A 57,671-nucleotide genomic window follows, 5' to 3' on the forward strand; every position below is an offset into this window, starting at 1 on the left:
AATTTGAACCTATAGTTCCCGTTTAACATCTACGGTGTCCTAGGCACTCTCTTCTAAAGAAGAAAGGAGACCTCAGACATATTAATTTGAACTCACGTTCCTGTTTAACATCTACAGTAAATTGGTGGAGCTACACGGGATCGAACCGTGGACCTCTTGCATGCCATGCAAGCGCTCTCCCAGCTGAGCTATAGCCCCAAATTTTTGTCGACACTGCTAACTTTAATAGTATGCGTATCAGCAGAAATTTAGATTTTGTTCATACCAAACAACTCGCTAGCTATTCGATAGGAACCAATACTTGGTATCCCCTAGGGGATTCGAACCCCTGTTACCGCCGTGAAAGGGCGGTGTCCTAGGCCTCTAGACGAAGGGGACCCGGACTTATGATTTAACTCGTAACCGAGCTTTGCAACACATTCACTTCAGTAGGCTAGGAAGTAAATGCTTTGTTCTTACCAAACAACTCGTTAGTTATTTGCTAGGAACCACTCTCTATAAAAAATAGATGGTATCCCCTAGGGGATTCGAACCCCTGTTACCGCCGTGAAAGGGCGGTGTCCTAGGCCTCTAGACGAAGGGGACCCGGACATATTAATTTGAACTTATTGTTCCCGTTTAACATCTACGGTGTCATAGGCGCTTTCTTCTAAAGAAGAAAGATGACCTCAGACATATTAATTCGAACTCACGTTCCTGCTTAACATCTGCAGTAAGTTTGGTGGAGCTACACGGGATCGAACCGTGGACCTCTTGCATGCCATGCAAGCGCTCTCCCAGCTGAGCTATAGCCCCAAACTTATTAAACTACATTTAAGTGCACTACAAGCATTTGCTCGTCTGTGTCTCAACTGCGTGGCGCATTCTATGCAGCGCACCTAAAAGTGTCAACTCGTTTTTTAGGAATTTATTCTATCTGCTACAAATTCAATCGCTTTGGATATTCTTTGCTCAGAACGGCTTCTTCCGATTAAAAATAATGTGATATCAAGGCCTGGTGACTGCCCTGCCCCTGTTACAGCGACACGCAAAGGCATACCAACCTTGCCCATACCCACATCTAATTCTGTTGCAGTGTCTTCAATCGCCTGATGGATAGCTTCTACAGTCCACTCAGTTAATGCGGCTAATTTTTGTTGAACCAGTTGCAATGGCTCTAACGCAACACCACGTAAATGCTTTTTCGCTTGGGCTTCATCAAACTCTGCAAAGTCTTCATAGAAATAGCGGCTAGAAGCGGCTAACTCTTTTAGTGTCTTAGCGCGTTCAGCTAATGCCGTAACCACTTCCGCTAATGCTGGGCCGTTTGACAGATCAATTTTTTGATCGTCCATGTGCCATTGTAAGTGTGTCGCCACATATTCTGGGGCAAGACTCTTTATATAGTGTTGGTTCAACCACACCAGTTTATCGGTATTAAAGGCAGAAGCGGCTTTATTGATATCACCGAGCTTAAAGTATTGCTTCATTTCTTCTAAAGAGAAGATCTCTTGATCGCCATGTGACCAACCTAAACGTACTAGGTAGTTCAACAGTGCTTCTGGCAAATAGCCATCGTCACGGTACTGCATTACGCTCACTGCACCATGACGCTTAGATAATTTCGCGCCATCATCACCGAGAATCATAGAGACGTGAGCATATTCTGGGATCGGCGCCCCTAATGCTTTAAGGATATTAATTTGACGCGGCGTATTGTTGATATGATCTTCACCACGAACAACACAAGTAATTCCCATATCCCAATCGTCAACGACCACACAGAAGTTATAGGTTGGCACACCATCGGTACGGGCGATGATCAAGTCATCTAATGCATCGTTAGAAAATTCGATACGGCCACGAACATGGTCATCAAATACCACTGAACCGCCGATAGGATTTTTGAAGCGCACGACAAATGGCTCATCATGCTCACCCGCTGACAGAACACGAGCAGGCAAGTCACGGCAGCAACCATCGTACTTTTGTGCTTCACCGTTGGCGGCTTGTGCTTCTCTTAACGCATCAATACGCTCACGTGAGCAATAGCATTTGTATGCAGTGCCCTTTGCTAACATTTGGGCAATAATTTCGTTATAACGATCAAAACGCTTAGTTTGGTAATACGGGCCCTCGTCCCATGTCAAACCTAACCAGTTCATACCTTCTAAAATCGCATCGCAGGCGGCTTGAGTCGAACGCTCAATATCAGTGTCTTCAATACGTAATACAAACTCACCGTTATTGGCACGAGCTTGTAACCAAGAATAAAGTGCAGTACGGGCACCACCAACATGTAAGAAACCAGTAGGACTAGGGGCAAAACGCGTCTTAGTTGTCATAATGGGACACTAACCTATATAAAGTCGTCTAGATAAAGACAATCACGATAAAAAAGTGGGCTTATTCTAACAGTCAAAGCAGGCGCTGCAAATGGGACAAGCTCTGCAGTATCACTTATCTAGTAAAATCGTGACGCTAAATCCCTTCCTTATATAGAGAAGCCTATATAAAGGTGCACATATTAGAGTGACGCTACTCTTATCACCCGCAAACCTGCACCCCATTTATCTGACTTAAGACTCATGGATTGATTTTCGCTACGCTTAGATCCCTGCCCTACTTTTGCCCCTATCATGCCTTCAGCTATAAATAGTGTGTCTTTGACGCAACGCCTATACATCGCTATCCACTCAATCTCTAACATCTAATCATTGTGAGTCACTAACACCCTGTCATTTTATCGTCCAAAAATGCTCACGAATGACATGAGTCTAGCTATCGCGGCATCCCAAACACCCAAATTGCACGCCATTGACAGGCGAATAAACTAACACTTTGATCGGCGGCGTGATTAGCATTAAGCCAATGCGAACAAAAATAGCGCGACCAATGCTTTTTTCACTAAAAAGCGTTGACACTAGATCGAACCTCCCTATAATACGGCTCCACACAGCGAGGTCGATTAGCTCAGCTGGGAGAGCACCTCCCTTACAAGGAGGGGGTCACTGGTTCGAGCCCAGTATCGACCACCATTGTTTTATACAAGATTTGTAAAGAAATAATGGCTGTACAAAATAGTTATATCCCAGGTCGCTTAGCTCAGCTGGGAGAGCACCTCCCTTACAAGGAGGGGGTCACTGGTTCGAGCCCAGTAGCGACCACCATATAACTTAATGTACCTCATTGTGTGAAAGTCATTCCCAGGTCGCTTAGCTCAGCTGGGAGAGCACCTCCCTTACAAGGAGGGGGTCACTGGTTCGAGCCCAGTAGCGACCACCATTCTTCAGTGAATAATGACTTAAAAATTGTGTAATATCAGAATTCCCAGGTCGCTTAGCTCAGCTGGGAGAGCACCTCCCTTACAAGGAGGGGGTCACTGGTTCGAGCCCAGTAGCGACCACCATATTCTGCAATACACAAGTTATATCCCAGGTCGCTTAGCTCAGCTGGGAGAGCACCTCCCTTACAAGGAGGGGGTCACTGGTTCGAGCCCAGTAGCGACCACCATATTTTGCAATACACAAGTTATATCCCAGGTCGCTTAGCTCAGCTGGGAGAGCACCTCCCTTACAAGGAGGGGGTCACTGGTTCGAGCCCAGTAGCGACCACCATATTCTGCAATACACAAGTTACATTCCAGGTCGCTTAGCTCAGCTGGGAGAGCACCTCCCTTACAAGGAGGGGGTCACTGGTTCGAGCCCAGTAGCGACCACCATATTTATCCCCCCAATAAACTTTACCAACACGCTGACTCAACTATGCTTGATCTCAATCAGCGAGTGCTAAATTTTACTATTTCGCCTTTTATAATCCGTAAAATACCAAGCTCTATCGACACTCAGCCTGATTTCATTCTGCTTTTAGCATTGTTTGGAGATCAACATTATGGCCAGCGTCAGTCAATCCGCTTCTCTTGCCAATATTGCCGCTTATTTAAAGCATACTCACGCTTGCGATGAGCAAACGGCGCTCAAGGAAGCACGGGAAGTCATGCATAATCTCGTCAGTATGCGCCAAAAGGGCTTTATTACCGGTTGGTACTTTAACGAACAAGGCCACTTAGAGTTGTTGCCTAGTGATGCGATCCTAAAACGTATCCTTTTAGATGATGATTAACTGCACCAACTGCCCCTTTGTCTTGATTGACGACAAACGCCATCGACTTGACCACAATTAACCATACAATCAGCCTACACTGCTTATCCCAAAATAATCCATCACGCATTTTCAGCGTAGCGCATACTTTTGCGGCATTTTTTGATCTCAAAATAACTAAGTTTGTTTAATAAACCTGCACCGCCAAGGGCTATCTATTTGAGGCAGATCCGCGCCATGGGTGGGTTTCCACCCAAATAGAAAATCACTGTGAGCGAGATCTCACCCACAAAACTAAAAGTGTGACAAACATCAAATGAACTACACTTTAGTAACCAAACACTTACAGAAGTCAGTGTAAGTTGGCGTGGTATTTGCCTTTAGTAAGACAGACCTCAGGGAAATCAAGGCTGTATTCCTACTCAAACTTGGTAACAAACTAACCAAGACTGAGGACAAATCCTAACAACAGAAAAAGGAACTCAAGATGACATTGAATCAACAAACTGGATTGACCCGTCCACTCAAAACCTTAGTCAAAATGCTCGCCGTTGCCTCCGTGTTCGCAACCAGCTTTAACGTATTTGCAGAACCTATTGAAATTAAGTTTTCGCACGTTGTGGCAGAAAATACGCCCAAAGGCCAAATGGCACTTAAGTTTAAAGAACTCGTTGAACAACGTTTACCGGGTGAATACAAGGTCAGTGTATTTCCTAACTCACAGTTATTTGGGGATAACAACGAGTTAGCGGCACTACTGTTAAACGACGTGCAATTTGTTGCGCCGTCACTCTCAAAATTTGAACGTTACACTAAACGCCTACAAGTATTCGATTTACCTTTCCTCTTCAATGATATGGATGCGGTAAACCGTTTCCAACAAGGTGAAGCAGGTCAAACACTGCTGAACTCTATGACCCGTAAAGGGATTGTCGGTCTAGGCTATTTACACAATGGTCTGAAACAGTTCTCGGCTAACACGCCACTTAAAAATCCTGCTGATGCAAAGGGCTTGAAGTTCCGCGTAATGGCGTCTGATGTTTTGGCGGCTCAGTTTGATGCTGTCGGCGCTATTCCAGTGAAAAAACCCTTCTCTGAAGTATTTACCCTGCTGCAAACCCGCGCTATCGATGGTCAAGAAAACACATGGTCAAATACTTACTCACAAAAGTTCTATGAAGTGCAAAGCCAAATCACTGAAAGTAACCACGGTGTGCTCGACTATATGGTCGTGACCTCTGACACTTTCTGGAAAGGCTTACCCGCTGACAAACGTAAGATCATCAAAGAAGCTTTAGATGAATCTATCGCATTAGGTAACAAAATTGCCGCTGAGAAAGATAACCAAGACAAACAGTTAATCCTAGATTCTAAACGTTCACAGTTAGTAACTTTAACACCTGCTGAACGTCAAAAATGGGTCGATGTGATGAAACCAGTTTGGGCTAAGTTTGAAGAGCAAATCGGTAAAGATGTGATTGATGCTGCTGTAGCTGCAAATAAATAATAATGATGATAGCCGCTTAATCTCAACCGAGGTTAAGCGGCCATTTCAGCGAGGGGATTATGGCTGTGATATCGCGAATATTTGGTTATTTTGAAGAAGGTGTGCTCAATTTATTGATCACTCTGATGACGTTATTAGTGTTTTCAGAAGTCGTCGCACGCTTCTTCTTCAATACGGGTTTTCTGTGGATCCAAGAACTCACACTGACCTTTTGCGGTTGGTTTGTGTTGTTTGGTATGTCTTATGGGGTAAAAGTTGGCGCGCACATTGGTGTCGATGCCTTCGTTAAAAACTTAGCACCTCGGGCCAAAAAGATAACGTCCCTCGTTACCGCCTTTGTCTGTATTGTCTATTGCGGACTGTTTTTAAAAGGCAGTTGGGATTACTTAAGCCAGATGTATCAAATTGGTGTGCCTATGGAGGATATTAATTTCCCCCAATTTTTCTTAAAAAGCCTCGATCCAGACTTTGCTTGGAACACCTTAAGGATTGATGTTGAAGATGGCGCGGTACCAATTTGGTTATCCCAGAGCATCTTGATCATTGGTTTTTCGATGTTGACTTGGCGATTCGCCGAACTCTTTATTGCCATCCTACGTGACCAAGTCACTGGCTTCCAATTTGCCGATGAAGCGAAAGAAAGTATGCATTTAATCGATGAAAGCGTTAAAAACGCCAATGAAGAACCCGTCTCTGACGAAAAGGAGACTAAATAATGGCGATCGCAACCCTATTTACCGCCCTATTAGTGTGTATGTTTCTCGGTATGCCTATCGCTATCGCGTTAGGTTTTTCCAGCATGCTCACCATTTTGTTTTTCTCGAATGACTCCTTAGCCTCAGTGGCACTCAAACTGTATGAGTCTTCATCGGAGCATTACACTCTACTCGCTATCCCCTTCTTTATTCTGTCATCCGCCTTCCTCTCAACCGGTGGCGTCGCGAGACGGATTATCGATTTTGCCATGGACAGTATTGGACATGTCCGTGGTGGATTAGCGATGGCATCTGTTATGGCCTGTATGCTGTTTGCGGCAGTTTCAGGCTCATCACCCGCAACCGTAGCGGCGATTGGTTCAATCGTGATTGTGGGCATGGTTAAAGCGGGTTATCCCGAGAAGTTTGCGGCGGGGGTTATCACCACCTCAGGCACACTTGGTATTTTGATCCCACCGTCCATTGTGATGTTGGTGTATGCGGCAGCGACCGAAGTGTCCGCAGCAAGAATGTTTATGGCAGGTTTAATCCCAGGCTTAATGATGGGATTCATCCTGATGATCGTTATCTACATCGTCGCCCGCTTTAAGAACCTGCCTTCGCGTCCTTTCCCAGGCTTTAAACAACTGGGGATTTCAAGCGCTAAAGCTTTGGGTGGATTAGCACTCATCCTTATCGTACTCGGCTCTATCTATGGCGGCGTTGCGAGCCCGACTGAAGCTTCAGCTGTGGCTTGTATGTATGCGTACTTTATTGCGGTATTTGGTTACCGTGACATTGGGCCATTAAAAGAAGTGGCTTGGCGCAATCAAGGTGAAAGCTTACCTAAAGCCGCCGCACGTAACTTAGGTCACATGTTCCTTGGGCTAATTAAAACGCCAATCGACAAAGACATACGTAACGTAGTGCGTGATGGTGCTAAGGTCAGTATCATGCTGCTGTTTATCATAGCTAACGCTATGTTGTTCGCGCATGTATTAACCACTGAACGTATTCCACATATTATCGCTGAGCATATCGTTAACATGGGTTTACCCGCTTGGGGCTTCCTGATCATCGTTAACTTACTGCTGCTTGCTGCCGGTAACTTTATGGAGCCATCGGCAATTGTACTGATTATGGCGCCGATCCTCTTCCCTATCGCGACTCACTTAGGCATAGATCCTATTCACTTAGGTATCATCATGGTGGTAAACATGGAGATAGGTATGCTCACGCCGCCGGTGGGGCTCAACCTCTTTGTTACCGCGGGGATCACGGGTAAGAGTATTGGTTGGGTCATCCAGTCGGTTCTGCCTTGGTTACTGCTGATGTTAGCCTTCTTAACCTTGATCACTTACGTGCCACAGATTTCGCTCTTCTTACCAGAGTGGTTGGATTCGATGCGTGGATATTAATCTGCAATGCAAGGTTGTGAGATTACCCCTTGATTACAGTTAGTTTTTAAGCGAGCCTAGTCAGGCTCGCTTTGTTTTATGATGCACAGTCTCAGTGATTGATACCGTCGCTTTATCAGGATAGCCACCATGTTGCCCATGACGCCTAAGGCCAAGAAACGCCTCTTTCTCACTGTAGTGTTACTTGCAGGCCTATTTGCAACGCTCAAACTGACCTATTGGGTGCATTTGCATCAGGGTAAAATCGAGATCCAAGCACAATCGGAGAAACAACTAAAAGAATTAGTCAGCTTTCTCGATGGCGCGTTATCGCGCTACGAAAGTATTCCCCACGTACTCTCGACGAACCCTATGCTCGCCAATGTACTGAACGATCAACAAAACCCCGATAAAGTCCAAGAACTTAATTTATATCTCGAAGAAATCCAGCATGTCACTGAGGCGTCCGATATCTATCTGATTGATGCCTTAGGGATTGCGATTGCCGCCAGTAACTGGCAACAAAGTTTCTCCTTTATTGGCAAGGATTATTCCTTTAGACCCTATTACACCGATGCTATTTCGGGCAATCTAGGCCGTTATTATGCCGTGGGCACCAGCTCAGATAAGCGTGGGTTTTACTTTTCTTACCCTATTTATCAGCAAGGCGGCAAAGGCATACTCGGCGCTATCATAGTCAAAGTGGACATTAGCGGTATCGAGCAGCAAAGCACGAGCATTGCCATTGCGGGTCAATACCAATTCCTTATCAGCGACCCTGAAGACATTGTTTTTATCTCTAGCGTCGATGAGTGGCGGTTAAAGTCACTCACTCCACTTACCCAAGCCAAACAATATGCGCTTAATGCATCAAAGCGTTACGCGGAACGCCCCATCGGCGAGCTGTTAATGAAACCGCCCTATGAGAGTGGCAGCCAAGCCATGCTCTACCAATTACAAACGGGCAGAGATCATGAGCAATACATGGATAATCATCAGTTAATGGCCAAAGCTGGCTGGCGGGTGCACATCTTAGCGCCCATCAAACCCTTGCTGTCGTCTTTACCTGCATTGATGTTACTGTCAGCCAGCATTTATCTGTTGCTGGCGCTCAGCATCTTGTTTAGTGCCGAGCGTCGCCGCAACCTACAGCGCATGCAGCTGGCACAAAGCCTGTTAGAACAACGCGTAGAAGAACGAACTCAAGACTTGCAGCAAGCGAACCATCAACTCAAAGATACTCAGGATGAACTCATTCAAGCGGCAAAACTGACTGTGATCGGCAGTTTATCTGCCAGCATTAACCATGAGCTTAATCAGCCACTTGCGGCACTGCGCAGCTACGCCCAGAATACTCAAACCTTTCTAGCCCGTAATATGCAAGATAAGGCACTGGATAATATCAAGATTATTATTGAACTGACCGATAGATTGGCCGATATTGTCGGCCAATTTAAAAGCTTCACTCGCAAGAGCCAAGGCACGGATAGCGCCACCGATATTGGCCGCTGTATCAAACAAGCGCTGACCATAGTTCAGCCCGCAATAGACAAGCAAGGCGTTGAACTCGATGTGCAGTTACCCAATGGCAACTATCAGGTTTGGGGCGATAAAGTCCGATTACAGCAAGTGTTTGTCAATATCATGAGCAACGCCATTGTCGCTATGCAACAATCGGTTAAACGCAGCTTGGTCATCCGCGTGACCAGTGAAGATAAGTTCTGCATCAGCATCCAAGATTCAGGCCCAGGTGTGCGTGAAAGCCAAATGGAAAAAATATTCGAACCTTACTTTACCACTAACGAGCGCCACGGATTAGGGCTGGGCTTATCGATTTCACAGCGTATTATCGAATCCATGCAAGGCCAAATTAACGTTGCCAATGCCGAAGAGGGTGGCGCCATTTTCCAGATTATTTTACCTATTTATTTGCTTGAGGAACGTTAGTCTCATGAGTGTGCCCAATTCCATCCAAGATTATTCTGTTCTCATCATCGACGATGAGCCGCACATAGGCACAGTTCTCGTTCAGCTATTTGAACTTGAGGGCATTAAGGCGCTCGCCACCACAGAGCCTAAAGGGATCGCTAAGCACCTGCATAAGGATTGGGCGGGAATGGTGATATCGGATGTCAACATGCCGCAATTAGATGGCATCAGCTTAATGCAACAAATCCGGCTGCAGGACCCCGACCTCCCCGTTGTGCTATTGACAGGGTTTGGGGATATCGCCATGGCAGTCAATGCCCTAAAGCAAGGCGCCTACGACTTTCTCGAAAAGCCCTTTAATAACGAGCATATACTCGATGTGGTCAAGCGCGCCTTAGATAAACGCAGCCTGACCCTAGAGAACCGTAAGCTTAAAAAGGATCTCGAAAGCCAGAGCGTACCAGGCCCTCGCATTTTGGGTAACAGTGTCGGCATCAACCGCATGCGCCACATCATAGATCAAGTGATAGACACCCCCGCTGACGTGTTAATCGAGGGTGAAACAGGCACAGGTAAAGAGCTCGTCGCCCGCTATTTACACGATCACAGCAGCCGCAGCCAAGCCAACTTTGTCGCCATCAACTGTGGGGCGATCCCCGAAAACTTAATTGAAAGTGAGCTCTTTGGCGCCGAAGCAGGTGCCTTTACCGGCGTCGATAAGATGCGCATTGGTAAGTTTGAATACGCCAACGGCGGCACATTATTTTTAGATGAAATTGAAAGTACGCCACTGTCGCTGCAAGTAAAGCTGCTGCGGGTACTTGAAGATCGTAAAGTTGAACGCTTAGGATCAAACAAAAGCATCAGCCTTGATATACGGGTAATTGCCGCCACTAAAGTAGATTTAAAAAGCCTGTGTGACACGGGGGAGTTTCGTCAAGACTTGTTGTATCGCTTAAATCTGGTGACTGTGCCTATCCCTCCCCTGCGGGATCGCCGAGAAGATATTCCTTTGCTGTTCCTGCACTTTGCCCGCGTCGCATCGGCACGCTATCACAAAGCGCTTATTGCCTTAAATGCCGAGCAAAACGCCATACTCACCTCCCACGACTGGCCGGGTAATGTGCGTGAATTACGTAATCTCGCCGAACGCTTTGTGCTGCTGGGCGGAGAAGCCGCCTTTGCTGGCACTTTGGGCAATACCCCAAGCCTGCACTCGAGTATGTCCTTACTGCAACGAGTCGAGTTTTTTGAGCGGGTATTGATTGAAGAAGCGCTCAGCCACAACAAGGGCAGTATTAAGCAGACGATGGAGCAACTCGAACTCCCCCGCAAAACCCTCTACGACAAAATGCGTAAATATGATTTAGACCGCAAGCAGTACATTAATTCCGATGACTAAACAACAAATTGAAAGCTAGACTAATACCCGTTTGACATGCGTTTGATGGTAATGCAAACGGGTGATGGCTAAGGCAATCAAGGCCAGTAAGGTTAACGAGCCCATCACCACGCCGCGCCACTGCGCCTCATGCCAAAACATCATCAAATAAGGCCCACCAATCGCAGCGCCTAAGTAGTAACAACATAAATACAGCGATGTCGCCTTAGCCCGATCGCGACTGGCGCGCATCGCGACAAAGGAATTACAGCAACTGTGAGTGAGGAAAAAGCCACAGGCCGTCATCAAAAAACCTAAGCTAATGGTTAAAGTGGTATCAAACAGGGTCAATAAACTGCCGAGCAACATCACACACCAAGACCACTGATACAACTTATGTTGGCCAAATTTGGCGAGCCATTTCGCGGTAAAATACGACGCAATAGTCCCGCTCGAATAACACAGAAAAATCAAGGTAGCTTGAAAGCGGCTCCATTCATAGGGCGCCGCCATCAAATGCAGCTGAATAAAACTAAATTGATTCACCATCATCATAAAGGTCAAGCCGCCAATCGCGTAAACCAAGCGCATTTGCGCATCGGTCAGATGATGGCTAAAACCATGAAGATCTTGGGCTAAACGGGCACGTTTTGATAAAGAGGGCTCGGTTTTACTCTGTGACATGGCCTGCGCATCGGCAAGTGAAGGCAGTAAATAGTTCACTAAAGCCACGCCCGCTAAGGTGACTAAAAACAACAGCCACATGGATTCTTGCCAAGATAAAAACTGCGACATAACGCCACCGAGCAAACGGCCAACAATGCCGCCAATGCTGTTCGCCATAATGTAAATGCCCGCGGCTTTAAGCATAGTGCTAGGTGATAACTGCTCTTTAAAATACGCCATGGCAATCGCTGGCACGGCAGCGAGTAATGCACCTTGCAGCAATCGCACTAGCACTAGCCCGTTAAAGTCCGGTGCCCAAATCAACAATAAGTTAGACAACGCCAACAACCATAGGCTGACAATAATCGGCGTGTGTCGACCGATACGATCTGACAGTACCGCATACAAGAGCAATGAAAAAGCCAAGGAAAAACTGGTTACCGATAGGATTAACGTCGCTTTAGACCCTGATACCGCAAAATGCTCCGCAATCAGCGGCAACATGCCTTGCATCAGATACAAGTTGATATACACCACCACAGAGGCGACACATAGCGCCCACATCAATCGGGTATCACGCTGTTTATTATCAATCATAGTATCTAACTCGGCTTGCACAGGAGCCTCGACAAAGCACACTCATAGGATAGACAAAGGTTATCACCGGGCATAACATAACAATAATAGATAATATCTATCGCTATCATTGATTTTTGTTATAGCCACAAAGTACCGACCTTACCACTATTCAACAGTATGGGCCCGATTGATGGATATCCGCCAACTCAAGCATTTAGATGCCCTTGCCAGTACTGGCAGCTTTACCGCCGCAGCCAAAAAGCTCAATATGGCCCAACCAGCCTTAAGCCAAAGTATCAAGCGCTTAGAAGTCGCACTCGGCGTGACTTTGGTTAATCGTACGAGCAACAAGAATGACAAGCTGCTCGCACTCACGGCCGAAGGTTTAGTCCTGCATCAACATGCCACTTTGATCCTGAAACAGCTTAAGCAGGCCGAAGCGCAAATCCGCGCCATGGCGAATCTCACCTCGGGGGAAGTCCGTATTGCCGTGCCGGGCATGCTGGGTTCTTTCTACCTTCCCTCGCGCTTAATGGCTTTTCGGCATAAATACCCCGAGTTGAAACTGTCCCTGTTTGAGGGCGGGACGCGCGACGCGTTGCGTATGTTGCAACAGGAAGAAGTGGATATAGCGATCATTACCGCCCAAGACCTGCAACCCGAATTTGATAGTCAGCTGTTGATCCGTGAGCAAATGGTGATCGCTATGGGAGCCGAACACCCTTTAGCGGAACATAGCGCCGTCAGTCTCAATGACTTTTTCGACCATGAATTAGTGATGTTCAAGACTGGTTATTTCCACCGCGAGTGGATCCTATCGCAAGCCAAGGATCTGGGGAAAAAGCCCAATGTCGCCTTCGAGACTAATCTGATTAACCTTATCAAACAGATTGTTTCCCAAGGGTTTGGGATCACCAGCGTACTCGAAATGGCAATCAGCTCAAAAGATGACATTTTAGCTAAACCCTTCGATCCACCAGTATTTTTGAACCTGCATATCGCATGGAAAAAACAACGCCCCGTCAGTCAAGCAGACCGTGCCTTTGTCGATTTTTTGATGAGTAATCGCTAACCTTAATCGATTAAAACAAAAAGGGCTGATATCAATATCAGCCCTTCTCTTTTTACTATTAAATTACTGTTAAACCTCTCGATTTAACCCTGAGCGATTAGCCTTGTTTACGACGACCAAAGGCAAATGGTAGCAATAACAAGCTTAACCAACCTAATGAACCACCATCATCTTTCTTAGCTGGTGTTTCAGTCACAGACACAGACACGACACTTGAATCTTTGTTGCCATGGTTGTCCGCTACAGTAAGTTGGAATGACACTGTTTGAGCAGTACCACTCACTTCTGGCGCCACTAGATTAAGCTTGGCTGCATTAGCGTCAAAGTTAAAGCTCGCGCCACCTAACTGAGTCCATTTGTAGGTTAATGGATCATTATTGGCATCGGATGACTTGCTCGCATCGATAAACAGTGGTTTACCTTCTTGAACAGATACCGGTGCTTCAATCACTGCCACTGGCGCCACTTCTGGAACATCAAATTGATATTCTTGCTTCAAGATTTGAGCCGACTCGTTGTTCACTTTGTTGGTCAAAGTCACAAGGTTGTCTTGGCTTGCCTTACGTGGCACTAAGTCAAACGTCACATCTTGCGCCGCGGCACCAGAGGCCATCTCGATAGTCCAAGTGATCTTATTGCCCACTTGCGTACCTTGATGGCTGATATTAGCCACTTCATGACCTTCTGGTAATAACGCTTCTAAGGTGTAAACGCGGGTTTCTTGCGTTTTGTTCGCTTCGACACGGGTCTTCATCACTTTAGCGGCGCCTGGCGTTAACTCGCCAGAAACAGTGCTACCTAGAGGCGGTAAAACATCATCACTGACGCGCTCAAATATAACTGGAATTTTAACCGGTGCGACTTTGTCATCAGTAGTGGTCAGAGTCAGCATTGCCAAGCCTGCATCGCCCACTAACATCGCTTGTTTCCACGCTAAGTTGACGTTGAAATCTTTATGATCACCGGTAAGATTTGCCGTTAAGTTATCACCCGCTTCATCGTATAAGGTCACTTGTTTCAAACTAAAAGCATCATCCGCATCGGCTGCAGATGCCTGATAGTTTTGTATCACGACGATATACTCACCTTTCACTGGGTTCTTAATAGACACACTTTCTTTTGAACCACCAAACGCAGAAGATGCCGCGATAGAAAGCTTACTACCATCTTTCTTATCGAGTATCACAAACATGTCTAAGTCAGGAGAGGTGGTATTACCGATTGATGCATTGAAATATAACGCTTTGTCTTCAACGTTAAAGCTAAATACTTTTACGCCATCGGCTAAATCATCAAATGCACTATCGGTATTTGAATCCTGTTTCACACTTGATTCATAAGTAGCGCTTAACTTAAGTTCAGTCACTGTAGCCGCAACACCCGGTAGATCAATCGCTTTTAAGTGAGCTAAATTGCGCTCATCGGCATCACGTGAGGCTGAAACATTAACAACCGCAGGTAAGTCGCGTTTAGCAATCTTAGCCACGATCGGCATGTTAGCCGTTGGGAAGGCTTCCGAAGCTAATACTAAGTTACCAAAGCCCCAACTTGCACCCACGTCAGTCACATCAGCAGTCACTGTGATAGTTTGGCTCTCACCTTTTTTCAGGTTGAAGCTTTCTGGCGTCACAGTTAACGCGAACTTATCGGTTGCGGAAACACCTTTTGCAGTCCAGCTACCGTCAGCCGTTGCAGTGACAGTACGTGTCCAAGTACAAGTATCGATACAACGTGAATCAGCCATGCTTGGAATGTTTAGCTTACGTGGATCGCCACCTGTTGTAGGGTTAGCAATCTCGTAGTTTAAGGCACTTTCATCCATCACTAAGCCAGATTTTGCCGCTAAATCCACACGAATACGGCCTGCGCCTACGTCAAACGGATCTGCAACGGTTTTACCATCGGCTTTTTTCATGGCTTGGGCTGTCGTTGCTGTCATCATTAACGCAGAACGAATGTTATCTGGGGTCCAATCTTTATGCAGCGATTTAAGTAACGCGCCAGCACCGGCAACATGAGGACTCGCCATTGAAGTACCTGACATCAAAGTGAAATCAGCAGGATCAGTCCCAGTCTTATCATGGCCAAACTGTTGATCTGAATAAGCAGCGTAGATATCACTACCCGGTGCAGCAACATAAGGCACGAGTACATCGTTAGTCAGGTTAGGTCCAATCAAGGAGCTGGCAGCTAAAATATCCGCTTCTTTACTGATGACTTTAGGGGTTGGAGACAGCGTGATTTCAAGCGCTGGATTTGCCGCCATAGCAGCAATCAGTTCTAAGCCATCGATATCGCCAATAAATACCGCTGGAATATCCAATTTATCTAGCCCAGACATGGTCAGGCGCGCATTATTTTCACCATCTCTATTGAAAACAATCACACCCTTAGCGCCAGCTTTCATCGCCGCTGCCACTTTAATATCGAATGAACAACCGCCGCGTCTTAAAACAGCGATCTTATCTTTAAAAGCATCGGCGGCAAATGGTTTACAGGCTTCAAAATTAGCCGCATCAATTGTACCAGCATAAACAGGCACACCTTTGAGCACTTCAGTTTGAACTGGACCCGATCCCGCAGTGTAATTGTAGTTTTTACCATTAAATTCAACGGCACGTACTATGTCACGATTGTGAGTCGAATTAGCAACTGACGTATACCAAGGTGCATTTTTAGGTGTAGAGTAAGGCGTTTGATTAATAGCAGGGCTAGTATTTGTCGCGGCACGTGTGTTACCCGCAGCAACGGCAGCAAAAATACCCGCATTACGTGCAGCTAAGAAACCTTGCTCTGTTGCACTATTCCACGGATTTCCACCACCGCTGATTGAAAAGTTAATCACATCGACGCCATCTTTGATTGCATCGTCTAACGCTTTTAAAATAGGTGCGGTCGGGCAGCCAGAATAAGTGTCGCCCGCATTACCCGGATTACAGATTTGATAGGCAATGATGTTTGCATGTGGTGCAACACCTGAGATTTGCGCAAATTCAAGACCCGTCGCAATACCATCACCTTCTAACTTACCGGTTTCACCTTGCACATAAGGGACATTCACTAAAATGTTACCCGCTGCTGTACTGGCAACGTGCGAACCGTGTCCGCCGTAATCCTCACCATTTTTTGCCGGAGGGGTGTCACCATACACTTTTACGTCATCAAAGTTATTGGTGATTTCTGGATAGCTACGGACACCGATCAGTTTGTCGTTACACATGCTGGCGAAGTCAGTTTTACAGTCACCAATATAGATGCCTTGACCTAATGGGTTAGTGTGGTCATAACCATCTTGGCCAACATCCGCAAATGAAGCATGGTCAGAGTTAATACCTGAGTCGATGATACCGACAATCACACCTTCACCCATGGCTTTAGTGCCCGTTGCACTGCCATCCCATACATTTGGCGAACCGATAAGCGCTTGACTGACATCAGTTTCCATTTGTTCCATGCGCTCGCGCTCAACAAACGCAACCTCAGGTAACTCAGCCATTTTCTTCGCTTGAGCTTGAGTCATGCGAACTGCCATACCGTTTAACGCATACTGATAGGTCGTTAATGGCTGCAGATTGGTGCCAATAGCCGCACTTGCGTTAGCTAAAAATCGGTTCTGTTTTACTTTCAAATAACTAACATAACTTTTGACTTCAGCTTTAGAAGCATCAAGTTTACCGTTCACAGCAACTTTTGAAGTACCGTTTACCTGCACTCTTTGTGAACTAGTCGCTTTCAATCCTGGAATAGTTCCTTGGTAATTAGCAACCGAACTATCGCGTAAACGAACGATATAAGTATATTCACCCTCACCTAAATCTGCTTCTGGTACAAACTTAACTTCAGCCCCGGCAGCATTACCGCGTAATGACATTGCTTGTAGTTCACTTGGAATATCTAACTGAAGTGTTTCACCAGTGGGTGATAAAACTGTTTGCGCATTTGCCGCCGACGATAACAGCGCCATAGACACTGCTAGTGCTATTTTAGTTTTCATTGTGACTTCCCTAATTCTTATAAGTTGTATGATTTATAAAACTCAGGTTGGTGGCTTGAAAACATTGCAACAACCAAGAACGTCACCTGTAACTGACATTTTTTATGAATAACCATTCAATTTACTGTGATGATGATCACTGAGTTTTATCGCTACAATTTGTAACACGCGCAGACACAAATTAAAACACCAAGTTAACAGAACGTAGCCCAGTAAATCATTTGTCAGGGTCCATTTATGATAAAAAAGCTAAATAGTTTGTTTAGTGAGTCGGATAGACTGTAAGACCAGACTAATATATAAAGTTACTGGAAAACAAAATAATCAATACAATTAAATACTTGAAATCAAGAATTAATCACCTAGTTAATGTAAACACAAACGGAACGTGTTACCGTAAAAATATTGGCGCCCTCAAAAAAACAGTTACAACAACAAACAAAAGCAACCAAAATAATTAACAAAAAACAAACAAATAATAATCAATTTTAAAACAATTTAGCGCAAGTACCATTTGCCCACATGGCCCACTTTTATAAATAAATACTGACATATGCATTAATATTCTTAGTTCTATATAAAGAAAAACCCTATCTTATGTCACAGACACAGCATGCAAGTTCAAATATTAACCATTAAAAAGCCCTTGCAATATAAATTGAAAGGGCTACATCTTTATCAATCCAAAACCGATATGGGCCGATAATTAAGCGTGGTTAATTAGCCATAACCGCCTTCATTAATACTTCTGTTGTGAACTTATCATTATTGACGACAGGGAACCTGTCATAGGTTTGGAAGATCACTTGGTCTTGGAATTTGATCATTGCCACAACACCATATTGAATACTCTTATCGATCGATTTGGCGGGCAACGTAAATTTAAACGGCACTGGCGCTCTGGCGATGTTAAAGGTTTTCTGTGCAACGATAACACCCGGTGTATTCAAATCAATGATAGCAATCGTGATTTGGCAACCTTGAGGCAAAGGGATCTTCTCTAAATAACCCGCTGCGCCATTGATAATAATTGGGGGTTCAGGTTTAACCGTCACGCAGCCATTGAGCAGAATAGCCATGAGCGAGACTAATACAAACGACCTTATCTTAAGCAACATACTAACGTCCTTTTACCATGCGGATCAGACCTTCTTGGGTAGAAGAAGCCACTAACTCGCCTTGTTGATTGAAAAACTGCCCTCTGACATAACCTCTGCCACCGCTGGCATTGGGGCTATCAATACTATAAAGCAACCACTCTCCCATATTAATCGGACGATGGAACCACATCGCATGATCTATAGTAGCCATGCGCACTCCAGGACTTAAAAACGACACGCCGTGGGGCTGAGCCGCTGTCACCAGAAAGTTAAAGTCCGAGGCATAGGCGAGTAAATATTCATGAATATGGGCGTCATTTGGCATGGGACCATTGGCCCTCATCCACACATGACGGTACGGCTCGGTTTCTTTGGGCGCAAAGGGATGTAATGGATTAACCAGTCGCATCTCAATGGGCGCATCGGCCATAAACTTTTCGAGTATACTCGGCGGCACTTTATCCCGCATCGTCAGCGCTAATTCCTGCTGATTCAATAAACCTTCAGGTCCAGGTACTTGCGGCATCATCGCTTGATGACTAAATCCTTCTTCCGGTTCTTGGAAGGAACAGGTCATGTGGAAAATCGGTCGACCTTTTTGAATTGCACTCACGCGGCGCGCACTAAAACTGCCGCCATCTCGCATATTTTCGACTTCATACACAATCGGTAACTTCTCGTCACCTGCACGTAAAAAGTAAGAGTGTAATGAGTGGACCTTACGCTCAACTGGGACGGTTTGTTTAGCGGCGCTCAGCGCTTGCCCCATCACTTGACCACCAAACACATGCCCAAATCCCAGATCTTGGCTCTGACCACGAAAGAGGCCGATTTCAATTTGCTCAAGGGAAAGTAATGATAAAAGATCGTCTAATACCTGACTCATGGGATCCTACTGCATAATTAGCCATTAATGCTAAAGGGTAACTCAGTTCGCCTTAAGCTGACCAGTCTTCTATCGATTATTCACAATGAAATCATCACTCCCACTATACAGGATTTAAACGAGGCTTGACTCAAGTTCAGTGCGGGTGTCATCTGCGTATTGTGAAGGGTTTTACTTGATCCGTTAACGCGGTTTAATAACAGAGGTCATGGGCTGAGTTATGGGTAACAGTGTCACTCATCAGTCAATTTTAATATGGTGTTCTAGCGCACTTAACTGAGACCAAGACAAGACTTTATCCTCACCACTGGAGTGCAAAGTAACAGGAAAGGATTGGTGTAACTGAGGCCACTGCTGCGCGAGATTATCTGGCGTAAAAAGCCCCTCATTAAAATACATAGGCTGAAACTCAACAAACATGCCATGGCTGACACTGCCCGCACCTGCGAGTAAGTGTTGACCATTGGGCGCCTGTTCACTCACCAAAAAAGCCGTCGTGGCGGTTAATGACTCAAAGGAAAATAACGGCTGAATCGCACTTGCTAAATGTTTGGCTGTCATCGCTGTGACGGCCTGTGGGCATAAACTATTGACGCGAATATTATGAATTTCTCCTTCTATCGATAAGCAATTCACCATGCCCACCAGCGCCATTTTACTCGCGCTGAAACCGACTTGATGCAAATCACCAAATAAGGCCGAAGCTCCCGTCGTCATCATGATCCGACCATAATCCTGTTGTTGCATATAGGGCCAAACGGCTTGCGTCAGATAAAAACTGCCATTGAGATCGACATCCAATTGCCGTTGCCACTGCTCAAGCTTAATGTGTTCGAACGGACAAGCACCGTAGACCCCCGCGTTATTAATCAAGATATCAATGCGATGCCAACGTAGGATCACCTCTTCGACCATGCGGTTTACTTCATCCCGCTGGCTAACATCAAGCACAAAGTAGAGACAGTCACCGCCGAGTTTAATAATGCTGCAGTAGGTTTGCATCAATGCTAAGTTGGCCGGCATTGTTTGAGCGCTGTCGGTAGAAATAGACTCGGATGACGATAACGGCTGATCAACGAGCACCACTTTCGCGCCCCGCTCAGCCAACATGATGGCATAGGCTCGACCTAGCCCAGCTCCCGCCCCAGTGACTAACGCCACCTTATTATCGAAACGCATCCAAATGTATCCTTATCGGCATGACAGTAGCGGCAAAACGCAGCCAATGAATGCACAAAAACAACCCGCATAAGGCGACTCGCACCTGTGGTATCTCCAGTTGAACATAGGATTTAGCGTTACGCCTATGTCTTGGGCGGTGCAGCGTCTCCAACAACATCCGCTATAGAAACACAGACTTTTTTGATTTTCTTTGAGCTTGACGACAAATCTCCGCCTACATCAGTGAACATATGTGCGCCAATTCAAACTCTGTTAAATGCGTTTATTAGATAGTGCTCACTTTCGTGTTAAATCTTGTTATGCTATGCGCTAATTGAGCCCTTGTTCGATACCATTCCCATTTACCAATAACGACTGGACGCCATGAATCCTTGGATTTTAGCTATAAGACCCCGTACGCTACCCGCGGCCATAGGTCCCCTATTGATAGGCAATATTCTCGCCCTGCATCTTGAGAGTTACAGCTGGTTAATCGCTGCCACTTCTATGCTGTGCGCTGTGCTATTACAAATTGCCGTCAATCTCGCTAACGACTATTTTGACTTTAAAAACGGCATAGACACGGCCGAACGCTTAGGACCCGTTCGCGTGACGCAAAGTGGTTTAATTCCACCAACGAGCGTCCGCAATGCCATGATATTTTGCCTATTAATGGCGCTTGCAGTGGGTTCCTATTTAATTTGGCACGGAGGCTGGCCTATCGCGATTCTCGCCGCGGCCGCCATTTTAGGTGCACTCGGTTACAGTGGTGGCCCCTACCCCCTCGCTTCCCATGGGCTGGGCGAAGTCGCGGCCTTTATCTTTTTCGGATTAGTCGCCGTCGTGGGGAGTTATTATCTGCAGGCGGGCGATACAACAATCAATGCTTGGTTATTAGGCTGCGCCATTGGGCTGTTCAATGCGGCTATCATGCTGGTGAATAACACCCGCGATATTCGTACCGACACCCAAGCTGGCAAACACACTCTGGCAGTACGTATCGGCGAAGCACAATCAAAAGTGTTATATCAAGCGCTGATTTACCTGCCCTTCGGCTTAGTGATTGCAGGCTTTCTACTGGGTATTTTACCTGGGTTACCAGTATTGCTCGCGGGGTTGTCACTGCTTATCGCCCGTAAACTCAGCAGCGATTTCTATGCGGTGTCTGGTGAAGCGTTAAATCCGTTACTCGGCCGCACGGCTAAGTTAACGATGATTTTCAGTACCTTGTTTAGCGTGGGTTTAGTGTTTACCGCATAAGAGTAAAGCCGCTAGGCTAATGCAACTGGTCGCTACAAGCAGCCGCAGCTTAATCCTGAATACAACAAAGGTTCGTATCTGTCGAGGATACGAACCTTTTTTATTGGCTAAATATGCTTAGCCTTAGGTTTACTGTCATGTTCGACCACGGCAATCCAACATCAGACTATTGCCAGATTACTGCCAGATTATTGCCATATATAGCCTGAGATCAGTGTATTTAATAAAATGCCGTTAAAGTTACGTAGCGCTTGGGATGAATCACTGTGTCCAGCACCGAAACACACATGCAGAGGCAATAAATGTTCTTCCCGCGGATGACTAAACCGCGCCTCAGGAGCCGCTTGCCAGTGAGTCAGTGCTGTTTTGGTCTCGGCAGTGTTCACGCTTGCGGTTAATGTTTGCGTCAGCCAATAGTCAAACTCTGCGCTGCGACTTTGGACCGTGGGATCGCTTGAAAAAAACGCCCGCATATTGTGAAACGACATCCCTGAGCCCACAATCAATACCCCTTGATCCCGCAGCGGCGCTAAGGCTTCGCCAATCGCTATATGGGTTTCAGGATCGAGACTGTGGACTAACGACATTTGTACTACGGGAATATTCGCCTCGGGATACATCAACTTAAGTGGTACAAAGGTACCGTGATCAAATGCGCGTTCGCTATCTAAGCGGGCGGCGATACCTTTATCCGCGAGCATATTCGCAATCTGCGCCGCTAATTCTGGCTCACCCGGTGCAGGATATGTCAGCTGATACGCTTCGGGTGGAAAACCATAGTAGTCATATAAAATGCCGGGCTTAGGGCTACTCGACAAGGTCACCACAGATTCTTCCCAATGGGCGGTGATCAGCACAATCGCCTTAGGGGTTTCAATGGGCGCGGTCACTGAGGTTATAAAAGCACACAACTCTTTATGATTGGCATCATTTAGCAAAGGCATTGGACCACCACCGTGGGGCACAAATAGCACAGGCATACGACTCGCTTTAACTTGCATCATGGCTTTCTCTTGTTGATTAACTTATATCGGTACGACTGACTTCAGACTCTATTTTTATCACTTAAAATGCGGAGCGACTTAGCGCCAACTGCCGCTGAAATTGCACTAAACGCTCAATAATTTCATCCAGTTTGATAACTAGAAAGAGTCCAGCCGATAAACTCAATGCAGGCAGTGCATTAATCGCCGCTTCATAGTTAAAGTGGAAATAAATCGCCCCCATCATAATCGCCAGCAAACCGCTCGCCGATAGCACTCGGTAGTCACGTAGACACAATCCAAGGGCGCCAATCACTTCCATCAAACCAATAAAATAGCCAAATCCGGTGGGAAGATTCATCAAAGTAAACGGAACATGGAACATAGGCACGCCAAATAACTTGGCAAATCCCGAGATAAAAAACACTATGCTCATCGCCAGTGTGACGGTTGCGGCGGCGCGATTGAGTGTATTGGCACAAAGGAATAGCTTCTGCGAATCGGCCTCAGCAACTAAGCTATTGATACTTGAGCCCTTAGCACCACATAAGTTTAAAAATCGCATCGCACACACCCCATTGATCTTAATATTGCCGTCAGTCTTGGGCATAAATGCGCAGACGACGAGCGAGAATGGAGTAGATTATGAGCCGATAAAAGATAAATATGGAATAAAATCTAATATCTCATAAACTAATAATTTATGACTTGCGAGCAATCCCAGTGACCTTAGACCAACTGCTGATGTTTAAAACCGTGGCTGAGGCGGGCTCACTCAAAGCCGCCAGTGACAAGCTACATAAAACTCAACCCGCCATTAGTCAAAGTATCAAACAGTTAGAATCTCAACTCGATCTCATCTTATTTAACCGTGAAGGTTATCGACTCGCTATCACAGAGCAAGGCCGAAAACTGCTGCAACATACCCAGCGGGTGCTGAATGAAGCGCAGGAAATGAAGCAAGTGGCGAAACATTTAGCCAAAGGCAACGAAGCGAGTATCACCTTAGCTTTTGAAGCCTCTTTCAATCTCGCTCGAATTCTACCGATTTTAGAACTGACTCAAAATGAGTTCCCCTACACCCAAATCATTCTCAAACAAGAATTTTTAACTGGTGCGCTCGAAGCGCTGAATCAAGATAAAGCCGAAATCATCATCTCCGCGGGCGGAATTGAGCCCATACGCTCGAGTCATTTAGAATTAGCCTATCTATTTTCCGGTAGCCTGCTCGATGTCGCCGCGCCGCGCATGCTTGAGCGTCATCCGACACTGAGCTACGCACGAGAGCTCGTTAACGAATATCAAATCGTGATCCAAGATACGGGCTCAGGCACTGCGAATATTGAGTTTGGGGTACAAGCGGGGCAACGACGTTGGTATGTTAATGATTTTTATACCAAGAAAATGCTTATTCAAAGTGGTATGGGCTGGGGCAAGCTGCCGCACTATATGATTGAAGATTCACTCAAACAAGGTGTATTGATTGCATTGGAACTACGCGAAAGACAAAACAACATTCAACTCGATTACTATGTGATGCGAAAACCCCACTCACCTTTGGGCCCTGTCGCCCAAGCACTCTGGCAAAAGCTGATCGCCTTTTCATCTGAGCTGAATGCTTAGGAATTCAAGCTTAAGATTTAGCTTAGTGACTTAAAATGAATTGAAGTCAAAAATTCATAAGCCGTTATATAATCATCGACCATAAACAAAAACGCCCCTTATCAAGGGGGCGTTTTTCATTTTGATAGCGGGCAGAACCTTAGATTAAACCTTAGCTAAAGTGCGCTCTTTGGCGCTCCAATCTAAGTGATATTTCTCGCCAGCTGGCGTATCGATACGCTCAAAGGTATGAGAGCCGAAAAAGTCACGCTGACCTTGGAGCAAGTTCGCTGGTAATGTTTCGCAGCGGTAACTGTCGTAATATGCCAGTGCTGAGCTAATACACGGCGCTGGAATACCTTGCATTACCGCAGTCGCTACCGCAGTGCGCCATAGGCCTTGCTTTTCAGATAAAGCTGACGCAAAACTGTCTGCCATCAACAGATTGCTAAGATCGGCATTGTCTTCATAGGCTTGAGTGATTGATTGCAAGAACGTCGCGCGAATAATACAACCCGCACGCCAAATTTTTGCAATTTCAGCAAAGTTTAACTGCCATTTTTGCTCATGGGCCGTCATTGCCATCAACTGGAAGCCTTGCGCGTAACAACACACTTTCGCGCAATATAATGCACTTTCAAGGGCTTCAATCAACTGCGCTTTTTGCGCATCATCGATAGCAGGTGCATTTGGCCCAGCCAATTTCTGGCTAAGTTGTAAACGTAAGGATTTTTGGGTACTTACGGCGCGAGCATATACAGCTTCAGCAATCGTCGGTGCCGGACAACCAATTTGTAAACTGCTCACGGCCGTCCACAAACCCGTGCCTTTTTGGCCCGCTTTATCTAAGATCATTTCCACCAACGGTTTACCCGTTAATGGATCGGCCTGTTTTAAGACTTCGGCACTGATCCCCATCAAATAGCTGTTTAAGCTGCCTTTGTTCCAGTGTTCAAACACATCGCCCACTTCTGCAGCGCTCATGCCTAAACCGTCATGCAGCATTTGATAGGCTTCGCAAATCAACTGCATATCAGCGTATTCAATACCGTTGTGCACCATCTTCACGTAATGGCCAGAACCCGCAGGACCAATATAAGTCGTGCATGGCTCGCCTTCTGTCACTGGATTACCCGGCTCAAAGCGCTCTATGGGTAAACCTGTACTTGAATCAACCTTAGCGGCAATGGCTTTCCAAATAGGTGCAACGTGATGCCATGCATCGATATCGCCGCTTGGCATAAGTGATGGACCGAAACGCGCACCGACTTCACCGCCCGAAACCGCAGAGCTGAAAAATACAAACTGACCTTTGTAGCGCGCTTCACGCTCAACAGTGTCAGTCCATAGGCTGTTACCGGTATCGATAACGATATCATCGGACTCAATTCCGGCAGAAATCAAAGCACTACAGACACCATCGACGGGTGCGCCCGCGGGAACAGAAAGCACAAGAATGCGGGGTTTTGTGAGACTGGCTAACATTTCGGTAAGATTAGCACAGCCAAGAATGCGAGGTTCGAGTCCAGCGCGTTCCTGTTTTTCTTGCTGTATAACACCATTAACTTTAACAGGATCGAGGTCAAATGCGCTGACGTGATATTGGTTATCCGCGATGTTTAGCGCGAGGTTTTTACCCATAACGCCAAGGCCAATTACGCCGATATCATTAAGATTGCTGTGGTTTTGCATTATATAATTCCCACGGGTCACAGAGGTTAGAGCTAACCAATTTTGAGGGGTAATTATACCGATCTTTGTAACTTAATTACCAGAGAGAAAAGGCGATGCATACGATTGGCAATCTCGATTACAGTGAGATTGCCAATCCCGTATTGCGAAACGGGTTAGTTAGGACTTAGCCCAAGTGATACTTGTATTGGCACGTTTATCGACAACTTAGTTTGCGAGTTTAAGCCCTAAAACGCCCAGTAATATCAGTATCAAACTGGCAATCTTAAGTAAGCTAACTCCTTCTCCTAACAGGATAATTCCCGCGATAGCTGTGCCCATAGCGCCAATGCCGACCCACACGCCGTAAGCCGTACCGATAGGCAGTTGCTTAACCGCGAGTCCTAGTAGCAACACACTCACGGCCATCGACGCCACTGTAAAGATACTTGGCCACAAACGTGTAAAACCTTCGGTATATTTAAGCCCTATGGCCCAACCAATTTCGAATAAACCCGCAAGGACTAATAAGAACCAACTCATAGTGAACTCCTAATTAGGGGTCGTCCCCTACCAAATTAAGGCATGTTTAGGGTCGTCCCTAAGCCGGTGAGAATATAAAGTAGTCAGTGATGTGTATCTAAAATATCCATAGATACACACTGCTTCTAGTGGTGATTTTAGTTGAATGAATTAAACAATTGCTAATGCTCAATTCCCGCATATAAACAACTCAAAATAATGCAATTGAGTAGCAAAAACATTCAATAAATACGCGGCAAGAATAGCAAATCATAATGGACTATTGCTCAAATTTAGCGGGGATATTTGTTTCAATTCGCAACAGCAAGCGATTTTTAGAGTGGGAATTTCCAACATGAAATCCCCATTCACTAAACGCAAGCTTAGATTAAGGCATCGGCATAACCCATGCGAGTGAGTGCGGTGCGTACTAGATCTAAAGTCTGTGGATCTTCTATGGTCGCAGGTGCAGTATATTGCTGATTATCGGCAATTTTTCGCATAGTACCGCGTAGAATCTTCCCTGAGCGCGTTTTAGGCAATTTTTGAATCGCACTCACTAACCTAAAGGAGGCGACAGGACCAATTTCTTGGCGTACCAGCGTAATTAACTGTTTATGCAGCTCTTCATCGCTGATCGTCACGCCTTTCTTGAGTACCACTAATCCGAGGGGAACTTGACCTTTAAGCTGGTCATCCACCCCAATCACAGCCGCTTCGGCCACATCAGGGTGTTGACACAATACTTCTTCAAAACGTCCGGTCGATAGCCTGTGTCCTGCTACATTTATGATGTCATCGATACGACTCATAATGTAGAGATAACCATCTTCATCGGTATAACCCGCATCGCCAGTTAAGTAATAACCTGGATACATAGACAAGTAACTATCTTGATAGCGTTGATCATTTTGCCACAATGTAGTTAAGGTTCCCGGCGGCAGAGGCAATTTAATCACCACATTCCCCGAGGTATTGGGCGCAACTTGCTCACCCAATTCATCCACTACTTCAACCGCATAACCAGGCACAGGTAAAGCGGGTGAGCCCGGCTTAATGGCGACGGGCGCTGTGCCCATCAAATTTGCCGCAACTGGCCAACCCGTTTCGGTTTGCCACCAGTGATCGATAACAGGTTTAGCGAGTTTAGTGTGTGCCCAAACTAAAGTGTCGGGATCGCAACGTTCACCTGCTAAAAACACGTTTTTAAGACAAGCTAAATCAACACCTTGTAGATACTCACCATCAGGATCTTCACGCTTGATTGCGCGAATGGCCGTCGGCGCGGTGAAAAAACTTTTGACTTTATATTTGGCAATCGTACGCCAAAAAGCACCGGGATCGGGCGTACCAACAGGTTTGCCTTCATACATTAAGGTTGTAGCACCCACCAGCAGCGGTCCATACACAATGTAAGAATGACCCACAACCCAGCCCACATCGGACGCGGCCCAAAACACATCGCCCGCTTGAATATCGTAAATATGTTGCATCGACCAAGCCAGTGCCACTGCATGGCCGCCATTATCGCGCACCACACCTTTAGGCTGACCCGTGGTGCCTGAGGTATAAAGCACATACAAGGGATCTGTAGCATTAAGAGAAACACAATCGGCCTTAGGTGCAGTCGATAACGCGGCTTGCCAATCTAAGTCACGGCCATCCTGCAAATCGGCTTGATACTGGCAGCGATTTAAAATCAGGCAATGCTCCACCTGATGAACAGCATGTTCCAATGCTTTGTCTAGTAAAGGCTTATAAGGAATCACGCCCGAAGGCTCAATTCCGCAGGATGCCGACAGTACCAATTTAGGTTTGGCATCGTTAATCCGAGTCGCGAGTTCATTGGCGGCAAAGCCACCAAAGACCACAGAATGAATCGCACCTATGCGGGCACAGGCCAACATAGCGAAAGCGGTTTCCGGCACCATAGGCATATAAATCACCACACGGTCGCCCTTCCCTATACCAATAGATTGCATAAAGCCCGCGAGTCGGCTCACTTGAGCCTGTAGCTCCGCGTAGCTAATGCCGTATTCAGTGTCCGTTACTGGGCTCACGTACTGGATCGCCACTTGGTCACCGCGTCCGGCCAACACATGGCGGTCGACGGCGTTGTAACAAGTGTTCATCTCACCATCGGCGAACCAGTGATAAAACGGCGCCTGCGATTCATCGAGCACAGTGTGCGCCGGCTTAATCCAATCGAGCGTCTTCGCCGCTTCTCCCCAGAATTCGGCTTTATTAAGCAAGGATGCTTGGTGCAACGCTTGATGTTTTTGTTGGTTCTGTTTTTGATTTGCGGCTTGCGCTACAGATGCATTTTGCTGTTCGGTCAACATATGTCCTCCAATCAGGACTGCGGCTAAAATCGTCAGCCGCAATAACTACCCCTTCCAACAACCATTATTAACAGGGGGGCCTCAAGCTCACTATTAGACGTTAGCCTATAACCAGAAAAGATATGTGGTTTTATGCGAGAACATTAATTTAAAGCACTCGTTTTAATCTCGCTGCACAGGCTGATGGCAATTGGGATTGACACTTTTTTGCCAACAGAATAAAAGCCAAAATCTTTACCTTTACGTAAACTTCATATATCTTGCTTAAAACTGATTATTTAGGGTGCATGAATGAGCGCAACGAACACACCACAAACGACTTACTCGATCAGTGATCTCTCAAAAGAGTTTGATATCACTACTCGTAGTATTCGTTTTTACGAAGACCAAGGTTTACTTAAGCCTAAACGCCGCGGCCAAACCCGTATTTATAGCCTCAAAGACAGAGTGCGCCTCAAGCTCATTCTTCGCGGTAAACGCTTGGGCTTTTCGTTGGCAGAAACCCGTCGCCTGTTCGAATTATACGATGCCGACAAGAGCAGCACCTCACAGCTCAATACCATGCTGGCGCTAGTGGAAGAAAAGAAATCCGCCCTACAGCAGCAAATGGACGACATTAAAGTGGTGTTGATGGAACTCAATTCCGCCGAGCAGCAATGCCGCTTAGCCTTAGAAGATAACAAAACGGCAAAAGCCTAAATCCCAGTGACAACAAGATCAAGTCAATATGATTGACTAGCGCATCTCAAGACGCAGGATGTTAGCACTAGGATTAAGTACAAGATTTAAAAGACTCAAGCACCTAAAAATCATAAAAACTATAAATTTAAACATCAGAGTTTAATCATCTGAAATTAGAACATCTGAAAGGACACAAGCAATGAACTCTCTCTATACAAGTCTGAATTTTGGCCTAGGCGAAGACGTCGACATGCTGCGCGATGCGGTGCAAGATTTTGCCACTCACGAAATCGCCCCGATTGCCGCGAAAGTGGACCACGACAACGCCTTTCCCAATGAACTTTGGCCTGTGCTGGGGAGTATGGGACTGCTCGGCGTGACCGTAGCTGAAGAATTCGGCGGCGCGAACATGGGCTACCTTGCCCACGTCGTGGCGATGGAAGAAATCTCCCGCGCATCGGCCTCTATCGGCCTAAGCTACGGCGCCCACTCAAACCTGTGTGTGAATCAAATCAACCGTAACGGTAATGCCGCGCAAAAAGCCAAGTATCTGCCAAAACTGGTGAGCGGTGAACATATTGGCGCACTCGCCATGAGTGAGCCAAACGCAGGTTCTGACGTAGTATCAATGAAGTTACACGCCCGTAAAGAAGGCGACCGTTTCATCTTAAACGGTAACAAGATGTGGATCACCAACGGTCCCGATGCGCACACCTATGTGATTTACGCTAAAACCGACTTAACCAAAGGTGCACACGGTATTACCGCCTTTATCGTTGAGCGTGATTCGAAAGGTTTCAGCCAAGCACAAAAACTCGACAAACTCGGCATGCGCGGCTCTAACACCTGCGAATTAGTGTTTGAAGATGTGGAAGTGCCAGAAGAAAACATTTTAGGTGGCCTCAACAACGGCGTTAAAGTGCTGATGAGCGGCTTAGATTACGAGCGCGTCGTGCTATCTGGCGGCCCGCTGGGGATCATGAACGCCTGCATGGATATCGTTGTACCTTACATCCACGAGCGCGAACAATTTGGCAAATCGATTGGTGAATTCCAACTGGTACAAGGCAAGTTAGCCGATATGTACACCGGCATGAATGCCGCCAAATCCTACGTATATGCCGTAGCAAAATCCTGTGACCGCGGTGAAACCACCCGTAAAGACGCCGCAGGTGCGATTCTGTATAGCGCTGAATTAGCAACAAAAATGGCACTGGATGCAATCCAACTACTCGGCGGCAATGGTTATGTTAACGAATACGCCACCGGCCGCTTACTGCGTGATGCCAAGCTGTATGAAATCGGCGCAGGCACCTCAGAAATTCGCCGCATGCTGATTGGCCGCGAACTGTTCAATGAGTCGAAATAACGCGAGTTCCAATAATCTCTCACAAGTGAATGGGTAGCACTGCACTGTAATTTACAGTTTGCGCCACCCATTCGAGCAAGGTGATACCGAGTTTCCGCTTTATAAGGACAATCAAAGTGACGCAAATTAGCAGTCGTATCAACGCCCGTAGCGATGAATTTAAAGCAAAATCCGACGATATGGCCGCCCTAGTGGCCGATCTTAAAACTAAACTCAATAAAATCGAACTCGGTGGCGGCCCTGTGGCGCTGGAGCGCCATTTGTCCCGTGGTAAATTACTGCCTCGTCAACGGGTTGAAAAGCTGCTCGATGCAGGTTCACCCTTTTTAGAACTGTCGCAATTTGCGGCGTTTGAAGTCTACGACGAAGAAGTGCCCGCAGCGGGCATTATTGCCGGTATCGGCCGTGTGAGTGGCGTGGAATGCATGATCATCGCCAACGACGCTACAGTTAAGGGCGGCACTTACTACCCGATTACCGTCAAAAAACACCTTCGTGCCCAAGATATTGCCAGCCGTTGTCACTTGCCTTGTATTTATTTAGTCGACTCGGGCGGCGCTAACCTGCCCCGCCAAGATGAAGTGTTCCCAGACCGCGACCATTTCGGCCGTATCTTTTACAACCAAGCGCAAATGTCCGCCAAAGGTATCCCACAAATCGCTGTGGTCATGGGCTTATGTACCGCAGGTGGTGCCTACGTGCCCGCCATGGCGGATGAATCCATTATCGTAAAAGATCAAGGCACTATCTTCTTAGCGGGCCCGCCATTAGTGAAAGCGGCCACTGGCGAAGAAGTTAGCGCCGAAGAACTGGGCGGCGCCGAAGTGCACACCAAAATTTCCGGCGTGGCGGACCATTTAGCGCAAAACGATGAGCACGCGCTGGAGCTTGCCCGCCGCGCGGTATCACGCCTTAATCATCAAAAAGAAATCAAATCACTGCTGAGCCCAGTCAAGCCGCCAAGATTTGACATTAGCGAACTGTACGGCATTGTCGGCACCGATCTTAAAAAGCCCTTTGATGTCAAAGAAGTGATCGCCCGTATCGTCGATGATTCTGATTTTGATGAGTTTAAAGCCAACTACGGCGCAACCTTAGTGTGCGGTTTTGCCCGTATTCACGGTTACCCTGTCGGTATCGTCGCCAACAACGGCATTCTGTTCTCAGAGTCGGCGCAAAAAGGCGCACACTTTATTGAACTATGCTGCCAGCGCAAAATTCCGCTGCTGTTCCTGCAAAACATCACCGGCTTTATGGTGGGTAAAAAGTACGAACACGAAGGCATAGCCAAACACGGCGCTAAAATGGTGACCGCGGTTTCTTGCGCCAATGTGCCTAAATTCACTGTAATTATCGGCGGCAGCTACGGCGCGGGTAACTACGGCATGTGTGGCCGCGCGTTCGAACCGACCATGATGTGGATGTGGCCTAACGCCCGTATCTCTGTGATGGGTGGCGAGCAAGCGGCTGGCGTACTCGCCACAGTGCGCCGCGACGGTTTAGCCCGAAAAGGTGAAGAATGGTCGGCTGAAGCTGAAAAAGCCTTTAAAGCGCCGATTGTCGCCCAGTACGACAAAGAAGGTCATCCGTATCATGCCAGCGCCCGTTTATGGGATGACGGCATTATCGACCCAGCGCAAACCCGTGATGTGGTCGGCCTTGCCCTATCGGCGGCGTTAAACGCCCCTATTGAAGACACCCGCTTTGGTGTGTTCCGTATGTAAAGGCACATGTGAAAAACATATGCCACACAATAAGATAGGGGAAAGAATAATGACAGACAGATTAAACAGCACTAGCGGCACAAAGGATTTAAGCAACTTGCAGCACGTCACTTATGCGCTCAATAACGGCGTTGCCGAGCTTATTCTTGACCGAGCAGAAGTACACAACGCCTTCGATGAAGTGATGATTAGCGAGATGATTAGCGTCCTTAGCTATTTTGCTGAGCACAAGCAATGCCAAGTACTGGTACTCAAAGCAAACGGCAAAAACTTCAGCGCCGGCGCCGATCTCAATTGGATGCGCAAACAAGCCAAAATGGACTTTGAGCAAAATCTAAATGATGCCAAAGCCTTAGCAAAACTGATGCAGGATTTAGATACCTTTCCTAAGCCCACCATTGCATTAGTGCAAGGCGCAGCCTTTGGCGGCGCACTGGGGCTGATTTGCGCCAGCGATATCGCTATCGCAACGACGCGCGCCAGTTTTTGCTTGAGCGAAGTGAAACTCGGATTGATTCCTGCGGTGATAAGCCCTTACGTTGCCCGCGCTATGGGTAACCGCGCATCGCGCCGCTACATGTTAACGGCCGAACGTTTTAGTGCAGAAACCGCATTAAAGCTGAATGTCATTCATGAGATCAGCGATGACTTAGACGCCGCCGCAAAGCCTATTATTGATGCGCTGCTGGCCAATAGTCCGCAAGGCATGGCGTGGGTAAAAACACTGCTGTCGCATCTTGAAGATGGCGTGATAGACCAAAACACCATTGATTACACTAGCGAGCGTATCGCCCGCATTCGGGTATCAACCGAGGGCCAAGAAGGCTTAAACGCCTTTTTTGAGAAACGTCTGCCTAACTGGCAACAAGCGCTCTCAACTCCCCCCACGCAAAAGCCAAGTGATACCCAAGGAGCCCTTTGATGTTAACCAAGCAAATGTTTACCAAGCTATTGATTGCTAACCGCGGTGAAATCGCCTGTCGCATCATCAAAACCGCCCATGCCATGGGCGTTCGCACCGTTGCCCTATATTCCGATGCCGATAAGGAAGCACGCCATGTCGCCATGGCCGACGAATCTTTCTATTTAGGCGGCAGTGCGCCGGCAGACTCCTATTTAAAGGGCGATTTGATTATCGACATCGCCAAAAAAGCCGGCGCCCAAGCCATTCACCCTGGGTACGGTTTCTTATCTGAAAACGCCAACTTTGCCCGTAAATGTGAAGCCGCAGGCATCGTCTTTGTTGGCCCAGGTAGCGATGCTATCGATGCCATGGGCAGTAAAAGCGCCGCCAAATCTATTATGACGGCGGCAAATGTGCCCTTAGTGCCCGGTTACCACGGCGATGACCAAACCGATGCGACCTTAAAAGCGGAGGCACTGAAAATCGGCTTCCCTATGCTGATTAAAGCGGCTTATGGTGGCGGCGGTAAAGGCATGCGTATTGTCGAGAATGAAGGCGAAATCATGGAAGCCGTTAACTCGGCGCGCCGTGAAGCGGCCTCTTCTTTTGGTAACGATAAGTTATTGATGGAGCGTTATTTACGCCAGCCGCGCCACGTCGAAGTACAAGTGTTTGCCGACACCTTTGGTAACGCGATTTACTTATCGGATCGCGACTGCTCGATTCAACGTCGCCACCAAAAAGTGGTCGAAGAGGCACCAGCACCAGGCTTAAGCGATGCACTGCGCGCCCAAATGGGTGATGCGGCCGTCGCGGCAGCTAAAGCCATCGATTATGTTGGCGCGGGGACGGTAGAGTTTCTGTTAGATACGGACAATAGCTTCTATTTCATGGAGATGAACACTCGTCTGCAGGTTGAGCATCCCGTCACCGAAATGGTCACTGGCCAAGATTTAGTAAAATGGCAATTACTGGTCGCCAGCGGTCAGCCACTACCTCTTAAGCAAGATGAAGTGCGTATTCACGGCCACTCCTTTGAAGTGCGTATTTACGCCGAAGATCCACAAAATGAGTTTTTACCCGCCAGTGGTAAGCTCAACTTTTTGCGCGAACCCGAGCAAAGTAAATATGTGCGTATCGATTCGGGTATTCGTGAAAACGATGTGATCAGTAACTTCTACGATCCTATGATTGCCAAGCTTATCGTCTGGGATGAATCGCGCCCGCGCGCCCTGCAACGTTTAGTGCATGCCTTAGAGTCGTATCAAATCAGCGGTCTTAAGCACAACATTGAGTTTTTGGCGAACATTGCCGAGCACCCAGCGTTTGCCAATGCCGACTTTAGCACTGACTTTATTGGCCGTTATGGCGACACCTTAATTGGTACAGCTTCAAGTGAAGCCGACACTGCGCTTGCCTTTGCCGCGCTGTATCAAGTACTTGCCCGTAAAGAAGCCGCCAAAGCGCAAGCGATCAACAGCGCCGATCCTTACTCACCTTGGGGTCAAGTGAGCGGCTTTAGACTCAACAGTTGCAGCCAACACAATATTGCCCTGCTCGATGACGCCCATGAATTACAGCAGTTGGTGATGCTCGATTTAGGCGGCATGTATCAGTTGCCACTGCACGGTCAAGATTGGTTGCTCAACGGTGAACTGAAACAAGACTTACTGCTCGCCGAAATCAACGGCCATAAGAGTAAAGTGCCGGTTAGCGCACAAGGTGATGACTTTACGCTGTTTTTATCCTCTGGTAGTTACCACTTCAAAGCAGTGCAAACACTCGTGGTCGAAGAACAAGCCAGCAATGCTGACAAGTTAAAAGCACCCATGAACGGCACGGTAGTGACCCATTTAGTCGATGTCGGCGCACAAGTTAAAGCAGGCCAAGGTTTGCTAGTGATGGAAGCCATGAAGATGGAATACACCATAGAAGCGCCGTTTGATGGCATAGTCAGTGAGTTCTACTTTAAGGCGGGCGAGCTAGTGACCGATGGCGCAACCTTGCTTAACGTTGAGCCGTTAGAGACAGACGAGCCAACCGCGACCAAGGAAGCCTAAGATGTCGTTAGTCAATCTAAGCCAAGCAGCGGACGCCAAAGACAGGGTTAGTATCTTCGAGATGGGCGCGCGCGACGGCCTACAAAACGAAGTCGCCGTGCCGACGGCAGCTAAAATCGCCTTGATTGAATCGCTCGCAGATGCAGGGCTTAAGCGCATCGAAGCTGGCAGTTTTGTGTCACCTAAATGGGTGCCACAAATGGCCGATTCAGCCGATGTGCTCAAGCAAATACAGCGTCAAAGCGGCGTGGTGTATAGCGCGCTCACGCCCAACGTCAAAGGCTTTGAACTGGCACTGGATGCAAAAGCTTCCGAAGTAGCGATATTTGGCGCCGCCTCACAAAGCTTTAGTCAGCGCAATATCAACTGCTCGATTGAAGAGTCGATTGAACGCTTTATCCCTTTGATGGAATTAGCAAAAGCGCACAATATTCCGGTGCGCGGCTATGTGTCCTGCGTGCTCGGCTGCCCCTACGAAGGTGAGATAGCGGTCAGTGAAGTGGCACGCGTGTCTGAAATCCTTTACAAAATGGGCTGTTACGAAATATCGCTCGGTGACACTATCGGTGTAGGCACGCCACAAAAAGCCCGTAGAATGCTGCAAACTGTGAGTGAACGAGTGCCTATTGAGAAACTGGCGCTACACTTTCACGACACCTATGGCCAAGCACTCGCTAACATTTTGGCCTGCTTAGACTTAGGTGTGCGGGTGTTTGACTCCTCGGTTGCAGGTCTTGGCGGCTGCCCCTATGCCAAAGGCGCGTCGGGCAATCTTGCCACCGAAGACTTAGTGTATATGCTGCACGGCATGGGATTCGAAACGGGTATCGATTTACAAAAACTCGCTTTAGCAGGACAAGCCATTAGCACACAGCTGAATCGCAACAACGGTTCGAAAGTGGCCACGGCCCTGTTAGCAAAATAGAACAACAATAATTAACGACACCAACAACCGTTATTAAAAACGCGCGTTATTTCCCGCGCGTTTTATACAGCATAAAAGGACATCACAATGGCAGGACTCAATAAAGTCGTCAGCAGCTATGAAGAAGCGTTAAACGGCTTATCAAACGACATGACCATTATGGTCGGCGGCTTTGGCCTGTGCGGCATTCCCGAAGGCTTAATCAATCAAATGGTTAAGATGGGCGTTAACGGTTTAACGGCGATATCAAACAACGCTGGCGTTGACGACTTTGGCCTTGGCTTACTGTTAAAACATCGCCAAATCGCCACTATGATCGCCTCTTACGTTGGCGAAAATGCCACTTTCGAGCAACAAATGCTCTCTGGCGAACTGAACGTGATTTTGACTCCACAAGGCACACTAGCGGAAAAAATCCGTGCAGGTGGCGCAGGCATTCCGGCATTTTTCACCGCTACAGGCTACGGCACGCCAGTCGCTGATGGCAAGGAAACCCGCGAAATCAAAGGGCGCCATTACGTGTTAGAAGAGTCGCTGACCGCAGATTTTGCCTTAGTGCGCGCATGGAAAGCCGATACCATGGGTAATTTGGTGTTCCGTAAAACCGCTGCCAACTTTAACCCTATGATGGCGACCGCGGGCAAAATCACTGTGGTTGAAGCTGAGTTTATTGTTGAGCCGGGCGAGCTAGACCCAGATCATATCCACACGCCGGGCATCTATGTTGACCGCGTTATTCAAGGCACGTTCGAGAAACGTATCGAGCAGCGCACGGTAAAAGCCGCGAAATAAAAGGCGCTGGCAAAACCTTGAAACACAGTTAACGCAATTGGCACTTAGCTCCCTAAAGTAAAAACTAAAGGTAAAAGCCTAAGAGTAAAGACCAAAGCGTCAAAGCCAAATAGAAAGGATAGATATCATGGCATTATCAAGAGAACAACTGGCTCAGCGCGTCGCCAAAGAATTAAAAGACGGCTACTACGTCAACCTCGGCATCGGCATTCCAACACTGGTCGCTAACTATATTCCGAGCGGCATGGAAGTGATGCTGCAATCGGAAAATGGTCTACTCGGCATGGGCGAATTCCCCACCGAAGACACTATAGATCCTGATCTAATCAACGCAGGCAAACAAACCGTTACCGCAGTCAAAGGCGCGTCGTTTTTCTCATCGGCGGAAAGCTTTGCCATGATCCGTGGCGGCCATGTGGATTTAACCGTACTTGGCGCCTTTGAGGTCGATGTGAATGGCTCTATCGCCTCATGGATGATCCCCGGCAAACTCATCAAAGGCATGGGCGGCGCAATGGATTTAGTCGCTGGCGCAGAAAACATTATCGTGACTATGATGCACGCCGATAAATACGGTAATTCTAAGCTGCTACCCGTGTGCGAATTGCCGCTGACTGGTTACGGCTGCATTAAACGCGTCGTCACAGATTTAGCCTTTATCGAAATCAAAGATGGCGCTTTCCATCTACTAGAGCGCGCCCCAGGTGTCAGCGTAGAAGAAATCGTCAGCAAAACCGCCGGTAAGTTAATCGTACCTGAGCATGTACCAGAAATGGTGTTTTAAGCGTTCTCTAAAATGCGCAAGTAACGTATAGCGGCTAAGGTTGAAACTCAAGTTAGTTTGAAGCTTTAGCCTAAAGAGTTTTGAGCGTTAACCGACGTTTTACGATACCAACAAGGCCCAGAAAATGATTCTGGGCCTTGTTGCTTTTGTCATCCCCGCGAAAGCGGGGAACCATGAGTAAAATTCACCACCTGCTTGTTCACTACAAACCTTGTTTTCTGTGAGCTTTTGCAGTCTAGGTACTTTTTGAGAGCTTATCGCCATAAACAGCACTAATGCTCTGGCGACAAGCAGTAAACCCATCCTTGGGGGCTCAACGAAAAAGTCCCTTTTTCCGATAGTCGCCAACGCAAGAGTGCGGTTTACTCCCCATCCCAGCATATTCAATAATGTACAATGTCGCGCATTAAACTGATAACACCATATGTTAGCAAGGTTCTTTGCTGGCGAATGTGTGTTCACCATCGCTACAACGGAGTCGCTTAATGCTTGCTTCAAAAATGCTACAGATAGTCATATTTAGCACCGTTGCGGTAAACTTGCCGCAGCCTAAATAATAAGGATGCTCAATATGTTAGCCAAGTTTCTCAATAAGCGCAGTCGCAGTCGTAAACATATGCGCGATTATGCCAAAAACGTCTTTGAATATGACCAGTATTTACTGACCGATTATATCGACAGTGGGATGACAGATGGTTTCGAGAGAGTGAAACAATATCGTGAGTTTGATGAGGATTTTCGCCAGTGGGAATTATTTGGAGCTGAGTTTGGTGTACCCGAGTGCCATTGGGGCTATGTAGCCCAACTTACCTATATTGAATCGGGCTTGCTTGAGCCTAAGCCGCTTATATGCTCGCTTGCTTACGGCTATTTTAATACCGCGATCGACTACTATCGATACTACACTGCGGTTGAGAAAACAGGTGAAATAGCTAATGCCGGATGGATGACAACCAGTGCTTTTCGACTTGTGCTTATGCTGTTTTCTGGGCTTAAGACTGAGGCCGACGAGCTGTATTATGCCAACGCAATGGCCTGGCGTTCGGGTTGGGCCATTCGCTCCCACGGCTTTATCGGCGATTTTTTGGTGCTGCTGTATGGGCGCTATTTGGGCGTTATTGAGCCGCCTTTTGCCACTGAAGTGCAAGTGACACTGCGAAAAACGGCTCCTTTCCCCTATGCGCCATTTTTAGATAACTGGGACACACAGGATATCGAATTCATCAGCACTATGCTGCAAACCCTGTGCGATCATCAGGTAGAACAAGCAGTTATTGGGGATAAAAAGTGCTTTTTTGAGTTCAATGGTGGGCCGCACACATATTTACCATTGACAGCGTTAATGCTGCTGAAACTGCGATCCCTTAGGGGTTTGCCTAACCCACAATTTAGTCATCCGGCCTTTGGCGATGTAACGGCTTTGTTTGAACAAGTCTGCACAGCGTTTAGCGACTATGTCGCAGCAGAGAAGATCTTGCGGATTGAAGATGCAGCCGATGAAGTGTTAACCAACACATTAACCAGAATGCAAAGCCAAGATTTTGATGCCCATGCTATTTTCGCCAAGCGACTGCCATCGTTTAGTGCTGGTTAAGATTTTGATTAACCAAATTTTCATAAAAAATGGATAACCAATAAAATCATGATTCTATTCATATTGAGGACCCAAGGCTTAAGGTTGAGCGTATTCAAGCCTTAAGTCATCCACAATGCAAGCCAAAGGAAAGCTTATGTACCAGATTGCGATTGTAATATTTGATGAATTTACCGATATCGATTTCTTCTTAATGCGCGATATTCTCGGCCGTACAAAAACCGATTGGACAGTAAAAGTACTCGGGACAAAGCCTAGCCACAGGTCGAGTTTGGGGATGACGGTTGCAACCGATGGTCATGTGGCCGAAGTCGCTGATGCCGACGTAGTATTATTTAGCAGTGGCTACAAAGGCGTACCTGCCGCACTCGAAGATACTGAGTTTATGTCAGCCCTTAAATTAGATCCCTCACGGCAATTGCTTGGCAGTATCTGCGCGGGGTCATTCTTCTTTGCCAAATTAGGCTTACTCGACAATATCTCGGCAACGACTCATCCCGATGCCAAACCCGCATTAGTGGCCATGGGTGTGGATGTAGAAGACTGCGCTCTGGTTATCAATGGCAATATTGCCACCGCGGGTGGCTGCCTGTCCTCACTCTACTTAACCGGCTGGATTGCGGAGCGCTTATTCGACAGTGCAAAACGCCGCGAAATACACAGGCAACTTATTCCTGCTGGCCAAGCTGATATTTATGAGACGCTGATCCAATCATCAATAGCAGCTGCAATTCGCTAGCAAGTGGTTCAGGTTCGCTGCTAGAAGCAAGGGACTCCATGATTACACTAAAAAATCTTCTCGGGGCAGTAAAAGCCGAGCATCAGATCACCACCCAGAGTGAACTTGCGGCTTTGCTGTCACAAAATGAATTACTCATTCAGCAAATCCAAACTGCCTGTTCTGGTCTAATCCCATCGGACACTTAATTTTGAGACAGTATGGTCAATAAATTAAGAGGTCTATATGAGTCTGAAGAAATCACATAAGAGTTATCCGCAAGCATTTAAAGATGAAGCTGTCTTGATGGTGCTAGAACAAGGTTATAGCGTTGCCGATGCGGCAAAGTCTCTTGGAGTTAGCACGAGCCTGCTTTACAACTGGAAGGAAAAACACGAAGCCCTGAAACACGGTGTCACCTTAGAAGAGTCTGAGCGTGATGAATTAAAGCGATTACGTAAAGAAAACAAAGAATTACGAATGGAGAAAGAAATTCTAAAAAAGGCCAGCGCCTTCTTTGCGAAAGAAATGAAGTAAAATTTCGTTTCATCAAACGGCAATCCAACCTGTTTCCTGTAGCACTGTTATGTCGAGTAATGAGTGTAAGTAAATCAGGCTATTACGATTGGCATAAACGCCCTGCAAACGTGATAAGCCTTGAAACACTGAAGCTTTATCGCCTTGTTCGGCAGCTATTTAAGCAAAGTCGAGGCAGCTTAGGGAATCGTGAAATGGTGAAAAAATTGCGCAAGGAAGGCTACCAGGTTGGTCGCTACTCGTTCGTAAAATTATGCACCGCCTTCGACTCAAAGCAACCCAGCGACGTGCTTACAAGGTGACTACGCAGCGGAAACACTCAGATGCAGTGGCAGATAACCTGTTAAACATGAACTTTAATCCAGTATCGGCTAATCAGGTCTGGGCGGGTGACGTGACCTATTTAAAGACGGGTGAAGGCTGGATGTATTTGGCTGTGGTGATGGATTTATATTCACGCCGGATTGTGGGATGGCACATAGACAAACGCATGACTACGGATTTGATATCTAAGGCATTAATAAAAGCCTACAACCTGCGCCAACCGGCTAGAGGGTTGGTATTTCACAGTGACCGAGGCTCGCAATATACCAGTAAGCAATTCGGTAGGCTGCTATCGAGCTATGGTATCCGAGCCAGCATGGGTGATGTGGGGGCGTGTTGGGATAATGCCGTTGTTGAGCGATTCTTTGGCAGCTTAAAACACGATTGGATTTTTAAAGTTAATCAACCAACAATGGAGTTTATGAAGCAAGATGTGACTGCTTACATGAAATATTACAACTTGGAGCGGCTGCATTCTGCTAATGACGATCTGTCACCTGTAGAGTTTGAGAATTCTCAAGTAAAAGTGTCCAGTTTGGGTTGACCAGTACAGCCGATGCGCAACATTGGGTGCATTTTGCCAAGAATACCTTCGATGGTTGGTATTGCATTCGAACACCTATGCTCAGTACCTTTGAAGTTTATTATCAAGAACGTGGGCAAAATTGCTGGGGAGAAGATGTTTTTACCGAGCAAAGTGGAGCCATAGCTGCAGTTATTTTTATGTCTGGTGTTTGGGAGCAAATCCCCTAGCACTAAGTGTGTTCACATTTACGAATGGCTGTATGTGACTATCCATTACGCGACTTTCTATTACGTGACTTTCGATTATGTAACGAATCATTGCTCGACTTTCAATATCGAAATCATCCTGTTAGGGTGACGTACTAAGATTGACTCACGAGAACAGACTCATTCTTAGCACTCAAATAAACTCTCTGTTTAACTCTCTCATTGTCCAAAGGAGCGGTATCTATGGACTGGCTTATTAAGGATATCGAATATCCGGCGAGTCTTAGCCTTAAGAATCTGATCTTAATTGCTTTAATTGGCGGGAGTATTGGCGCGGGTATTTTGCTGACCACCAGCGAGCAAGTCTTCGCAAAACTCATTCCTTGGCTGATTTTACTGGCCACCGCGGCCTTTATCATTGGCCCTTGGTTGCTCAAACGAAGAATCACTGAGCAAGGCGAAAACACCTCTACGCCAATGTTAAGTCCGATGACAGCACTGATAATGCTGTCGACCGTGTGTATCTATGGTGGTTATTTTAATGGTGGCTTAGGCATCATACTGCTCGCGAGCTTTGGGCTGATGGGCCAGACCAATCTACATGGGATGAACGGTCTTAAAAATCTCATTTCTGCCCTACTCACCGCCATCGCCGTTGTGGTTTATGCCGCGGGCAATGTTATCGATGGGCAATATCTGTTGCTGCTTGCTGTGATGGCGATTATTGGTGGCTATGTGGGCGCGGCGCTGGCCTATCGTATTTCACAGCCCTTGCTGCGTGGTTTTATTGTGATAGTGGGCTTAGCGATGGCCTTAGGCTTTTTCATGCGATGAGCTGTTTATGCGTGAAACAAGGTTTTAATACGTTAGCCTTTGAATGCATTAGCCAACGCGCAGTTTTTGGACTCAAGGGAACAAGACTGTGAGTTTCGATACAAGGTCACATCGATAAATTGCCCTTAGGTTATTGGCTTGTTACTCTGAGCCATCATTTAGGAAAGCACTGTGACTAAGGATAGCGATGAAACGGATCACCTTTAAACTAAGCGGATTGAAGATAAAAACCATTAAAATCAATGCCTTAAGCCTTACCCTGTGTCTTATTGCAAGCTCGCCCGCTATTTACGCGCAAACCGCTAGCGCAGCAATCATTAGCGTCAAAACGGAAACGGGCAACATCCAGGTAAAAACCATAGCCCAAGGGTTAGAAAATGTCTGGGGTATGGCATTTTTACCCGACGGCAGCATGCTCGTAACTGAACGCGCCGGCAGAATGCGCATTGTTAGCGCCGCAGGTAAAATAGGTGAACCCTTGACGGGTTTACCACCACTATATGCCAAGGGCCAAGGTGGTTTACTCGATGTGGTGCTTGCGCCAGATTTTGCCAGCAGCAAAAAAATCTATTTCAGTTATTCAGAACCCGCTGAAGGTGATGCAAGCGATCTCAATAGCACAGCGGTGAGTTTTGCCACGCTCAATGGTAACAAGCTTGAAAATCTCAGCCGCGTTTTTAGTCAGCAACCTAAAATCAACAGCGGCCATCATTTTGGATCCCGTCTGGTGTGGGCGCCTGACGGCACTTTATTTATCACACTTGGCGACCGCTACAGCGAAAAAGATAGCGCCCAAACATTAGACAATCATTTAGGCAAAGTGGTGCGGATTAATGCCGATGGTTCTGTGCCTCAAGATAACCCCTTCGTTAATACGGCGGGCGCTTTGCCCGAGATCTGGTCTATTGGTCATCGCAATATGCAAGGCGCGGCCATTAATCCCACCAGCAAAGTATTATGGACTGGCGAGCATGGACCGCAGGGCGGCGATGAACTCAATATTGATGAGGCGGGCAAAAACTATGGCTGGCCTGTGATTACCTATGGTGAGAATTACGGTGGCGGCAAAATAGGCGAAGGCACCCACAAAGCTGGAATGGAGCAACCCGTCTACAAGTGGGTTCCCTCAATTGCCACGGCGGGCTTTATGTTTTACACGGGCGATAAATTTCCGCAGTGGAAAAATAATATTTTACTCGCCAGCCTAAAGGAAAAAACGCTAGTACGTTTAGTGCTTGATGGCGACAAGATTATTAAAGAAGAACGGCTGCTGAAAAATGAATTGGGACAAAGATTACGCTCAGTCGTGCAAGGGCCTGATGGGTTGATTTATCTTGTGACTGATGAAGCGAAATCAAAAATTTACCAGATCTCACCGTAGTAATCTTAAGCACTCGCTTTAACCACAGCCTTTTAACCAGTGCAACAAGCTCAATGGTGGGAGAGGAATAAAGTTCTATACTGAATCGTCACATGTGCTTGATTCTACTGCACCCGATTGAATACGTGGCAAAATAAAGCATCATACTCATCTGCGCTTAGGTGCATAAATCGCACAGCAATTGAGTATTAAAGTTTCATACTCAAGATAACTCATTTTTAGACATTCCCAAGTTAGACTTTTAGCTCGAATTAGTGAATTTCGAATTATAATTTCTATGGATAACGTTTGGTTAAGGGGCCGGCTTTAGCCGGTCTCAGTGAGCAAAGCGAGCGGTTTGGACCACTTGTTAGGTGCTCAGTGCAGCAATACACTCTTCTCTTATTTGCCAAACCGAAGCAACTTGACCCTCACCGTACTTCTCTACTAGAAACTGCCGATGCATTTCAGGCTTCACTTTAGCCAATTTTTGAGGCCGCACTGGGACCTCAATGAAAAAGTCATTTATTTCTTCAACTGCCTCGGAACCAAAGCGTGTTAAATCTACCCTAGACCCCCGAAAATTTAAGTAACAGTGGGCTTCTGGAATAAATTTGTAGCCGTATTTATCCAATACTACACCAACTCCAGGTGTATTAGATTCCTTCATTGGATAAAGCCCTACCACTAGCTCTACCTCTACACCATTTTCATCAGCCAAGAGCTTCAATAAAGCATGCTTTGAACTACAAGTGCCACGGCTTTCCGATAGCACAGTTTTGAATTGATATGGCTCACTTGTACGACCATACGGAAGCCGCCAAACATAGTCGCAGGCTTGATGGAATGACTTCAAGCCTACGGCTTTAAACAATACAGAAATAGTGCCTTCACCGATCGCTATGTCCGGAATATTTGAATAACTAATTTTTTACTCCTAAGCACATAAACGCTCCGCGCATGCGCGCGAACGTGTGAGCGTCGCAGGGGCCGAAGGCCCTGAATGACGCGGTTTGTTATGTTCATTTTGCAATGATTTCAATAGCTGTCACAGTGAGTTTACTAACAATAACTCCTGAAATAATTGCACTAAAAAACGCAAAAATGGCAGTTAACAACCAGCCAGTTCTTGCTTCGCTTCTTGAATGAAAATACTCAATTGATTTTGAGGCCAAATAAAAATACGAATCAGGGTTTTTAGCTATTATTGTCTCGCCATCATATGTTTGATTCCCCTCACCAAGTGAATAAGCTTGGAATAATCTGACTTGCTTATAGGTGTTCAGAGAGCCGTCTTCATTTTTATGATTTGGCCCAGTAAATCCAATATATCCAGCATCAACTAATGCAGCTAAAGCATAGAAATCGCGGTGATCTTTGTGCTTACGATTCATGATTTTGCTAATTTCTCTTATTCCTGCATCGTCATGATCGAAAATGTATTTGAGGATGGCATGATGCGACTTTTTCATTTGCTCTTACTCAACCAAACATTAAGTGCATTTTTTATGTATTGAGTAGGACCTGGCATTGGGTGGCTTTTGTCAGGTCTGGTGCTTCGCTCATGCTTTCGGAAATTCCGTTCGATTTTTTCCCAGTCTTTTGGATGCAATTCTTTAAATTTCTCAACGAATTCTTCAACCGAGAAACTCTCTCCTAAAGCTGCAGCCGTAACTGCAATTTTTTCATCTTTTTGCGTAATGACTGGCATATAATTCCTTGGCAGTTGTAAGCCTATTCTTCTATACGAAATATTAGCGAGCCATCAAATTTTCTCGCTTCGTTATTTTCATACACACCAATGTATTTGCATGGGATTTCTGTCGTATAGATCTCATCGCTATCTACCCGCAGCGCGATTTTCCCTGCTTTGTTGTAAAAGAACTCACCATCAAATGTTCCAATATGACTTCCGTTGGCATCAAATGCTTGTTTATTCACAGAACTATCCAGATGAACATAACGTCTTAGTATTTATGCGCTGCGCTGTTAGCAGGGCATAAATCGCTTGTTGGACTTGGCCGCTGCCACATCCATGTCAATTGATATAAATGATGCTATAGGAATTTGCTTTTTTGCGGTAGCGGTTTTTTATACAGTTTGATGGGTAATCACTTGATATCGTTTTAGCTTTCTCATTCTTTTACGCTTACTTCCGACTGATTTTTGACCTTGGTTGACAGCATTTTGAACCCAGATTCAGGCTGACACTCACACCCTATCCCCTCATCGGCTTAACCCCATAAGGCTGGCTGCTTTTAGCTATCGGTCATTACGCTACGTCTGAAGGGAATGGTAATCCTGATATGTGAAAGATTGGACGGGGATGACTTCTAGGTTAAAAGTAACCTCATCACATTAGCTTTTCTTTAGACATAGCTTTATTCGCCCTACTTGCATTTTTAACTTTGAAACACGCTTTGGGGCAATAGCTTTTTAGCAGAACGAACAGCAGAAGTGTTAGTTAAGATTGGCATTGTTGCACCAGTGACCTTCTAAAACATGGATGTTTTAGTAGAGCCCTCAGGGACGAGTTTATGGCGAGTCACTGGGGAAACAATGACAATTAATGCTGCGTAACTCAATTGTCTTGCTTTGGGCATTTTCAAGTCAGAGAATACCGTTAATTGGCCCAAATCAATGCTATTTAGGCGGACAGTTTAATTATTCATAATAAATCTTTATCGTTTGGTATGAGACGTTATAACTCTCCTACAAGAATCGGTAGAGAATTTAAGCCTTAAAACGACAAAGAGTGTTCATCAGGAACACTCTTTGTTATTAGCGAACTTTGCTAACATGCAGGCGCGGCACTAACCTCCTGCCTTTATTCGTTTACCACGCACATCCCCTGCTCTGTTTTCACATAGGGAGACAGAATAGGCATCATGCCCTTCATCACCTGCAATGGCAGCGCCGAGGTAAAACTAAAATCATCGGATTTACTGCCGGGCACGAAGGCCGTCAAAGTGCCGAAGTATTTATCCCCCAGATAAAACACGAAGGTCGCGGTGCGGTTCATGGCAGTCGTCGCCACTTTTTTACCTTGCTGCATCTGAGTCACGATACGGTTATCACCGGTGCCGGTTTTCCCGCCTATGGCTAACATCTCGCCTTTTTCATCGGTAAAAATGCCCTTCAAACGACGGGCAGTACCGTTTTGTACTACGTTCGCCAGCGCCGCTTTTAGGGCTTGCGCGACTTCATGGCGCATGACTCGCTCACCTTGGGTGTTCTGATTCTGCAGCGTCACTTCGTATGGTGTATCCGCGGCAAAATGCAGCTGATTGATACGCACGGTAGGCAAACGATAGCCATCATTCTGAATAATCCCCATCAGTTCGGCCAAGGCCGCAGGTCTATCTCCCGAGCTGCCGAGCGCCGAACCTAAGGATGGCACCATAGCATCAAAGGGGTAACCTAAACGCGCCCAACGCTGATGTATGTCGAGGAAGGCTTCCACTTCGAGCATCACTTGCACTCGAACGTCACGGGCGTTTTTATGTCGCGTCCTAAATAACCAACGGTAAACCTCTTGGCGTTGTGCTTCACTCGCCTGTTTCACATCGTTCAAATTCGCATCGGGATTATGATTAAGATAATCCAGCACCCACAATTCCAACGGATGCACCCGTGCGATATAACCTTGATCCGGCAGGTTATATTTATCAGGGCCGTACTTGTTATATAAGCTCTTAATACGACCATCGGTATAACTCACCTGCGGCAATCTTTGCTGCAGAAAAGCCTTAAATGCCGACATAGGTTCATCGGGTAAGAGGTAGCGATACGCCGACGTTAATTGTTGCTCCGACTGGGATAAACCGTCGAAGAACATCCCAAAACGCTCATTCGCAGCCACTTTTTTATACTTGCGATAAAACTTAGTGACGAAGGTATTGCCCTCTCTATCGGCAAATACCCGCAGGTATTCGTCGCGGCGCGGATCTTTATCATTACGTAGCAACTGGGCCATATTGCCCTCATTTTGCATACTGCTGCTGTAATTGACTATGTCGCGCATGAGGCGCACAAACGGCAAGTTAATCGAATCCTGCAAAGCTTGATAAAGTGTCGGAGTCTTAACATCTTCCGATTTTTTAAAGTTATTAAACACATGCAAACCACCACCGGTAAAGAACTGCTCACTGGTTGAGGCAGAATATTCCCGCTGTAGCGCTGCATCTAACATGCGATCTAAACGTCTATCAGGATTCACAATCAAGTAATCAATTGCCCAACGGGTTAAGTGATCCCTAGGTTCGATAATGATAGATTCCAGTTCAATACCATGTTTTTTCGAATATTTTTCGTGGATCTCAGCGATGATTTCTAAGTAGGTCGCCATCACCCGCAATTTAGCGGTTGAACCCAGTTCCAACTTACTGCCTTCGTTAATATCAAAGGGTTGGTCGGTACTGTCGGTCTGCACACGAACTCGGTTGGCGGTGTCGGTACGCTCGTAAAGCGTAAAGCTATACAGCACGTTTTGCAGTTGGCTTGGCTCGAGTAAACGCTCACCCAATAAACCCACTTGCTCAGCAGTCGACACTTGCGCCAAGCTGCGTAAGTAGTGACTCACTTGCTGCTGTAAATCACTGTGTAAGCTACTGTTGACCGTCAAGTCGAGCCTGTCTAAATCGTAGAGCCCCACATTTAACATGCCCGCAGTACGAATACGCACTGTATTCACGCCCTTATCGGCACCCGATTGCGTATTTCGTTGCGGCTTAGTGACCCTAAACTGCAATTTCTGCGCGAGTGCGGCATCGCGCAGACCACGGTCAATAAGGTAATATTGGCCGAGTAAGCGGATATGGCTATCGACTAAATTTTCAAGATCTTCATGACCTTGCAATAAATAGTATGAAGGGCGACGCTGGGCAATCATCAGCGCGACCACTTGGCGGAATACTTGTCCACGCTTGGCGGCATTACCCTTGATTTGTGGCGATGCTAACAACTTATTTGCGGTATCGAAATCGGTGCCAAACCAAGCCCACAACCCGTCACCAATACCATGCACTTCACCATGATTTGGTGCCGAGGATAATGGCACTGTATTTAAATAATCTTGGACGATGCGCTTACGTGCAGGTTCGGTATTCTCACCTTGCTGGTACACGCGCACACTAGCCGAGCCAATTTGTAATAACTTATCCTTGATGCTCAAGGTTAAGCCTTGGGAAGAATGGCGGAATTTTTCAATCTGAGTCGCCAGCGTACTGCCACCGGCGGTGGACACATTCATGCCGACCATCTCTGCAATTTGGCTCATCCCCGCCACCACAAAACGTGGCCAGTCGATCACGGGATTGAGTTTATCTTCCGTGGTCCATAATTCGCGGTTTTCAATAAACAATAAGGTATTAACGATTTCATTGGGGATCTTATCGTCGTCCTGATAAACCCGTTTAGGATAGGCAAACTCGTACAAATCGGTATTGCGACAATCGAGCAGCGTTAAGCCAGATTGTGCCTTTTCGTGGTAAGGCGGGAAAAATCCCAGCTGCGCGTATTCCTGCAAGGCAGGCGAAAATGCCACTTGCTGCGTCACCTGAAAATTCCGTTGCATTAATCGGTCGATATACTGGGGTAACTTACTGTAGCCATGGCGCTCATCAAAGGGGCCATAACTTGGATAAATCACCGCTGTGCTCGGTGAGTTTTCTAATTCATAGGTGAGCGTCTTAGCATATTGATTGATGTATTTGGCTTGATAAAACGAGGTTTTCACTTCAAGGCCAATCAATAATGCGATACAGCAAATCAAAATAAAAAATAAGAACCAGACTCTGCCCTTTGATCTGGCTTTACGCGGAGTCTTAACCTTCACCTTAGGTTCGGGTTGTGGTGGACGAGGACGATAATTTTCGAACTTCATCTCTGACGGGGAATTAGGCAAAACAGCTCCAAAAAAACACTAAAATAAATATCTTTCATGCAACTCAGCAAATCCGTTGCCACTCAGTAAAACAAGACATCAACTCATTAAGCCATTACGTTTATTAGGCCTTAGCTATCCGATCTATATAGTGGAATAGTATATCCACACTTTCTCAAACCTTGTTTCACCCAAAAGAGTGGTATCCATAATCCACAACCGCCACTCACTCACGCTAATGTTAAGCTGGCCACTTATACTATTTTTAAGCAAAGAGTAAATTTCGCCAAGTCTTAATTTGTTGATACACAGGTATTTTCAACGATTAAGCTCGCCGACACTGTGACTCAGCAGCAATGTGACTCATAAACACTGTGGCTCAGAAACAGAACGAGCCAATAAGCCACACAAAAAATATTTAGCCGCCAACAATACCCAGCTAGCAAAGACTAATCCCAGATAAACTCGCGAAAATGTTTACGGCAAACGGACTCGTAGCTTTCATTACCGCCAATTGCCACTTGCTCGCCCTCGCGCATCACTTTGCCGTCACCGTCGAGGCGCACCACCATGTTGGCTTTGCGGCCACAATGGCAAATGGTTTTCAGCTCAACCAACTTATCGGCCCACGCTAATAAATAATGACTGCCGCTAAAGAGTTCACCTTGGAAATCGGTTCTTAGGCCATAGCAGAGTACGGGAATATCAATATTATCGACCACATGCGTCAGCTGCTTAACCTGTTCTTTACTCAAAAACTGGCACTCATCCACCAACACACAACTTAATGGTGTGGCTTGATGCACATCGCTAATCATCTGAGTCAGATCATCTTGGCTACTAAAAACCTGTGCTTCGGTTTCAATGCCGATACGCGAAGCCACTTTACCTTTGCCATATCTGTCATCTATGGAGGCTGTCATCACCAAGGTATTCATACCGCGTTCGCGGTAGTTATAGGATGACTGTAATAGGGAAGTGGATTTACCCGCGTTCATCGACGAATAATAAAAATACAATTGAGCCAAGACTTATACCCTTTAAAAAACGTTAACGCTTACGCGTCTGCCACCAGAGCCAAATTGGGCGCTAGTCTAACATTGCGCTTCACATCAGAACACTAGCAGCCACTAAGCTTTTATCATGAAATTCTGCATCGGCGCCGACTTATCCAGCGTTTTACTCCCCCATCGTCGAGTTAAACATCTCCAGCCCACTTTATTTAATGCTCTCCACGATAAAAACCATCACCAGCAGCCAAATGATTAAATTTTGTTAACGTAAGCTTAACCGAACCTTAAATGTTGTTTTATAAGGAAATAGTGAATAAAGCTAAATGTCAAAAGTGAGATCTACCTCCAAAGTATTAGGTGTTAATGGGGTTATGCTCAAAAAACAAACATAACGTTAACAGTAGTATTTCATTCGAGACAAAACGTGCTCAATTTAAAAAAAGAAAGTATTCGATAGCTTGCAAATTAAAGCTAACGGTCAAAGCACTAATCTACCCTGCAAACTTTAGTGCTCCACTCCGTCCTTTATGCGCATATTGGATCAAATGGAGATAATGATGAGAATTTTCACCTCTAGAAAACTGGCATACTTAGTGGCTTTAGCACTAACAGGTGCCCTTGTTGGTTGTGGCGATGATGGCAAAGATGGTGTCGATGGCGCACCAGGAACGCCCGGTATTCCGGGAACCCCAGGTACGCCTGGCACACCCGGGGAACCCGGAACACCGCCCCCAGTCACTAGCTCAACGCTGACGAACGTCAAAGTGATCAACTACAGCTTTGGCGAAGGCAGTATCAGTTACGAATTTGAAATTACCGATGAGAATAATAATTTAATCAACGGGCTGCAAAACGCAGAGGCTAAAGTCGCGGCGTTAACCGATAAAGGTTTCATCAATAACCGTACCGAAAGTGATCTTAATGGCGTTGCAGACAATGTGCATATTGGTGGCGCGGCAACTCAAGCGACAGAAGGCGCCACACTGACCTCTTTAGGCGACGGCCACTACACTTTTGTGGCCCCAATGTTAGGGGTAAACCCGAGCACTGAAGGTATTGTGTGGTTACGCGTTGGCGGCAATAGCGCAACAGGTATCGCACGTTCAGCCCCCTTAGTTGTCAATAAACCCGAAGGCACTCATTCCACCACAACCGATAGTTGCTATTCATGTCACGTCGATTACGCAACCAGTCCTCGCCGCCATGCAAGCTATGTTGCAACCGGTATGGACGGTGAAGTCACTTTCGTAGAAGGCTGTTTAGCATGTCACGGCTCAGTGAGTCGCGCAGTGGTCAATGCGGAAGGATTCTCTACGGGTGGCTATACGACAAACACCTTATCTAAAATTGGCCATATCAATCACCAAGATTTTACTAAAGACTTTTCAGTACAAAACTGTTCATCCTGTCACGTTGAAGCCCCAACTAACATTAACCTAGCAGGACCCGGTTGTATCGATTGCCATGATAGTGGTGGTGTACCAGGCGTTATTATCCCAAGTAATGGTGCCGATGTCCGTACTATGCATGAAGGCAAGTCTGGCATTACTGAACGCCAAGCTATACGCGCTAAGTACAAGGTCACATTAGCAGCCCCAGTTAAAGTCGATGATATTTCAACGAAAACAGATCACTATGCACCAACAGGTGCAGCAGCGGCAGTCACAGCCCCAGGCTGGTGTACAACACTTACTGTAAAGGATGTTGATGGCAATATCTTTAGTATCAAAGATAACTTCAACTACTCAGATCCGCTGGTGTTTGATGCCAAGAAACCGCTGGTCTATGCCAGCGCCTATCTGCATGCCTATGAAAATGGCAGTTTAGTGGGCCGCCCAGGTAACCGTACTAACTATTACTATGGTTACAACACCGACGGCACTAAGAATATCTGTCACTTACTGACGGATATCAGCGCAGTGAATGCTAACTATGTTTACTCTGCCCGCGTGACATTCAGTACCGCAGGTTGGATGGAATATGATGGCAATCAACGTTATCAAAGTAATGGCAGCCTAAGAGCGACAGGTTATGACGGTTCTATGGGCGTATCCTTTACCGCCTACTCAGACGTCGTTAACCCAGTCACGGCTCAAAAAGTCTCTGGCTTCGAACGTCGTGAGATAGTGAGCGCTAACAGCTGTACCACTTGTCATAACGATGCCACTGCATTCCACAAAAATGGGGCCTTCGATGACGGCGGTAATGGCTGTATTGCTTGCCATGACAACGGCATGGCGCGGACATCAGCCGCCTTAGGCGCAGGTTTTGGTCCTATGGTTCACAGCTGGCACTGGGGTAATGGCGCTAAAGTCGGTGAAATGAAAGCGGATGGAACTCAAGCGAATGCGGCTAACGGTGCAGGGGCGATCAATCCTGTCACCAGTTGTGTTGCCTGCCATGATAAAGCGATTGATTTAGATAAAATTCCAAATCAATACATTTTAGAACCCGGTAGCAAGATGACTAGCCCTGTTTCTGCAAACTGCTATGCCTGCCATACGATTGATTCTGCGAAAGCGCACATGGTGAGCAACGGTGGTGAGATCAGCGTTCCTAGCGTGGCAGATTGGTTTAAACAACCAACGACTGAATCCTGTGCAGTATGTCATAACACAGGTAGAAGCTCTGGTATTGATAAATACCACAAGTTTACTCGCTAATTAATCATTTCATCATCGCATGATTAAATAGTCAGTAAAAAGCGGTACCGATTTTCCCTGCAAGGAAATCGCCAAAGGAGTCTCATCAAAACGGGACTCCTTTTTTTAGATACAGCCCCATAACAAGCCATTTTCAGTCCCATTTAAGTTACTAACGTTACAGTCCTAAAAAAACAACAATTCAAAGGAAGTCACTCAATTATGCGTAAACGATTTATTGCCATCGCCATCGGCGCCACACTCACCGCCGGATTTATGGCAGGTTGTAGCAACACAGAAAGCAAAGCCCCTAACGCCATGTCGGTACAAGCCCAAAACCCCTTGTTTCAAGTCAGTAGTCTGCAATATCAAGCGCCCGACTTTAGCCTCATCAAGAATGAGCATTTTACGCCTGCCCTAGAGCAAGGTATGGCCGAGCACTATCAAGAAATCCTCGCGATTGCGAATAATCCCGCAGCGGCCAGTTTTGATAACACCATTGTGGCTATGGAAAAAAGCGGTGCCCTGCTCAGCCGCGCATCGAGTGTGTTTTATAATCTAGCGGGTTCGAACAGCAATCCAGAGCTGCGTAAAATTCAAGGTGAAATGGCGCCAAAAATGGCGGCGCACTCGGACAACATCAACTTAAACCCAGCGCTATTTGCCCGTATCGAAGCCATTTATAACGACCGCGCTAATCTAGGTTTAACCCCAGAAGCGGTGCGTTTGGTTGAGGTCTATCACCAACGCTTTATCATGGCGGGCGCAAAACTCACCGACGAACAGAAAGTGAAAATCCGCGCATTAAATGAAGAACAATCGACACTGACCAATGAGTTTTCCCAGCGTTTACTGCGCCTAACTAAAGAAATCGCCGTTATCGTGGAATCAAAGAATGAGCTTGCAGGATTAAATGACAGCGACATAACTTCGGCTGCAAACGATGCTAAAGCGGCGGGTCACGATGGCAAGTATCTGATCAACATCACCAACACCACTCGCCAGCCCGTATTGGCGTCACTGGAAAACCGTGAACTGCGCCAACGCATTTGGGAAGCCTCAGCTAACCGTGGCTTAAGCGGTGAAAACGAGACGGCGTCACTGGTATCTCGTTTAGCGCAACTGCGCGCTGAGCGCGCCACCCTATTAGGTTATGAAAATTGGGCGAGTTATCGCCTAGCGCCGCAAATGGCCAAAACGCCAGAAGCGGTTTACAGCATGTTTGGCTCTATGGTGCCAGCCGTAGTCGCTAATACAGAGAAAGAAGCGGCCGATATTCAAGCAATGATCGACAAGACTGGCGGCAAATTTGAACTGGCGCCATGGGACTGGGAATTCTACGCCGAGAAAGTCCGCCAAGAAAAATACGCCCTCGATGGTAATAGCATTCGCCCATACTTTGAGTTTAACCGCGTTCTCGAAGACGGCGTGTTCTACACCCTCAAAGAACTCTATGGCGTCACCCTAAAACCTCGACCAGATTTACCGGTTTACCATCCCGATGTGAAAGCCTACGAAATGTTTGATGCCGATGGCTCAAGCATGGCCATTTTCTACGCCGACTATTTTGCCCGTGAAGGCAAACGTGGTGGCGCTTGGATGAGTTCGTTTGTAGGCCAATCCTTCCTTGAAGGTACTAAACCTGTGGTCGTAAACGTGATGAACATTAAGAAAGCGCCAGAGGGTGAACCTACATTCGTCAGCTATAACGAAGTCACCACCATGTTCCATGAAATGGGCCACGGCACCCACGGCATGTTCTCCAAAGTGACATATCCAAGTCTGGCGGGCACTTCGGTTTCACGGGACTTTGTCGAATTCCCATCGACCTTCGAAGAGGATTGGGCGGCCCATCCAAAAGTGTTGGCCAACTACGCGAAACACTATGAAACCGGCAAACCTATTCCCGACGAATTGCTGCAAAAACTGCTGAAATCTGGCAGCTTTAACCAAGGATTCGACACACTGGAATACATGGCCGCCGCATTAGTGGATATGGAGTGGCATTCATTAAGCCCAAATGCACCACTGCAAGATGTGGCCACCTTTGAAGCCAATGCCCTGAAAAAGCACGGCTTAAACATCAGCGCCGTACCGCCACGCTATAAATCGACCTATTTTGCCCATGCCTTCCCCGGCGGTTACTCGGCAAGTTATTACGCGTATATGTGGAGTGAGATTTTAGCGGCGGATGCCTTTGCCTATGTGCAAACCCAAGGCGGGCTCAATCGTGAAATCGGCATGAAGTACCGCAAAACAATCAGAGAAGTGGGTAATAGCATAGCGCCAATGGAAGCCTACAAAAACTTCCGTGGACAAGAGCCAACCACACAAGGATTGCTTAAACGCCGCGGACTAGACCAAACACTTTAAGCTGCAAAAAACCTAAGCGGCAAGTAGCCTAAGTTAAGTACTGATAGCCTTAATGCGATTAGGTTAAAGATAGAGAGAGATAGAGCGTTAACCAAATAAATCAGCCAGCATAATGCTGGCTGATTTATTTTGACTTATTCGTAGTGAACCTTTGCCGTGCAAGGTTTCAATTAACGTTTAGCTAATTGCGCCTTTAGATTTGATTTTAAGCACTATGATACTAACCACAAACACCACACTACAGGCCACTAAACCTGCGACAACTGACTCAGTAAATCCAAGTACGACATAACCCGTTAAGCTAATAAACGCCGCAATCAATGCATACGGTAGCTGAGTGACCACATGGTCGATATGGTGACAACTCGCGCCCGTAGACGACAAAATCGTGGTATCGGAAATCGGTGAACAGTGATCGCCAAATACCGCGCCCGCCAGCACAGAAGCAAGCATAGGTAGCATCATGCCAGTGTGACTTCCCATCGCCATATCCGCAGCAATCGGCAACATGATACCGAACGTGCCCCAGCTAGTACCGGTTGAGAACGCAGTAATACCCGCTAACACAAACATTAGGGCTGGCAAAAAGGCGAACGGAATATTGCCCGTCGCGAGACTCGCCATAAACTTGCCGGTTTCGAGCTGGCCAATCACGCCTGCGATAGTCCAAGCAAATAACAGGATATAAATCGCTGGCAGCATAGAGCGAGCGCCCTGCACTATGCCTTTGACTATCATTGATTTCTCAACGCCTTGGACTAAATTCAATATCAACGAAATCGCTAAACCGATTAATGCACCAAAGAAAAGGGATGAACTGACATCGGTTTTCTCAAACGCTGAAATAATATTAAATTCAATCCCTTCAGCGGCAAGAACTTGAGCGCCACTGTTGACCATAAAATACAGGGTCGCAAATACCAACACAGTAATAGGCAAGAATAAACCTAAGATCTTACCGGTTTCGGCTTCAGGTAAATCCGCATTGGCTCCAGGCGGTAATCCCTTTGACTCATCGTATAAATTACCACGTTGGGCATTGAGTTCATGCTCGCGCATTGGCCCAACATCTAATCCCATAAAGACAACGAAAAGTAATAATAACAAGGAGAAAATTGCATAGAAGTTCATTGGGATCATTTGAATAAAAATACTCAAATGGCCAGTATCAGCAAAACCATGGGCCGTTAATATTCCACCAATAAGTGCAATAATATACGCGCCCCAACTTGATACTGGAGAAATAACGCACACAGGTGCCGCAGTCGAATCTAATAAATAAGCTAACTTAGCACGGGAAATATAATAACGGTCGGTAACAGGTCTAGCGACCGAACCTACGACTAAGCTATTGAAATAGTCGTCAATAAAAACCACACACCCTAAAAACATGGTTAATAATTTAGCGTCACGTTTATTACGTATATGTAAACGAGCCCAATCGGCAAAAGCCCGCGCGCTGCCACTGACAGTAATTAACGCTGTGATCATTCCCAGTACAATTAAGAAACCGAGAATATATAAGTTCCACGAATTAAGGCCTTCGCCCGTCCAAAAAAGTCCTTTAACGCCATTAAATACAAATTCACCCGTC

General features: G+C 46.5%; 40 protein-coding genes, 11 tRNA genes and 4 pseudogenes (1 of these 55 running past the window's edge). 33 read left to right on the forward strand and 22 right to left on the reverse strand.

What is annotated here, in order from left to right:
- Positions 1-122 precede the first annotated feature (122 nt).
- From Q4Q52_RS16185 to gltX, 5 genes are all read right to left on the reverse strand, one after another.
- Positions 123-198: transfer RNA gene (locus Q4Q52_RS16185), tRNA-Ala, on the reverse strand.
- 104 nt (positions 199-302) lie between these two features.
- Positions 303-378: transfer RNA gene (locus Q4Q52_RS16190), tRNA-Glu, on the reverse strand.
- A 131-nt stretch (positions 379-509) separates the two neighbouring features.
- A tRNA-Glu gene (locus tag Q4Q52_RS16195) sits at positions 510-585 on the reverse strand.
- A gap of 134 nt (positions 586-719) precedes the next feature.
- Positions 720-795: transfer RNA gene (locus tag Q4Q52_RS16200), tRNA-Ala, on the reverse strand.
- 104 nt (positions 796-899) lie between these two features.
- On the reverse strand, positions 900-2,324 hold the full coding sequence (gltX, locus tag Q4Q52_RS16205; protein WP_259481027.1) for a glutamate--tRNA ligase: 1,425 nt from the start codon (positions 2,322-2,324) through the stop codon (positions 900-902).
- A 617-nt stretch (positions 2,325-2,941) separates the two neighbouring features.
- Here gltX and Q4Q52_RS16210 point away from each other — a divergent pair.
- The 13 genes from Q4Q52_RS16210 to Q4Q52_RS16270 all read left to right on the forward strand — a co-directional run bounded on the left by Q4Q52_RS16210 (position 2,942) and on the right by Q4Q52_RS16270 (position 11,010).
- Positions 2,942-3,017: transfer RNA gene (locus Q4Q52_RS16210), tRNA-Val, on the forward strand.
- A gap of 56 nt (positions 3,018-3,073) precedes the next feature.
- Positions 3,074-3,149: transfer RNA gene (locus tag Q4Q52_RS16215), tRNA-Val, on the forward strand.
- A gap of 39 nt (positions 3,150-3,188) precedes the next feature.
- Positions 3,189-3,264, forward strand: a tRNA-Val gene (locus Q4Q52_RS16220).
- Between the two features lie 48 nt (positions 3,265-3,312).
- A tRNA-Val gene (locus Q4Q52_RS16225) sits at positions 3,313-3,388 on the forward strand.
- A gap of 28 nt (positions 3,389-3,416) precedes the next feature.
- Positions 3,417-3,492: transfer RNA gene (locus Q4Q52_RS16230), tRNA-Val, on the forward strand.
- 28 nt (positions 3,493-3,520) lie between these two features.
- A tRNA-Val gene (locus Q4Q52_RS16235) sits at positions 3,521-3,596 on the forward strand.
- Between the two features lie 28 nt (positions 3,597-3,624).
- A tRNA-Val gene (locus Q4Q52_RS16240) sits at positions 3,625-3,700 on the forward strand.
- Positions 3,701-3,870: 170 nt separating this feature from the next.
- Complete coding sequence (locus Q4Q52_RS16245; RefSeq protein WP_311991098.1) at positions 3,871-4,101, forward strand: hypothetical protein; 231 nt, start codon at positions 3,871-3,873, stop codon at positions 4,099-4,101.
- A 466-nt stretch (positions 4,102-4,567) separates the two neighbouring features.
- Positions 4,568-5,587, forward strand: a complete 1,020-nt coding sequence (locus Q4Q52_RS16250) for a TRAP transporter substrate-binding protein (protein WP_006085509.1) — start codon at positions 4,568-4,570, stop codon at positions 5,585-5,587.
- A 59-nt stretch (positions 5,588-5,646) separates the two neighbouring features.
- Positions 5,647-6,303 (forward strand): TRAP transporter small permease, encoded by a 657-nt coding sequence (locus Q4Q52_RS16255; protein WP_006082296.1) that lies wholly within the window; start codon positions 5,647-5,649, stop codon positions 6,301-6,303.
- Positions 6,303-7,700, forward strand: coding sequence for a TRAP transporter large permease (locus Q4Q52_RS16260; protein WP_006082297.1), 1,398 nt, complete (start codon positions 6,303-6,305; stop codon positions 7,698-7,700). The genes Q4Q52_RS16255 and Q4Q52_RS16260 overlap by 1 nt, the downstream gene beginning before the upstream one ends.
- Before the next feature lie 129 nt (positions 7,701-7,829).
- Positions 7,830-9,626, forward strand: a complete 1,797-nt coding sequence (locus tag Q4Q52_RS16265) for an ATP-binding protein (protein ID WP_012089625.1) — start codon at positions 7,830-7,832, stop codon at positions 9,624-9,626.
- A gap of 4 nt (positions 9,627-9,630) precedes the next feature.
- Positions 9,631-11,010: a sigma-54 dependent transcriptional regulator gene (locus Q4Q52_RS16270; RefSeq protein WP_006082299.1), complete on the forward strand. Its 1,380-nt coding sequence runs from the start codon at positions 9,631-9,633 to the stop codon at positions 11,008-11,010.
- A gap of 15 nt (positions 11,011-11,025) precedes the next feature.
- Here Q4Q52_RS16270 and Q4Q52_RS16275 read toward each other — a convergent pair whose 3' ends face one another.
- Positions 11,026-12,273 carry an MFS transporter gene (locus Q4Q52_RS16275; protein WP_220590656.1) on the reverse strand — a complete coding sequence of 416 codons (1,248 nt, stop codon included), beginning with the start codon at positions 12,271-12,273 and terminating at the stop codon, positions 11,026-11,028.
- A 151-nt stretch (positions 12,274-12,424) separates the two neighbouring features.
- Between Q4Q52_RS16275 and Q4Q52_RS16280 the strand changes: the two genes are divergently transcribed.
- Complete coding sequence (locus tag Q4Q52_RS16280) at positions 12,425-13,306, forward strand: LysR family transcriptional regulator (protein WP_311991099.1); 882 nt, start codon at positions 12,425-12,427, stop codon at positions 13,304-13,306.
- A gap of 97 nt (positions 13,307-13,403) precedes the next feature.
- On the opposite strand, the gene Q4Q52_RS16285 is transcribed toward Q4Q52_RS16280, so the two are convergent.
- The 4 genes from Q4Q52_RS16285 to Q4Q52_RS16300 all read right to left on the reverse strand — a co-directional run bounded on the left by Q4Q52_RS16285 (position 13,404) and on the right by Q4Q52_RS16300 (position 20,465).
- Positions 13,404-17,300, reverse strand: coding sequence for a S8 family serine peptidase (locus Q4Q52_RS16285; protein WP_311991100.1), 3,897 nt, complete (start codon positions 17,298-17,300; stop codon positions 13,404-13,406).
- 716 nt (positions 17,301-18,016) lie between these two features.
- Positions 18,017-18,418, reverse strand: a complete 402-nt coding sequence (locus Q4Q52_RS16290; protein WP_220590659.1) for a YbaY family lipoprotein — start codon at positions 18,416-18,418, stop codon at positions 18,017-18,019.
- Between the two features lies 1 nt (position 18,419).
- The gene (tesB, locus tag Q4Q52_RS16295; RefSeq protein WP_006082309.1) at positions 18,420-19,286 is read right to left on the reverse strand and encodes an acyl-CoA thioesterase II; all 867 of its coding nucleotides are present in this window, start codon (positions 19,284-19,286) and stop codon (positions 18,420-18,422) included.
- A 240-nt stretch (positions 19,287-19,526) separates the two neighbouring features.
- The gene (locus Q4Q52_RS16300; protein ID WP_311991101.1) at positions 19,527-20,465 is read right to left on the reverse strand and encodes an SDR family NAD(P)-dependent oxidoreductase; all 939 of its coding nucleotides are present in this window, start codon (positions 20,463-20,465) and stop codon (positions 19,527-19,529) included.
- A gap of 366 nt (positions 20,466-20,831) precedes the next feature.
- Between Q4Q52_RS16300 and Q4Q52_RS16305 the strand changes: the two genes are divergently transcribed.
- The gene (locus tag Q4Q52_RS16305) at positions 20,832-21,707 is read left to right on the forward strand and encodes a 1,4-dihydroxy-2-naphthoate polyprenyltransferase (RefSeq protein WP_006082311.1); all 876 of its coding nucleotides are present in this window, start codon (positions 20,832-20,834) and stop codon (positions 21,705-21,707) included.
- A gap of 188 nt (positions 21,708-21,895) precedes the next feature.
- On the opposite strand, the gene Q4Q52_RS16310 is transcribed toward Q4Q52_RS16305, so the two are convergent.
- Positions 21,896-22,711 carry a class III extradiol ring-cleavage dioxygenase gene (locus tag Q4Q52_RS16310; protein WP_311991102.1) on the reverse strand — a complete coding sequence of 272 codons (816 nt, stop codon included), beginning with the start codon at positions 22,709-22,711 and terminating at the stop codon, positions 21,896-21,898.
- Positions 22,712-22,772: 61 nt separating this feature from the next.
- Positions 22,773-23,255: a DoxX family protein gene (locus tag Q4Q52_RS16315; protein WP_311991103.1), complete on the reverse strand. Its 483-nt coding sequence runs from the start codon at positions 23,253-23,255 to the stop codon at positions 22,773-22,775.
- A gap of 158 nt (positions 23,256-23,413) precedes the next feature.
- On the opposite strand from Q4Q52_RS16315, the gene Q4Q52_RS16320 reads away from it, so the two are divergent.
- On the forward strand, positions 23,414-24,313 hold the full coding sequence (locus Q4Q52_RS16320; RefSeq protein WP_311991104.1) for a LysR family transcriptional regulator: 900 nt from the start codon (positions 23,414-23,416) through the stop codon (positions 24,311-24,313).
- A 144-nt stretch (positions 24,314-24,457) separates the two neighbouring features.
- On the opposite strand, the gene gndA is transcribed toward Q4Q52_RS16320, so the two are convergent.
- The 3 genes from gndA to Q4Q52_RS16335 all read right to left on the reverse strand — a co-directional run bounded on the left by gndA (position 24,458) and on the right by Q4Q52_RS16335 (position 28,827).
- The gene (gndA, locus tag Q4Q52_RS16325; RefSeq protein ID WP_311991105.1) at positions 24,458-25,984 is read right to left on the reverse strand and encodes an NADP-dependent phosphogluconate dehydrogenase; all 1,527 of its coding nucleotides are present in this window, start codon (positions 25,982-25,984) and stop codon (positions 24,458-24,460) included.
- A 207-nt stretch (positions 25,985-26,191) separates the two neighbouring features.
- Positions 26,192-26,506 (reverse strand): quaternary ammonium compound efflux SMR transporter SugE, encoded by a 315-nt coding sequence (sugE, locus tag Q4Q52_RS16330; RefSeq protein ID WP_011847232.1) that lies wholly within the window; start codon positions 26,504-26,506, stop codon positions 26,192-26,194.
- Between the two features lie 362 nt (positions 26,507-26,868).
- A complete protein-coding gene (locus Q4Q52_RS16335; protein WP_311991106.1) occupies positions 26,869-28,827 on the reverse strand; it encodes a propionyl-CoA synthetase in 1,959 nt (652 codons plus the stop codon).
- A 291-nt stretch (positions 28,828-29,118) separates the two neighbouring features.
- On the opposite strand from Q4Q52_RS16335, the gene Q4Q52_RS16340 reads away from it, so the two are divergent.
- The 15 genes and pseudogenes from Q4Q52_RS16340 (at position 29,119) to Q4Q52_RS16410 (ending at position 44,186) form a co-directional block, all read left to right on the forward strand.
- Complete coding sequence (locus Q4Q52_RS16340) at positions 29,119-29,526, forward strand: MerR family transcriptional regulator (RefSeq protein WP_006082318.1); 408 nt, start codon at positions 29,119-29,121, stop codon at positions 29,524-29,526.
- Positions 29,527-29,707: 181 nt separating this feature from the next.
- Complete coding sequence (locus Q4Q52_RS16345) at positions 29,708-30,877, forward strand: isovaleryl-CoA dehydrogenase (protein WP_115334271.1); 1,170 nt, start codon at positions 29,708-29,710, stop codon at positions 30,875-30,877.
- A gap of 116 nt (positions 30,878-30,993) precedes the next feature.
- Positions 30,994-32,601 (forward strand): carboxyl transferase domain-containing protein, encoded by a 1,608-nt coding sequence (locus Q4Q52_RS16350; RefSeq protein WP_006082320.1) that lies wholly within the window; start codon positions 30,994-30,996, stop codon positions 32,599-32,601.
- 49 nt (positions 32,602-32,650) lie between these two features.
- Complete coding sequence (locus Q4Q52_RS16355; RefSeq protein WP_259516198.1) at positions 32,651-33,523, forward strand: enoyl-CoA hydratase-related protein; 873 nt, start codon at positions 32,651-32,653, stop codon at positions 33,521-33,523.
- On the forward strand, positions 33,523-35,565 hold the full coding sequence (locus tag Q4Q52_RS16360; RefSeq protein ID WP_259516199.1) for an acetyl/propionyl/methylcrotonyl-CoA carboxylase subunit alpha: 2,043 nt from the start codon (positions 33,523-33,525) through the stop codon (positions 35,563-35,565). Before Q4Q52_RS16355 ends, Q4Q52_RS16360 begins: the two co-directional genes overlap by 1 nt.
- Position 35,566: 1 nt before the next feature.
- On the forward strand, positions 35,567-36,490 hold the full coding sequence (locus Q4Q52_RS16365) for a hydroxymethylglutaryl-CoA lyase (protein WP_259516200.1): 924 nt from the start codon (positions 35,567-35,569) through the stop codon (positions 36,488-36,490).
- Between the two features lie 87 nt (positions 36,491-36,577).
- Positions 36,578-37,282, forward strand: coding sequence for a CoA transferase subunit A (locus Q4Q52_RS16370; RefSeq protein WP_006082324.1), 705 nt, complete (start codon positions 36,578-36,580; stop codon positions 37,280-37,282).
- 127 nt (positions 37,283-37,409) lie between these two features.
- A complete protein-coding gene (locus Q4Q52_RS16375; protein ID WP_006082325.1) occupies positions 37,410-38,066 on the forward strand; it encodes a 3-oxoacid CoA-transferase subunit B in 657 nt (218 codons plus the stop codon).
- Between the two features lie 571 nt (positions 38,067-38,637).
- Positions 38,638-39,660, forward strand: a complete 1,023-nt coding sequence (locus tag Q4Q52_RS16380) for a hypothetical protein (protein WP_310802182.1) — start codon at positions 38,638-38,640, stop codon at positions 39,658-39,660.
- Positions 39,661-39,796: 136 nt separating this feature from the next.
- Positions 39,797-40,399 (forward strand): DJ-1/PfpI family protein, encoded by a 603-nt coding sequence (locus Q4Q52_RS16385; protein ID WP_311991107.1) that lies wholly within the window; start codon positions 39,797-39,799, stop codon positions 40,397-40,399.
- Between the two features lie 38 nt (positions 40,400-40,437).
- Positions 40,438-40,557 (forward strand): annotated as a pseudogene (locus Q4Q52_RS16390) (cytoplasmic protein); the annotation flags it as partial.
- Positions 40,558-40,624: 67 nt separating this feature from the next.
- Positions 40,625-41,783 (forward strand): annotated as a pseudogene (locus tag Q4Q52_RS16395) (IS3 family transposase).
- A gap of 5 nt (positions 41,784-41,788) precedes the next feature.
- A pseudogene (locus tag Q4Q52_RS16400) lies at positions 41,789-41,992 on the forward strand (cytoplasmic protein); the annotation flags it as partial.
- Positions 41,993-42,226: 234 nt separating this feature from the next.
- Positions 42,227-42,805, forward strand: a pseudogene (locus Q4Q52_RS16405) (sulfite exporter TauE/SafE family protein); the annotation flags it as partial.
- Positions 42,806-42,992: 187 nt separating this feature from the next.
- Entirely contained in the window at positions 42,993-44,186 is a 1,194-nt protein-coding gene (locus Q4Q52_RS16410; protein WP_311991108.1) for a PQQ-dependent sugar dehydrogenase, read from the forward strand.
- 349 nt (positions 44,187-44,535) lie between these two features.
- Here Q4Q52_RS16410 and Q4Q52_RS16415 read toward each other — a convergent pair whose 3' ends face one another.
- The 6 genes from Q4Q52_RS16415 to Q4Q52_RS16440 form a co-directional block, all read right to left on the reverse strand.
- Positions 44,536-45,039, reverse strand: a complete 504-nt coding sequence (locus Q4Q52_RS16415) for a hypothetical protein (RefSeq protein WP_197721136.1) — start codon at positions 45,037-45,039, stop codon at positions 44,536-44,538.
- A gap of 148 nt (positions 45,040-45,187) precedes the next feature.
- On the reverse strand, positions 45,188-45,637 hold the full coding sequence (locus tag Q4Q52_RS16420; protein WP_063884481.1) for a hypothetical protein: 450 nt from the start codon (positions 45,635-45,637) through the stop codon (positions 45,188-45,190).
- Positions 45,634-45,876: a hypothetical protein gene (locus Q4Q52_RS16425; protein ID WP_063884480.1), complete on the reverse strand. Its 243-nt coding sequence runs from the start codon at positions 45,874-45,876 to the stop codon at positions 45,634-45,636. The genes Q4Q52_RS16420 and Q4Q52_RS16425 overlap by 4 nt, the downstream gene beginning before the upstream one ends.
- 23 nt (positions 45,877-45,899) lie before the next feature.
- Complete coding sequence (locus Q4Q52_RS16430) at positions 45,900-46,106, reverse strand: hypothetical protein (protein WP_063884479.1); 207 nt, start codon at positions 46,104-46,106, stop codon at positions 45,900-45,902.
- Between the two features lie 886 nt (positions 46,107-46,992).
- Positions 46,993-50,070: a transglycosylase domain-containing protein gene (locus Q4Q52_RS16435; RefSeq protein WP_107948297.1), complete on the reverse strand. Its 3,078-nt coding sequence runs from the start codon at positions 50,068-50,070 to the stop codon at positions 46,993-46,995.
- 428 nt (positions 50,071-50,498) lie between these two features.
- Positions 50,499-51,077, reverse strand: coding sequence for a thymidine kinase (locus Q4Q52_RS16440; protein ID WP_006082333.1), 579 nt, complete (start codon positions 51,075-51,077; stop codon positions 50,499-50,501).
- 542 nt (positions 51,078-51,619) lie between these two features.
- Between Q4Q52_RS16440 and Q4Q52_RS16445 the strand changes: the two genes are divergently transcribed.
- Positions 51,620-53,725 (forward strand): multiheme c-type cytochrome, encoded by a 2,106-nt coding sequence (locus Q4Q52_RS16445; RefSeq protein ID WP_311991109.1) that lies wholly within the window; start codon positions 51,620-51,622, stop codon positions 53,723-53,725.
- A 201-nt stretch (positions 53,726-53,926) separates the two neighbouring features.
- Positions 53,927-56,077: a M3 family metallopeptidase gene (locus Q4Q52_RS16450; protein ID WP_259579753.1), complete on the forward strand. Its 2,151-nt coding sequence runs from the start codon at positions 53,927-53,929 to the stop codon at positions 56,075-56,077.
- A gap of 177 nt (positions 56,078-56,254) precedes the next feature.
- Here the strand turns inward: Q4Q52_RS16450 and Q4Q52_RS16455 are convergent, their stop codons facing one another.
- On the reverse strand, positions 56,255-57,671 hold the 3' portion of the coding sequence (locus Q4Q52_RS16455) for a Na+/H+ antiporter NhaC family protein (RefSeq protein WP_011847247.1). It continues 152 nt past the right edge of the window; only the last 1,417 of its 1,569 coding nucleotides appear in the window; its start codon lies beyond the right edge, outside the window; its stop codon occupies positions 56,255-56,257.

Source organism: Shewanella sp. SP1S2-4, assembly GCF_031932075.1.
Taxonomy (GTDB): domain Bacteria; phylum Pseudomonadota; class Gammaproteobacteria; order Enterobacterales; family Shewanellaceae; genus Shewanella; species Shewanella baltica.

Excerpts from the sequence above, each read along its gene's own strand:
- gltX (WP_259481027.1), bottom strand. The coding sequence starts at position 2,324 with ATGACAACTAAGACGCGTTTTGCCCCTAGTCCTACTGGTTTCTTACAT.
- Q4Q52_RS16245 (WP_311991098.1), top strand. The coding sequence starts at position 3,871 with ATGGCCAGCGTCAGTCAATCCGCTTCTCTTGCCAATATTGCCGCTTAT.
- Q4Q52_RS16250 (WP_006085509.1), top strand. The coding sequence starts at position 4,568 with ATGACATTGAATCAACAAACTGGATTGACCCGTCCACTCAAAACCTTA.
- Q4Q52_RS16255 (WP_006082296.1), top strand. The coding sequence starts at position 5,647 with ATGGCTGTGATATCGCGAATATTTGGTTATTTTGAAGAAGGTGTGCTC.
- Q4Q52_RS16260 (WP_006082297.1), top strand. The coding sequence starts at position 6,303 with ATGGCGATCGCAACCCTATTTACCGCCCTATTAGTGTGTATGTTTCTC.
- Q4Q52_RS16265 (WP_012089625.1), top strand. The coding sequence starts at position 7,830 with ATGTTGCCCATGACGCCTAAGGCCAAGAAACGCCTCTTTCTCACTGTA.
- Q4Q52_RS16270 (WP_006082299.1), top strand. The coding sequence starts at position 9,631 with ATGAGTGTGCCCAATTCCATCCAAGATTATTCTGTTCTCATCATCGAC.
- Q4Q52_RS16280 (WP_311991099.1), top strand. The coding sequence starts at position 12,425 with ATGGATATCCGCCAACTCAAGCATTTAGATGCCCTTGCCAGTACTGGC.
- Q4Q52_RS16285 (WP_311991100.1), bottom strand. The coding sequence starts at position 17,300 with ATGAAAACTAAAATAGCACTAGCAGTGTCTATGGCGCTGTTATCGTCG.
- Q4Q52_RS16290 (WP_220590659.1), bottom strand. The coding sequence starts at position 18,418 with ATGTTGCTTAAGATAAGGTCGTTTGTATTAGTCTCGCTCATGGCTATT.
- tesB (WP_006082309.1), bottom strand. The coding sequence starts at position 19,286 with ATGAGTCAGGTATTAGACGATCTTTTATCATTACTTTCCCTTGAGCAA.
- Q4Q52_RS16300 (WP_311991101.1), bottom strand. The coding sequence starts at position 20,465 with ATGCGTTTCGATAATAAGGTGGCGTTAGTCACTGGGGCGGGAGCTGGG.
- Q4Q52_RS16305 (WP_006082311.1), top strand. The coding sequence starts at position 20,832 with ATGAATCCTTGGATTTTAGCTATAAGACCCCGTACGCTACCCGCGGCC.
- Q4Q52_RS16310 (WP_311991102.1), bottom strand. The coding sequence starts at position 22,711 with ATGATGCAAGTTAAAGCGAGTCGTATGCCTGTGCTATTTGTGCCCCAC.
- Q4Q52_RS16315 (WP_311991103.1), bottom strand. The coding sequence starts at position 23,255 with ATGCGATTTTTAAACTTATGTGGTGCTAAGGGCTCAAGTATCAATAGC.
- gndA (WP_311991105.1), bottom strand. The coding sequence starts at position 25,984 with ATGCAAAACCACAGCAATCTTAATGATATCGGCGTAATTGGCCTTGGC.
- sugE (WP_011847232.1), bottom strand. The coding sequence starts at position 26,506 with ATGAGTTGGTTCTTATTAGTCCTTGCGGGTTTATTCGAAATTGGTTGG.
- Q4Q52_RS16335 (WP_311991106.1), bottom strand. The coding sequence starts at position 28,827 with ATGTTGACCGAACAGCAAAATGCATCTGTAGCGCAAGCCGCAAATCAA.
- Q4Q52_RS16340 (WP_006082318.1), top strand. The coding sequence starts at position 29,119 with ATGAGCGCAACGAACACACCACAAACGACTTACTCGATCAGTGATCTC.
- Q4Q52_RS16345 (WP_115334271.1), top strand. The coding sequence starts at position 29,708 with ATGAACTCTCTCTATACAAGTCTGAATTTTGGCCTAGGCGAAGACGTC.
- Q4Q52_RS16355 (WP_259516198.1), top strand. The coding sequence starts at position 32,651 with ATGACAGACAGATTAAACAGCACTAGCGGCACAAAGGATTTAAGCAAC.
- Q4Q52_RS16360 (WP_259516199.1), top strand. The coding sequence starts at position 33,523 with ATGTTAACCAAGCAAATGTTTACCAAGCTATTGATTGCTAACCGCGGT.
- Q4Q52_RS16365 (WP_259516200.1), top strand. The coding sequence starts at position 35,567 with ATGTCGTTAGTCAATCTAAGCCAAGCAGCGGACGCCAAAGACAGGGTT.
- Q4Q52_RS16370 (WP_006082324.1), top strand. The coding sequence starts at position 36,578 with ATGGCAGGACTCAATAAAGTCGTCAGCAGCTATGAAGAAGCGTTAAAC.
- Q4Q52_RS16375 (WP_006082325.1), top strand. The coding sequence starts at position 37,410 with ATGGCATTATCAAGAGAACAACTGGCTCAGCGCGTCGCCAAAGAATTA.
- Q4Q52_RS16380 (WP_310802182.1), top strand. The coding sequence starts at position 38,638 with ATGTTAGCCAAGTTTCTCAATAAGCGCAGTCGCAGTCGTAAACATATG.
- Q4Q52_RS16385 (WP_311991107.1), top strand. The coding sequence starts at position 39,797 with ATGTACCAGATTGCGATTGTAATATTTGATGAATTTACCGATATCGAT.
- Q4Q52_RS16410 (WP_311991108.1), top strand. The coding sequence starts at position 42,993 with ATGAAACGGATCACCTTTAAACTAAGCGGATTGAAGATAAAAACCATT.
- Q4Q52_RS16420 (WP_063884481.1), bottom strand. The coding sequence starts at position 45,637 with ATGAAAAAGTCGCATCATGCCATCCTCAAATACATTTTCGATCATGAC.
- Q4Q52_RS16425 (WP_063884480.1), bottom strand. The coding sequence starts at position 45,876 with ATGCCAGTCATTACGCAAAAAGATGAAAAAATTGCAGTTACGGCTGCA.
- Q4Q52_RS16445 (WP_311991109.1), top strand. The coding sequence starts at position 51,620 with ATGAGAATTTTCACCTCTAGAAAACTGGCATACTTAGTGGCTTTAGCA.
- Q4Q52_RS16450 (WP_259579753.1), top strand. The coding sequence starts at position 53,927 with ATGCGTAAACGATTTATTGCCATCGCCATCGGCGCCACACTCACCGCC.